The 48,974-nt window shown below is 43.6% G+C and carries 59 protein-coding genes, 1 tRNA gene and 1 other annotated feature (1 of these 61 cut by a window edge); of the genes, 46 read left to right on the top strand and 14 right to left on the bottom strand.

Going from position 1 to position 48,974, the window contains the following annotated elements:
* Positions 1 to 212: 212 nt before the first annotated feature.
* Positions 213 to 286, bottom strand: a tRNA-Arg gene (locus IWT5_RS08515).
* A gap of 395 nt (positions 287 to 681) precedes the next feature.
* Between IWT5_RS08515 and IWT5_RS08510 the strand changes: the two genes are divergently transcribed.
* Complete coding sequence (locus tag IWT5_RS08510) at positions 682 to 1,176, top strand: AP2 domain-containing protein (RefSeq protein ID WP_089109531.1); 495 nt, start codon at positions 682 to 684, stop codon at positions 1,174 to 1,176.
* A gap of 122 nt (positions 1,177 to 1,298) precedes the next feature.
* Here the strand turns inward: IWT5_RS08510 and IWT5_RS08505 are convergent, their stop codons facing one another.
* Together IWT5_RS08505 and IWT5_RS08500 are read right to left on the bottom strand one after the other, a co-directional pair.
* The gene (locus tag IWT5_RS08505; protein ID WP_089109530.1) at positions 1,299 to 1,622 is read right to left on the bottom strand and encodes a heavy metal-binding domain-containing protein; all 324 of its coding nucleotides are present in this window, start codon (positions 1,620 to 1,622) and stop codon (positions 1,299 to 1,301) included.
* Between the two features lie 60 nt (positions 1,623 to 1,682).
* The gene (locus tag IWT5_RS08500; protein WP_089109529.1) at positions 1,683 to 2,450 is read right to left on the bottom strand and encodes a biotin--[acetyl-CoA-carboxylase] ligase; all 768 of its coding nucleotides are present in this window, start codon (positions 2,448 to 2,450) and stop codon (positions 1,683 to 1,685) included.
* Between the two features lie 249 nt (positions 2,451 to 2,699).
* Here IWT5_RS08500 and fabZ (IWT5_RS08495) point away from each other — a divergent pair, with 249 nt between their 5' ends.
* The 27 genes from fabZ (IWT5_RS08495) to recN all read left to right on the top strand — a co-directional run bounded on the left by fabZ (IWT5_RS08495) (position 2,700) and on the right by recN (position 23,273).
* Positions 2,700 to 3,143, top strand: a complete 444-nt coding sequence (gene fabZ / locus IWT5_RS08495; protein WP_089109528.1) for a 3-hydroxyacyl-ACP dehydratase FabZ — start codon at positions 2,700 to 2,702, stop codon at positions 3,141 to 3,143.
* A gap of 69 nt (positions 3,144 to 3,212) precedes the next feature.
* The gene (locus IWT5_RS08490; RefSeq protein WP_089109538.1) at positions 3,213 to 3,671 is read left to right on the top strand and encodes a MarR family winged helix-turn-helix transcriptional regulator; all 459 of its coding nucleotides are present in this window, start codon (positions 3,213 to 3,215) and stop codon (positions 3,669 to 3,671) included.
* A 15-nt stretch (positions 3,672 to 3,686) separates the two neighbouring features.
* A complete protein-coding gene (locus IWT5_RS08485) occupies positions 3,687 to 4,664 on the top strand; it encodes a beta-ketoacyl-ACP synthase III (RefSeq protein ID WP_089109527.1) in 978 nt (325 codons plus the stop codon).
* 24 nt (positions 4,665 to 4,688) lie between these two features.
* Positions 4,689 to 4,934, top strand: coding sequence for an acyl carrier protein (locus IWT5_RS08480; RefSeq protein ID WP_089109526.1), 246 nt, complete (start codon positions 4,689 to 4,691; stop codon positions 4,932 to 4,934).
* 10 nt (positions 4,935 to 4,944) lie between these two features.
* Complete coding sequence (locus tag IWT5_RS08475; RefSeq protein ID WP_191981301.1) at positions 4,945 to 5,895, top strand: nitronate monooxygenase; 951 nt, start codon at positions 4,945 to 4,947, stop codon at positions 5,893 to 5,895.
* A 2-nt stretch (positions 5,896 to 5,897) separates the two neighbouring features.
* Positions 5,898 to 6,830 (top strand): ACP S-malonyltransferase, encoded by a 933-nt coding sequence (gene fabD, locus IWT5_RS08470; protein WP_089109525.1) that lies wholly within the window; start codon positions 5,898 to 5,900, stop codon positions 6,828 to 6,830.
* Positions 6,831 to 6,832: 2 nt separating this feature from the next.
* The gene (gene fabG, locus IWT5_RS08465) at positions 6,833 to 7,567 is read left to right on the top strand and encodes a 3-oxoacyl-[acyl-carrier-protein] reductase (protein ID WP_089109524.1); all 735 of its coding nucleotides are present in this window, start codon (positions 6,833 to 6,835) and stop codon (positions 7,565 to 7,567) included.
* A gap of 11 nt (positions 7,568 to 7,578) precedes the next feature.
* Entirely contained in the window at positions 7,579 to 8,811 is a 1,233-nt protein-coding gene (fabF, locus tag IWT5_RS08460; protein WP_089109523.1) for a beta-ketoacyl-ACP synthase II, read from the top strand.
* Positions 8,811 to 9,281: an acetyl-CoA carboxylase biotin carboxyl carrier protein gene (accB, locus tag IWT5_RS08455; protein ID WP_089109522.1), complete on the top strand. Its 471-nt coding sequence runs from the start codon at positions 8,811 to 8,813 to the stop codon at positions 9,279 to 9,281. Before fabF ends, accB begins: the two co-directional genes overlap by 1 nt.
* Positions 9,282 to 9,292: 11 nt before the next feature.
* Positions 9,293 to 9,739 (top strand): 3-hydroxyacyl-ACP dehydratase FabZ, encoded by a 447-nt coding sequence (gene fabZ / locus IWT5_RS08450; RefSeq protein ID WP_089109521.1) that lies wholly within the window; start codon positions 9,293 to 9,295, stop codon positions 9,737 to 9,739.
* 9 nt (positions 9,740 to 9,748) lie between these two features.
* Entirely contained in the window at positions 9,749 to 11,125 is a 1,377-nt protein-coding gene (locus IWT5_RS08445; protein WP_089109520.1) for an acetyl-CoA carboxylase biotin carboxylase subunit, read from the top strand.
* Positions 11,126 to 11,983: an acetyl-CoA carboxylase carboxyltransferase subunit beta gene (locus IWT5_RS08440; protein ID WP_089109519.1), complete on the top strand. Its 858-nt coding sequence runs from the start codon at positions 11,126 to 11,128 to the stop codon at positions 11,981 to 11,983.
* Complete coding sequence (locus tag IWT5_RS08435) at positions 11,983 to 12,741, top strand: acetyl-CoA carboxylase carboxyltransferase subunit alpha (RefSeq protein WP_089109518.1); 759 nt, start codon at positions 11,983 to 11,985, stop codon at positions 12,739 to 12,741. Before IWT5_RS08440 ends, IWT5_RS08435 begins: the two co-directional genes overlap by 1 nt.
* A gap of 73 nt (positions 12,742 to 12,814) precedes the next feature.
* Positions 12,815 to 12,889: a sequence feature (ribosomal protein L21 leader region), on the top strand.
* 21 nt (positions 12,890 to 12,910) lie between these two features.
* A complete protein-coding gene (rplU, locus tag IWT5_RS08430; RefSeq protein ID WP_054655075.1) occupies positions 12,911 to 13,219 on the top strand; it encodes a 50S ribosomal protein L21 in 309 nt (102 codons plus the stop codon).
* Positions 13,220 to 13,237: 18 nt separating this feature from the next.
* Positions 13,238 to 13,567: a ribosomal-processing cysteine protease Prp gene (locus IWT5_RS08425; protein ID WP_089109517.1), complete on the top strand. Its 330-nt coding sequence runs from the start codon at positions 13,238 to 13,240 to the stop codon at positions 13,565 to 13,567.
* A gap of 21 nt (positions 13,568 to 13,588) precedes the next feature.
* Entirely contained in the window at positions 13,589 to 13,885 is a 297-nt protein-coding gene (gene rpmA / locus IWT5_RS08420; RefSeq protein ID WP_089087702.1) for a 50S ribosomal protein L27, read from the top strand.
* Between the two features lie 64 nt (positions 13,886 to 13,949).
* Positions 13,950 to 15,005 carry a M24 family metallopeptidase gene (locus IWT5_RS08415; RefSeq protein WP_089109516.1) on the top strand — a complete coding sequence of 352 codons (1,056 nt, stop codon included), beginning with the start codon at positions 13,950 to 13,952 and terminating at the stop codon, positions 15,003 to 15,005.
* A gap of 85 nt (positions 15,006 to 15,090) precedes the next feature.
* The gene (gene efp, locus IWT5_RS08410) at positions 15,091 to 15,651 is read left to right on the top strand and encodes an elongation factor P (protein ID WP_089109515.1); all 561 of its coding nucleotides are present in this window, start codon (positions 15,091 to 15,093) and stop codon (positions 15,649 to 15,651) included.
* Between the two features lie 30 nt (positions 15,652 to 15,681).
* On the top strand, positions 15,682 to 16,125 hold the full coding sequence (locus IWT5_RS08405) for an Asp23/Gls24 family envelope stress response protein (protein WP_089109514.1): 444 nt from the start codon (positions 15,682 to 15,684) through the stop codon (positions 16,123 to 16,125).
* The gene (nusB, locus tag IWT5_RS08400) at positions 16,122 to 16,544 is read left to right on the top strand and encodes a transcription antitermination factor NusB (RefSeq protein WP_089109513.1); all 423 of its coding nucleotides are present in this window, start codon (positions 16,122 to 16,124) and stop codon (positions 16,542 to 16,544) included. Before IWT5_RS08405 ends, nusB begins: the two co-directional genes overlap by 4 nt.
* Before the next feature lie 206 nt (positions 16,545 to 16,750).
* On the top strand, positions 16,751 to 17,602 hold the full coding sequence (locus IWT5_RS08395) for a bifunctional 5,10-methylenetetrahydrofolate dehydrogenase/5,10-methenyltetrahydrofolate cyclohydrolase (RefSeq protein WP_089109512.1): 852 nt from the start codon (positions 16,751 to 16,753) through the stop codon (positions 17,600 to 17,602).
* 1 nt (position 17,603) lies between these two features.
* Positions 17,604 to 18,959 (top strand): exodeoxyribonuclease VII large subunit, encoded by a 1,356-nt coding sequence (xseA, locus tag IWT5_RS08390; RefSeq protein WP_089109511.1) that lies wholly within the window; start codon positions 17,604 to 17,606, stop codon positions 18,957 to 18,959.
* Positions 18,956 to 19,222 carry an exodeoxyribonuclease VII small subunit gene (locus IWT5_RS08385; protein ID WP_089109510.1) on the top strand — a complete coding sequence of 89 codons (267 nt, stop codon included), beginning with the start codon at positions 18,956 to 18,958 and terminating at the stop codon, positions 19,220 to 19,222. Before xseA ends, IWT5_RS08385 begins: the two co-directional genes overlap by 4 nt.
* The gene (locus IWT5_RS08380) at positions 19,215 to 20,117 is read left to right on the top strand and encodes a polyprenyl synthetase family protein (protein WP_089109509.1); all 903 of its coding nucleotides are present in this window, start codon (positions 19,215 to 19,217) and stop codon (positions 20,115 to 20,117) included. Before IWT5_RS08385 ends, IWT5_RS08380 begins: the two co-directional genes overlap by 8 nt.
* Before the next feature lie 9 nt (positions 20,118 to 20,126).
* Positions 20,127 to 20,942: a TlyA family RNA methyltransferase gene (locus IWT5_RS08375; RefSeq protein ID WP_089109508.1), complete on the top strand. Its 816-nt coding sequence runs from the start codon at positions 20,127 to 20,129 to the stop codon at positions 20,940 to 20,942.
* Between the two features lie 81 nt (positions 20,943 to 21,023).
* Positions 21,024 to 21,476, top strand: a complete 453-nt coding sequence (locus IWT5_RS08370; RefSeq protein ID WP_089109507.1) for an arginine repressor — start codon at positions 21,024 to 21,026, stop codon at positions 21,474 to 21,476.
* A gap of 93 nt (positions 21,477 to 21,569) precedes the next feature.
* Positions 21,570 to 23,273 (top strand): DNA repair protein RecN, encoded by a 1,704-nt coding sequence (gene recN, locus IWT5_RS08365; RefSeq protein ID WP_089109506.1) that lies wholly within the window; start codon positions 21,570 to 21,572, stop codon positions 23,271 to 23,273.
* 125 nt (positions 23,274 to 23,398) lie between these two features.
* Here the strand turns inward: recN and IWT5_RS08360 are convergent, their stop codons facing one another.
* Positions 23,399 to 23,716, bottom strand: coding sequence for a hypothetical protein (locus IWT5_RS08360; RefSeq protein ID WP_089109505.1), 318 nt, complete (start codon positions 23,714 to 23,716; stop codon positions 23,399 to 23,401).
* A gap of 176 nt (positions 23,717 to 23,892) precedes the next feature.
* On the opposite strand from IWT5_RS08360, the gene gmk reads away from it, so the two are divergent.
* The 12 genes from gmk (at position 23,893) to IWT5_RS08300 (ending at position 36,381) form a co-directional block, all read left to right on the top strand.
* Positions 23,893 to 24,513 (top strand): guanylate kinase, encoded by a 621-nt coding sequence (gmk, locus tag IWT5_RS08355; protein ID WP_089109504.1) that lies wholly within the window; start codon positions 23,893 to 23,895, stop codon positions 24,511 to 24,513.
* Between the two features lies 1 nt (position 24,514).
* Positions 24,515 to 24,730 (top strand): DNA-directed RNA polymerase subunit omega, encoded by a 216-nt coding sequence (gene rpoZ, locus IWT5_RS08350; RefSeq protein ID WP_089109503.1) that lies wholly within the window; start codon positions 24,515 to 24,517, stop codon positions 24,728 to 24,730.
* 130 nt (positions 24,731 to 24,860) lie between these two features.
* Positions 24,861 to 26,072: a bifunctional phosphopantothenoylcysteine decarboxylase/phosphopantothenate--cysteine ligase CoaBC gene (gene coaBC, locus IWT5_RS08345; protein WP_089109502.1), complete on the top strand. Its 1,212-nt coding sequence runs from the start codon at positions 24,861 to 24,863 to the stop codon at positions 26,070 to 26,072.
* A 1-nt stretch (position 26,073) separates the two neighbouring features.
* Positions 26,074 to 28,488: a primosomal protein N' gene (gene priA, locus IWT5_RS08340; protein WP_089109501.1), complete on the top strand. Its 2,415-nt coding sequence runs from the start codon at positions 26,074 to 26,076 to the stop codon at positions 28,486 to 28,488.
* Positions 28,489 to 28,508: 20 nt separating this feature from the next.
* Entirely contained in the window at positions 28,509 to 29,456 is a 948-nt protein-coding gene (fmt, locus tag IWT5_RS08335) for a methionyl-tRNA formyltransferase (protein ID WP_089109500.1), read from the top strand.
* On the top strand, positions 29,453 to 30,799 hold the full coding sequence (gene rsmB / locus IWT5_RS08330; protein WP_089109499.1) for a 16S rRNA (cytosine(967)-C(5))-methyltransferase RsmB: 1,347 nt from the start codon (positions 29,453 to 29,455) through the stop codon (positions 30,797 to 30,799). Before fmt ends, rsmB begins: the two co-directional genes overlap by 4 nt.
* 12 nt (positions 30,800 to 30,811) lie before the next feature.
* Positions 30,812 to 31,555, top strand: coding sequence for a Stp1/IreP family PP2C-type Ser/Thr phosphatase (locus IWT5_RS08325; protein ID WP_089109498.1), 744 nt, complete (start codon positions 30,812 to 30,814; stop codon positions 31,553 to 31,555).
* Positions 31,555 to 33,522 (top strand): Stk1 family PASTA domain-containing Ser/Thr kinase, encoded by a 1,968-nt coding sequence (pknB, locus tag IWT5_RS08320; protein ID WP_089109497.1) that lies wholly within the window; start codon positions 31,555 to 31,557, stop codon positions 33,520 to 33,522. The genes IWT5_RS08325 and pknB overlap by 1 nt, the downstream gene beginning before the upstream one ends.
* An 85-nt stretch (positions 33,523 to 33,607) precedes the next feature.
* Positions 33,608 to 34,510: a ribosome small subunit-dependent GTPase A gene (rsgA, locus tag IWT5_RS08315; RefSeq protein WP_089109496.1), complete on the top strand. Its 903-nt coding sequence runs from the start codon at positions 33,608 to 33,610 to the stop codon at positions 34,508 to 34,510.
* A 10-nt stretch (positions 34,511 to 34,520) separates the two neighbouring features.
* On the top strand, positions 34,521 to 35,171 hold the full coding sequence (gene rpe, locus IWT5_RS08310; RefSeq protein ID WP_089109495.1) for a ribulose-phosphate 3-epimerase: 651 nt from the start codon (positions 34,521 to 34,523) through the stop codon (positions 35,169 to 35,171).
* Position 35,172: 1 nt separating this feature from the next.
* Positions 35,173 to 35,820 (top strand): thiamine diphosphokinase, encoded by a 648-nt coding sequence (locus tag IWT5_RS08305; protein ID WP_089109494.1) that lies wholly within the window; start codon positions 35,173 to 35,175, stop codon positions 35,818 to 35,820.
* Positions 35,821 to 35,985: 165 nt separating this feature from the next.
* Positions 35,986 to 36,381: a hypothetical protein gene (locus tag IWT5_RS08300; protein ID WP_089109493.1), complete on the top strand. Its 396-nt coding sequence runs from the start codon at positions 35,986 to 35,988 to the stop codon at positions 36,379 to 36,381.
* A gap of 175 nt (positions 36,382 to 36,556) precedes the next feature.
* On the opposite strand, the gene rpmB is transcribed toward IWT5_RS08300, so the two are convergent.
* Positions 36,557 to 36,742 (bottom strand): 50S ribosomal protein L28, encoded by a 186-nt coding sequence (gene rpmB / locus IWT5_RS08295; protein WP_089087725.1) that lies wholly within the window; start codon positions 36,740 to 36,742, stop codon positions 36,557 to 36,559.
* A 208-nt stretch (positions 36,743 to 36,950) separates the two neighbouring features.
* On the opposite strand from rpmB, the gene IWT5_RS08290 reads away from it, so the two are divergent.
* Together IWT5_RS08290 and IWT5_RS08285 are read left to right on the top strand one after the other, a co-directional pair.
* Positions 36,951 to 37,313: an Asp23/Gls24 family envelope stress response protein gene (locus tag IWT5_RS08290; protein ID WP_054656347.1), complete on the top strand. Its 363-nt coding sequence runs from the start codon at positions 36,951 to 36,953 to the stop codon at positions 37,311 to 37,313.
* Positions 37,314 to 37,332: 19 nt separating this feature from the next.
* Positions 37,333 to 39,036, top strand: coding sequence for a DAK2 domain-containing protein (locus IWT5_RS08285; RefSeq protein WP_089109492.1), 1,704 nt, complete (start codon positions 37,333 to 37,335; stop codon positions 39,034 to 39,036).
* 188 nt (positions 39,037 to 39,224) lie between these two features.
* On the opposite strand, the gene IWT5_RS08280 is transcribed toward IWT5_RS08285, so the two are convergent.
* On the bottom strand, positions 39,225 to 40,430 hold the full coding sequence (locus tag IWT5_RS08280; RefSeq protein WP_089109491.1) for a tyrosine-type recombinase/integrase: 1,206 nt from the start codon (positions 40,428 to 40,430) through the stop codon (positions 39,225 to 39,227).
* A 632-nt stretch (positions 40,431 to 41,062) separates the two neighbouring features.
* A complete protein-coding gene (locus tag IWT5_RS08270) occupies positions 41,063 to 41,452 on the bottom strand; it encodes a hypothetical protein (RefSeq protein WP_089109489.1) in 390 nt (129 codons plus the stop codon).
* A gap of 122 nt (positions 41,453 to 41,574) precedes the next feature.
* Here IWT5_RS08270 and IWT5_RS12215 point away from each other — a divergent pair, with 122 nt between their 5' ends.
* On the top strand, positions 41,575 to 41,760 hold the full coding sequence (locus IWT5_RS12215) for a hypothetical protein (protein WP_089109488.1): 186 nt from the start codon (positions 41,575 to 41,577) through the stop codon (positions 41,758 to 41,760).
* On the opposite strand, the gene IWT5_RS08260 is transcribed toward IWT5_RS12215, so the two are convergent.
* The 5 genes from IWT5_RS08260 to IWT5_RS08245 form a co-directional block, all read right to left on the bottom strand.
* Complete coding sequence (locus tag IWT5_RS08260) at positions 41,744 to 42,610, bottom strand: DUF6414 family protein (protein ID WP_143443092.1); 867 nt, start codon at positions 42,608 to 42,610, stop codon at positions 41,744 to 41,746. The genes IWT5_RS12215 and IWT5_RS08260 overlap by 17 nt on opposite strands.
* 164 nt (positions 42,611 to 42,774) lie before the next feature.
* On the bottom strand, positions 42,775 to 42,990 hold the full coding sequence (locus IWT5_RS08255) for a hypothetical protein (protein WP_089109486.1): 216 nt from the start codon (positions 42,988 to 42,990) through the stop codon (positions 42,775 to 42,777).
* A 141-nt stretch (positions 42,991 to 43,131) separates the two neighbouring features.
* Entirely contained in the window at positions 43,132 to 43,296 is a 165-nt protein-coding gene (locus tag IWT5_RS12210; protein ID WP_159459311.1) for a DUF4428 domain-containing protein, read from the bottom strand.
* Between the two features lie 21 nt (positions 43,297 to 43,317).
* Positions 43,318 to 43,704, bottom strand: a complete 387-nt coding sequence (locus IWT5_RS08250; protein ID WP_089109485.1) for a hypothetical protein — start codon at positions 43,702 to 43,704, stop codon at positions 43,318 to 43,320.
* Between the two features lie 661 nt (positions 43,705 to 44,365).
* Positions 44,366 to 44,728, bottom strand: a complete 363-nt coding sequence (locus IWT5_RS08245; protein ID WP_089109484.1) for a helix-turn-helix domain-containing protein — start codon at positions 44,726 to 44,728, stop codon at positions 44,366 to 44,368.
* A 140-nt stretch (positions 44,729 to 44,868) separates the two neighbouring features.
* Here IWT5_RS08245 and IWT5_RS08240 point away from each other — a divergent pair, with 140 nt between their 5' ends.
* Positions 44,869 to 45,066: a helix-turn-helix domain-containing protein gene (locus tag IWT5_RS08240; protein WP_089109483.1), complete on the top strand. Its 198-nt coding sequence runs from the start codon at positions 44,869 to 44,871 to the stop codon at positions 45,064 to 45,066.
* Between the two features lie 246 nt (positions 45,067 to 45,312).
* On the opposite strand, the gene IWT5_RS08235 is transcribed toward IWT5_RS08240, so the two are convergent.
* Together IWT5_RS08235 and IWT5_RS08230 are read right to left on the bottom strand one after the other, a co-directional pair.
* Positions 45,313 to 46,272 (bottom strand): hypothetical protein, encoded by a 960-nt coding sequence (locus tag IWT5_RS08235; protein ID WP_089109482.1) that lies wholly within the window; start codon positions 46,270 to 46,272, stop codon positions 45,313 to 45,315.
* Positions 46,269 to 46,505: a helix-turn-helix domain-containing protein gene (locus IWT5_RS08230; protein ID WP_089109481.1), complete on the bottom strand. Its 237-nt coding sequence runs from the start codon at positions 46,503 to 46,505 to the stop codon at positions 46,269 to 46,271. Before IWT5_RS08230 ends, IWT5_RS08235 begins: the two co-directional genes overlap by 4 nt.
* A 507-nt stretch (positions 46,506 to 47,012) precedes the next feature.
* Between IWT5_RS08230 and IWT5_RS08225 the strand changes: the two genes are divergently transcribed.
* Together IWT5_RS08225 and recG are read left to right on the top strand one after the other, a co-directional pair.
* The gene (locus IWT5_RS08225) at positions 47,013 to 47,270 is read left to right on the top strand and encodes a hypothetical protein (protein WP_089109480.1); all 258 of its coding nucleotides are present in this window, start codon (positions 47,013 to 47,015) and stop codon (positions 47,268 to 47,270) included.
* A 181-nt stretch (positions 47,271 to 47,451) separates the two neighbouring features.
* A protein-coding gene (recG, locus tag IWT5_RS08220) for an ATP-dependent DNA helicase RecG (protein ID WP_439959093.1) crosses the window boundary here: on the top strand, positions 47,452 to 48,974 show its 5' portion. It continues 511 nt past the right edge of the window; 1,523 of the gene's 2,034 nt are visible here — the first part of the coding sequence; its start codon is at positions 47,452 to 47,454; its stop codon lies beyond the right edge, outside the window.

The raw sequence follows: 48,974 nt of genomic DNA, 5'->3' as shown, positions 1-48,974 counted from the left end.
GGAAATTTAGAGTAAGAGTACTTTATACCTTGCACATCAAAACTAAAAAAGTCCTAATCACAAAATAGTGATTAGAACTAATTTAAGAAATTTACCAACAACAGTTGTCAAAGAGCCGAAAAAACCCGAGTAAATTAAACCAGAGTGATAATTGATCCTTTTATCACTCGAATTTAATTTACTCGGCATTTGTTACTCGAGTTCATTCATAGTGCGGCAAGAGAGATTCGAACCCTCGACCTACGGTTTAGAAGACCGTTGCTCTATCCAGCTGAGCTATTGCCGCATAACAATAAAACAACATGTATAATTATAAGTGAATATACGGATCAAGTCAATCCGAAAACCCACATATTTGGTACGGAAAACGGGTTTAATGTGACACTTTTGATATGGCTCACTTTAATATAACGGGTAAAAATGTAACGGTTAAGGATACAGCCTTTAAAACACTTATCATCTTTTGTCACAATTTAATCGAATGCAATTGAAATCTTGAGAATTCGCTGATAAAATGAAGTTAGTTTTATGAGTTACATTAACAATACTTTTGGAGTAGTATTGTTTACCTTTTGGATTAATTGTGTTTGATTTGAAAGTCGATTTTTTGTTTTTGTAGGCATGGTTTTTAGTTGAGGTGTTCATTGAGGGGTGTCGCTTTGCTAAGGGATGGGGGTAAATATGAGTAGAATGATTGAGATGAAGGGCAAGCAGTTTGGACGACTAACGGTGATTCGGCAAAATGGGCAAGATCCCAAGAATGCCGATTTATTGTGGGAATGTCGTTGCAGTTGCGGCAATATCGTTACGGTTGATGGTTCACGGCTTCGTGGCGGTTATGTGCGCAGTTGCGGGTGCTTGCGCAGAGAGTTAGCTCGGGAGAGATACAGCCAAAATGCTGGCTTTACCAAGAATATGGGTAATCCTCAAAATTTGCGAACAAGTGATGGCATTATGGTTTCTTCCATTAAAGAATCACAGCGTAATACTTCGGGTGTGGTTGGTGTTTCCTACGATAAAACAACGGGACGCTGGCTGTCACGATTAATGTATAAGGGACGTTACGTTTTACTTAAAAGTTTTGATACTAAAGCTGAAGCCGTTGAGGCACGTAAAGCAGCTGAAAATTTATATTGGCATAAAGCAGAATCTGGTAATAAGCAAACGGTAGGGTAGAACCGTGAAAACGGTTGGGTTATCCAAGCCCTACTGGTGTTAATAATTAGTCCAAAAAAGGTTTAAAAAGGCGCTGAATCATTCAGCGCCTTTTTGAGTGTCCAATAAATTCAGTTAAAGTGTTAATGCTTAAATTTAACAGCTGTTCCATACGCCGCGACTGACTGCATATCAGTACCAATTGAACCCGAGTCAAAGCGCATCATTACCACTGCATCGGCGCCAAGGTCAACGGCATTTTGTCTTAATCGCTCGATAGCGATATCCCTCGCTTCAACCAGCATTTTGGTATAGTCTTTAATTTCACCGCCGACGATATTTTTAAGTCCGGCACCGATATTTCTGACCACGTTTTTTGATTGAGTCGTTAGGCCAAAGACTTCGCCAATAATCTCGTATTCTTGACCAGGAATTCTTTCGGTAGTTGTAACGATAATTTCTGACATGGGAATACCCCCTTTAAGTTTGTATTCAGTGTATCATGCTCCTGCCAAAGGGACAAATTGTCATGGTAAAACCTTAATGACTTCTCCGGCCTGAACGCAACGTTTTTCGTGAGTAATTGAATTTTCAATGATTAACTGACCCAAGTTGTTGACATCAACGACTTCTCCACTTATCTCTGAACGGCCGATTTGAAGTTTGACGCGGCGGTTTATCAAGGTTAGACGACGTTTGTATTCAGCGATAAATTTCGAATTGGTATAGGTTCTGGCAGATTGGAAAAGCGCTTTGACCAAGGTCATTAAAAATTGCTGACGCTGTAATTCGGAAGGGGCAGATTTGAGCAAATTTCCAGCAACATTTTGAATTTCGGTTGGAAAATCTGGTTGAAAGAGGTTAATACCAACCCCGATGATCACTGATTGATCGTCAGATTGTTCCACTAAAATGCCAGCAACTTTACGTCCTACTAGATAAATGTCGTTTACCCATTTAACGTCAACTGTGATAGCGAAACTGTCTTGAATGGCGTGCACGATACCCAAAGCGAGACTGGTGGTAAACAGGCCCACTTTATTAGTCTCAATTTTCTGATTCGGTAGGATGAGAGAGATATATAAGCCTCCAGTCGGAGAATAAAAGGGCCTTGAGCGTTTTCCCACGCCAGCTGTTTGCTGATCAGCCCATATCAGACAAGGCTGGTTCATTTTCGTTTTCCGGCAGATTTGTTTTGCGTACTGGTTAGTTGATTCAATTGACTTGAAATGCAACAAAGTGATTTTAGATTGAATATTCTGGCTTAGCTCACGGCTGATCAGTTCATCATCCATTTTGAATGCCCCCCCTAAATGTGATTATTCTAGCATACTTATTTTGCGCCGTCATTTGAATATATAGCTTGATGTTCAAAGTATTAATGAATCGAAAAAATAAAAAAAAAGGCCTTTATTAGTAGACAATTTGGTTGTACAGGGCTGAAACCTGGAAATTACTTGACAGCGACTTCGATTTTAGAATATGATACTGCCATCAAATACTTTGATGTTTGAAATAGTTTTGAAGGAGGTGCTTTGCAACGTATGCAATTAACTTCTCAAGAGATTCAAGAGCTGATTCCTAACCGATTTCCGATTTTTTACATGGATGGTGTTAAAGAACTTAATGCTGGTGAATCAATTACCGCTATTAAGAACGTCACCGCTGACGAGAGCTTTGTGAATGGCTTTTGTCCGGGTGAATACGTGATGCCACCGGCTTTGATTGTTGAATCACTTGCACAGGCGGCTTCAATTTTAATCTTGAAATCACCGGCTTTTGCTCATAAAACGGCTTATCTTGGTGGTGTGCCTAAAGCCGAATTTCTGCAGGCCGTTCATGCTGCTGATCAGTTAGAGCTGAGAGTTCAGATGAAGAAGCAGCGTGATAACATGGGCGTCGTTTCGTGTCAGGCTGTGGTTAACGAAGGAGTGGTTTTGACGGCTGAACTGATGTTTATCGTTGAACCGGAAGAAACCGTGCATTGACCGCCGATATTCTCACTGCTATTATTTTGAGGTTAGGATTATTTGAGAGTCAAAATGGGTGGTGGCTATATGGATTATGCTACGGCGAAAAGAATCAATCAATTATTAACAACGGTTTATGGTGACATTGTCCGGGTGGAGGAATTAGCGCTAAGAACGAGTCAGTTTAAGGATATCTCCATCAAGGAAGTGCACGCCGTAGATGCTATTTCAATGTATGAGCATAAAACGACTTCGCAGGTTGCTCGTGAGTTACGCATTACACCAGGGACTTTAACAACGATGGTTAATCATTTGGTCAGAAAAGACTACGTCCAGCGCATTAAAAGTGACGATGATCGCCGCTTTGTCCGTTTAGGGCTGACTCGTCGAGGCCGTCTGGTCTATCGGGCACATGAATCTTTTCACCGCAAAATGGTTGAAAGTTTTGCTAAAGATATGGACGATGAGCAACTTCAAATTATTGAAAAGGCATTGCTAAACCTAGAAGCATTTCTCGAATTTGCTTCACCAACGCCAGATAGATAAGTGAGGGGTTATTTAATGACAGGTATTCAAATTGTCCAAAGCGCTAATGCAGTGCCGGAACGGGTCGTCCCTAATGATGAGCTGAATGCCTATATGGAAACTTCAGACGAATGGATATCATCCCGCACTGGTATTAAACAGCGCCACGTTTCAACGGGTCAAACCACTGGCGATCTATGCACTTCAGTGGCAATGCAATTACTGAATCAGTCTGGCTGGCGGGCCTCAACGCTAGATTTCATCATCGTAGCAACGATGTCACCTGACTATTTAACGCCCGCTACCGCAGCCATTGTTCAGGGCAGGATCGGTGCCCAAAATGCTTTTGCGTTTGATGTAAACGCCGCATGTTCCGGTTTTATTTATGGCCTGAGTGTTGCAGAAGGTTTCCTGCACGCTACCGGTAGCCGCGGCATGCTCATTGGCGGTGAAGTATTGTCAAAGTTGGTTGATTGGCATGAACGTTCTACTGCCGTTTTGTTTGGCGATGGTGCAGCAGGGGTATTGCTCGAAAATAAAGCGGGCGGCAAGTCAGCTATTTTAGCCAGCGATTTGCAAACGATTGGCAACCTGGGCAATCGGCTTACTGCTGGGTATCAGCCCGTAAACTCCGTTTTTACAACGGATGCGACGGATAAGCATCAAGCTTATTTTGAAATGGACGGCCGGGCGGTTTATAAGTTTGCCACTCATCAAGTTCCTGAATCCATCGAGCGGGCAGTTCAAAAGGCTGGCCTATTAGTTCATGACATTGACTATTTTATTTTACATCAGGCCAATCAACGAATTATTGATCAAATTGCAAGACGGCTGTCACAGCCGAGTGATAAATTTTTATCGAATGTTGCTCACTTTGGAAATACTAGCGCGGCTAGCATTCCAATTTTACTGGATGAGGCCATTCGGAATGGCATCCTTCAGCGTGGTCAAGTTATCGCGTTGAGTGGTTTCGGTGGCGGATTAACCGTCGGCACGCAAATTATTAAATATTAAAAAGATGAAGGAGTTTAATTGATTATGACTAACGACGAAATTTTTTCAAAGGTACAGGCTATTATTGTTGATCAAACAGGTGAAGATGCTGACAAGGTAACGCTGACAACCAACATTAAACAGGATCTGGATGCCGATAGTTTGGATATTTTCGAGGTGATCAACGAAATCGAAGACGAATTTGACATTAAGATTGAAACTGAAGAAGGTATTGAAACCGTGTCTGACCTCGTGACCTTTGTTGAAAAACAATTAGCTGATAAGGAGTAAACCTAAACTTATGCAAGTAGATCCATTTATGCAGTCATTAGGATTAAAGTATCCGATTTTTCAAGGCGGTATGGCATGGGTCGCAGATGGCCGGTTAGCAGCTGCTGTATCAAACGCTGGCGGATTGGGCATTATCGGTGCTGGTCACGCGTCAGGTGCAGTTGTAGCGCAAGAAATTGAGCGGGCCAGATCATTGAGTGATCGGCCGATTGGCGTCAACGTGATGCTATTATCACCGCACGTAGAAGACGTCGTAAAGGTTATTTTAAAAGCACATGAGCGTATCACGGTTGTGACCACCGGCGCTGGGGATCCGTCTAAATACTTGCCAGACTTTAAAGCCGCGGCTATTAAAGTCGTCCCCGTTGTGGCCTCTGTAGCACAAGCTAAGCGGATGGCACGAGTTGGTGCTGATGCTGTAGTGGCTGAGGGCATGGAGTCTGGTGGGCATATTGGTAAATTGACAACGATGGCTTTAGTTCCTCAAGTAGTTGATGCCCTTAACATTCCGGTGATTGCCGCCGGTGGCATTGCGGATGGCCGTGGCTTAGCAGCGGCTATCATGCTGGGCGCTGTGGGTGTTCAAATGGGCACCAGGTTCTTGGTAGCTGCTGAATCAAAGGTTCATCCCGACTATAAAAAGGCGGTGCTCAAAGCCAAGGATATCGACACGGTGATCACTGGTGAATATGCCGGGCATCCGGCTCGAGTTTTAAAAAATCCAATGGCCAATCGTTTTATGAGACTTGAAAAAAAGGAAGCTGCTAAAAGCAATCCGGATTTTAGTGAAGTCGAGGCAATTGGCAATGGTAGCCTGAAAACTGCTGTCTTAACCGGAGATCGTGAAAACGGTGCTTATATGGCAGGTCAGGTAGCCGGCTTGGTTACACAGGCTCAACCGGCGGCCGATATTTTAGCTGATGTTTATCAGCAAGCGACACAATTGATGGGTGGTGACTAAGCTTGAAAGTCGGGTTATTATTTAGCGGTCAAGGTGCTCAAAAAACGGGTATGGGAAAAGATCTTTATCAGCAAAATGCAACTTACAAGACCGTTATTGACCATGCTAGTCAGATTCTGGAGATTGATTTGCCCAAATTATACTTTGACCCTGCCGCAACGGATCAGTTATCAGAAACACGGTATACGCAGCCAGCCATCGTGGCCATGAGCTGTGCATTGTACCAGGTAGTTAAAAATGAATTGCCAACCGTAACTGCAGGTATTGGCCTTAGTTTAGGTGAATACAGTGCGCTTGTGGCCAGCGGTTTTATGAGCACCGAACAAGCATTGAAACTGGTTCGACTGCGTGGTGAGCTGATGCAGCAAGCGAGTGAGTCTCAGCCAAGTAAAATGGTTGCCGTCATGAATACCGCCACCGATTTAATTCAAGAAGCGTGTGATTCAGCGAAAACAACTGGTTTAGTGACGATTGCTAATATCAATACGCCCAAGCAAGTTGTGATTGGTGGTGAAGTTGCCGCAGTTGATGTGGCGGTTGTTTACCTTGAGGCCAAGGGTGTTAAACGGTTAGTACCACTCAGAGTTAGCGGGGCCTTTCATACGCCGCTGATGCAACCGGCACAAGCTAAACTGCATGATGCATTAGCGAAGCTTGAATGGCAGGAAGGTTTCTTTCCCGTGATCAGTACGACCACCGGGGAACCATTTTCGACTGGGGAGCTGACGCAAACCTTAACGCAGCAGCTGGTATCTACCACCCGATTCACGGATGCGATTCAACAACTGAATGGACAAGTCGATGCTGTGATTGAGCTGGGACCTGGGAAAACTTTGATGGGCTTTGCTCGGAAAACGGTTAAGGGGATCGATTATTATCACATTGATGATGTCAAGACCCTTAATGAAACGCTGACAGCTTTAAGGGGTGAATGAGTTTGGATTTAACTGATAAAACGGTTTTGGTGACCGGCAGTACTCAAGGTATCGGGCTAGCTATCGCACAGGCTTTTGCTAAGCAGGGGGCAAATATCGTGATCAATGGCCGTCATGCTGCTTCACAAGAAGTCATCGATGCCATTCAACGAGAAAACGTCATTTGTTGGGATCTGTCAGCTGATATTACTGATCCGGATGCTGTTCAAAAAATGATTAATGGCATTTACGAAAAAACCGATCACTTAGATATCGTGGTTAATAATGCTGGCATTGTCAATGACAAGCTGCTCAACCGAATGAGTGAGGCTGACTTCAGTCAGGTCATCAATACGAACCTAACGGGAACTTTTAACGTGATCAAAGCTTGCCTGCGACCCATGTATAAAGCCCGTAGCGGAGCATTTATTAACATGGCCAGTGTGATTGGATTAACGGGCAATATCGGCCAAGCTAACTACGCTGCTAGTAAAGCCGGCATTATTGGCTTAACGAAGTCCGTAGCTAAAGAAGCCGCCTTACGCGGCATCCGCTGCAACGCCATTGCGCCGGGTATGATTGATACCTCAATGACAGCGCAGTTAGCCGATAAAGTCAAAACAGAAATTCTAAAACAGATTCCGCTAAAACGCTTGGGATCAACTGCAGAAGTAGCCCAAGCAGCAATCTTCTTAGCTGAGAATGACTATATCACCGGTCAGACCATCACTGTTGATGGTGGCCTGACGATGCAATAAGGAGTGAAAGTATGACGAGAGTGGTAATTACAGGAATGGGTGCATTAACACCAATCGGTAATAGTGTCTCAGACTTTGAGGCTGGGTTAGCAGCTTCAAAGGTTGGTTTCCAACCAATCACACACTTTGATGCTAGCGATACCGGGATTACTTTAGCTGGTGAATTACATGATTTCGATCCGTTAAAGCGCTTAGGGAAAAAAGATCTACGCCGGATGGACACTTTTAGTCAGTACGCAATGTACGCCGCATCGGAGGCCGTTGAACAAGCGGGCATCGATGAAACGAACACTGAACCAGAAAGTATGGGTGTGATTTATGGTTCGGGCATCGGTGGTTTGACCACTATCCAAGAACAAGTCATCAAAATGCACGACAAAGGGCCACAAAGAGTTTCACCAATGTTTGTCCCAACAGCCATTTCTAATATGGCCTCAGGCAACATGGCTATTCGCTACCACACTAAAAACATTTGTACGACCATTGTCACGGCCTGCGCATCCGGCACTAATGCCATTGGTGAAGCCTTCCGGCAAATCAAAGAAGGCCGGGCACAAGTGATGCTTACTGGTGGTTCTGAAGCTTCAGTGAACGAAATTGGGATCGCTGGGTTTGCGGCGTTATCGACGTTGTCAAAAGCGACTGATCCCACAAAGGCCTCACTGCCATTTGATGCTAACCGGCTGGGCTTTGTTATGGGCGAAGGTGCTGGTACTTTGGTATTGGAATCATTGGAACACGCTCAAAAACGCAACGCTAAAATTTTAGCTGAAATTGTCGGCTATGGTGCTACTGCAGATGCTTATCACATGACGTCACCGGATCCCGAAGGCACACAGGCTGCTCGAGCAATGCAATTAGCGATTGATGAAGCTGGGGTTAAACCTGCTGAGGTTGGCTACATTAACGCCCACGGTACCGCTACGATGGGCAACGATAGCGCTGAATCAAAGGCCATTAATACCGTCTTTGGTCAGGATAGCGATGTGCTGGTATCCAGCACCAAGTCCATGACGGGACACCTTCTGGGAGCTGCTGGTGCCATTGAAGCCGTTGCTACGGTGAGTGCACTGCAAACGGGACAATTACCGGAAAATGTCGGCTTAATGAATCAAGATCCTGAATGTCAGGTCAACTTGGTGAATGCCGGCAACCGCGACCGCCAAACGGACTATGCAATCAGTAATTCATTTGGCTTTGGGGGACATAACGCCGTTTTGGCATTTAGAAAGTGGGCGGAATAATGACACTTGAAGAAATCCAGGCAATTATTCGCCAAATCAATGATAGTGATATTCGGGAGATCAACCTTGATTATCAAGATATCCACTTGTATCTGAATAAAAACGAGAATAGCCATCAGACTGCAGGAACAGTCAGTCAAGGTTCCACACCCGCTAAGAGCGAGAAGCCTTCCGAGGAGGCTCAGCCGACGGAACAAACTAAAAATCAGTCGGCTGAATCACCAAAGACAGAAGCAACGACGATTAAAGCACCGCTGGTTGGTGTAATTTACCTCAAGCCGTCGCCTGATCAGCCAGCCTACAAAAAGGTTGGTGACCACGTGAGTGCCGGCGAAGTAGTCTGTGTGATCGAAGCGATGAAGATGATGACTGAAATCAAGAGCAAAGTGGCCGGTACCATCTCGAAGATTTTAGTTGAAAATGAAGAAGTGGTTGAATACGATCAGCCACTGTTTGAAGTAACTAAATGAGGTGACAAAATTTGTCAGAAGAAGCAGAAAAACACGAATTAGACGTTGTTGAGATCCAAAAAATTTTACCGCACAGATACCCCATGTTATTAGTGGACCGCGTACTTGATTACGTCCCCGGTGAAAAGGTCATTGCCAAAAAGAACGTTTCGGTTAATGAAGCCTTCTTCCAAGGCCATTTTCCCGGTAACCCGGTTATGCCCGGCGTCTTGATCGTTGAAGCAATGGCTCAGGCAGGTGCAATTGCGCTGCTGACCGTTCCTGAATTTCAGGGTAAGACCGCTTATTTTGGGGGCATGAATAAGGTTAAGTTTCGTCAAATGGTTAAACCGGGTGATAGCTTAACATTAGAAGTGACTTTAGATAAAGTTCGTGGTCATGCTGGATTGGGACATGGTGAAGCCTATGTTGAAGGTAAAAAAGTTTGTTCAGGAGATCTCACCTTTATGATTGGGTAGGTGAATAATATGTTTAGCAAGGTCTTAATCGCCAACCGTGGCGAAATCGCGGTGCGAATCATTCGGGCACTGCGCGAATTAAACGTTCAGTCGGTCGCCGTATACTCTACGGCGGACGCGGATGCACAGTACGTCAAACTCGCTGATGAGGCCGTCTGTGTGGGCGGGCCGCAACCCGCTGATTCGTACTTAAACATGCAAAATATCGTGAGTGCCGCAGTCCTCACTGGCGCAGAAGCCATTCATCCGGGGTACGGCTTTTTATCCGAAAATGAAGAATTTGCTGAGCTTTGTGAGACCTGTCAAATTACGTTTATTGGTCCCAAGCCAGAAACGATTTCTTTAATGGGTAACAAAGCCAATGCCAGGAGTCAAATGCAAGTCGGCAACGTACCGGTCATTCCGGGAAGTACGGGCTTTTTGAAGGACGAAGTTGACGCTGTTAAGGTTGCTGATGAAGTCGGTTATCCGGTGATGCTGAAAGCTGCTTCTGGTGGTGGTGGCAAGGGGATTCGCCGCGTTCAAAACGAGGGCGAAATGCGAACGGCTTACCAGTCAGCAACCAAGGAAGCACAGCTTTCTTTTGGTGACCAGCGGATGTATCTAGAGAAGATTGTTGCACCGGCCAAGCATATTGAAGTACAGGTTTTTGCCGATCAATTTGGGCACGTAGCAGCGTTTCCTGAACGGGACTGCTCCCTGCAACGCCGGCAGCAAAAGGTGCTAGAACTAAGCCCTTGTCCGGTAATGACCGGACAGGAACGGCATGATTTACAAACCATTGCGATTCGGGCGACTAAAACCATCAAGTACTTAAACACCGGAACGATTGAATTCTTAATGGATAGTGAACATCATTTTTATTTTATGGAAATGAATACCAGAATCCAGGTAGAGCATCCAATCACGGAAGCTGTGAGTGGCATCGACTTAGTTAAGGAACAAGTCAGAGTTGCCTCGGGGGAAGCATTGTCATTTAAACAGTCAGACTTAACCCCTAAGGGCTTTGCGGTTGAAGCCCGGGTCAACGCAGAGGACCCCGCCTTGAACTTTATGCCGCAGGCCGGGGTAGTTAAGCAACTGAAATTACCTGGTGGACCAGGTATTCGTGTTGACAGTGGGATTCAAGCTGGGGATATGATTTCACCGTTCTATGATTCAATGATCGTGAAAATCATTGCCCACGCCAATACGTATCCGGAGGCACTGAAAAAGCTCATTGAGGCACTGGACGAATTTGAATTAGACGGAATCGCTGCCAATCAAAGCTTTTTAGCAGCTTTGTTAGCAGATCCGGTGGTGCAGCAAGGGACTGCCACCACAGATTACGTTACCAAGAAATTTATGCCAATCTTTACGAAACAAGTTGTGCGGGAGGTGTCATAGATGTCTTTTGGGGAACATGTTAAGCGGTTCTCGTCACGTTCCGTATCAATGTTGAAACATTACCAGGCAAAGGTGCCAAGCGGTATCTGGCAGGAATGTCCGCGCTGTCACGCCGGCTTTTACTTTAAGCGGGCTGGTCAATACCGGGTCTGTCCAGAATGTGGTTATGGTTTTCGAGTGACTGCTCACCGTCGCTTAAAGATGCTGACTAAACACTTCGAGGAGTGGGATGCTGATTTAGAAACCAAGGATCCAACCGAGTTTCCGGAATATGACCGTAAAATTAAAAAAGCACAGTCAATGACCCATCTGAAAGATGGTGTGCTGACGGGTAAAGCAGCAATTGGTGATTATCCGGCTGCCTTTGGGATCATGGATCCCTTATTTATTATGGGCAGTTTGGGGACTGCCAACGGTGAACGAATCACCCGTATGTTTGAGAAAGCCACGCAACAGCAACTGCCAGTTATTTTACTCACGGCGTCTGGTGGTGCCAGAATGCAGGAAGGCATTTTTTCCTTGATGCAAATGGCAAAGATCAGCCAAGCGGTTAATACTCATTCAGCCGCTGGCCTCGCCTATATATCGGTCATCATGGATCCTACTACGGGTGGCGTCACGGCCAGCTTTGCCAGTCAAGCTGACATTACACTAGCCGAACCCAAAGCCCTGTTTGGCTTTACGGGCAAACGCGTGATCGAACAAACGATCAACAAACAGTTACCCAATGATTTTCAAAGCGTGGAGAACAGTTATAAACGCGGTTTCATTGATGAAATCGTACCACGTGAGCACATGGCTGAACGGCTTAGCCAATTACTAAACATCTTTGAAGCTCAAAAGTGGGGTGAGGACTAGTGGCGGATACACAATCAGTGATCGCCGGTGCGAGAAGTGACCGTAAAGCGAACGTTTATGAAATTATTGATCAATTATTAACGGATTTTTTTGAATTGCATGGCGACCAAGTGTCTGGCGATGATTCGGCTGTCGTGACCGGCCTGGCTAAACTGTCGGGTCATCCCGTTGCCGTGATTGCAACGCAAAAGGGTAATAATCTAGAAGAACGGATGGCAACCCATTTTGGCAGTCCTGAACCCATGGGCTACCGCAAATCTTTACGGGTCATGAAGCTGGCAGAAAAATTAAACTTTCCTATCATTACACTGATCAACACTCCCGGTGCATACCCTGGTGCGGATGCTGAAGCTTCTGGTCAGGGACAGATGATTGCCAAAAACATCAGTGAAATGTTAAAGTTAAAGGTGCCAATTTTAACGTTAATTATCGGTGAAGCCGGTTCTGGCGGTGCGTTAGCGCTAGCGTGTTCGGATCAGATTTGGATGTTTGAAAATAGTATGTATTCGGTACTTTCACCAGAGGGATTTGCTTCGATTATGTGGAAGAATGCACACCTGGCGGATAAGGCAGCTAAACTGATGCGGTTAACACCGGACTGGCTGCTAAAACAGCACGCGATTCACCGGATTATTCCGGAGAGTATGCTGGCGGATGGTACTTTGAAGATCGCAATGACAGGTGCAATTCGAACGTTAAGTCATCAGGATCCAACCGAGCGCCTCAGCAATCGAGCAGCCTTCTTTAGAAGATTTTAGTGGTTTGTTCATTCTAAGGGTTGACGGATGCCTATAAGTTTTGTAAAATACAGTTTGTTGTATTTGTGGGCTTCCACAGCTGCAACCGCACGGGCCAAGTCTTAAGTCTGCTAAGCAGCGCTTGTTCTCGGCGAGTCTAAGTGTTTAATTCAGAAGGAGGTGCACATACATGTACGCAATTATCGTAACTGGCGGTAAGCAATACCGCGTTCAACAAGGCGAAGCAGTCTACGTTGAAAAACTTAATGCCAATGCAGGCGACAAGGTTACTTTTGACCAAGTTGTTTTTGTTGGTGGCGATTCAACTAAGGTTGGGACACCATTAGTTTCAGGTGCTTCAGTAACTGGAACTGTTGAAAAGCAAGGCCAAGAAAAGAAGGTTGTTACCTTCAAGTACAAGCCTAAGAAGGGTCAACACACGAAAGTTGGTCATCGTCAACCATATACCAAGGTTGTTATCGATGCTATCAACGCTTAATTCTGTGGGTGATCATTTATGATTCAAGCAGTATTTGACTACGATAATGCCGATCGGATCATTGGTTTTAAACTAACGGGTCATGCGGATAGCAGTCCTTACGGTAGTGATATCGTTTGTTCTGCCGTTTCAGCGCTTTCCATTAGTACGGTCAATGGTTTAGCTGCCGTGGCTTCAATCAAGCCAGTAGTAGTGGCAAAACAAGCAGAAGGTGGCTTTTTAAGCCTCCGGATGCCTCCGGTCGAGGACTATATTCAAGATCGGATTAGTCAAGCATTATTGCAAAGTTTTCAAAATGGACTTTTAGATGTCGAAAAACAATATTCGAAGTATATTCGAATCAACTAATCTTTTGTGGAGGTGAAACTCATGCTAGAAATGAATTTACAATTCTTCTCTCACCATAAAGGGGGCGGTTCTACTGCCAACGGTCGTAACTCTGCCGGACGTCGTCTCGGTACGAAGGCTGCTGACGGTTCAACTGTAACCGGCGGTTCAATCCTTTATCGTCAACGCGGTACGCACATTTATCCAGGTGCTAACGTTTTGCGCGGTAACGACGATACTTTGTATTCAAAGATCGACGGTGTCGTTCGCTTCGAACGTAAGGGCCGTGATAAGCGCCAAGTTTCCGTTTATCCTGTAACAGAAGCTGCAGCAAGATAATAAAAAAGGCCCCTAGGGGCCTTTTTTATTTGACTTAATACGCATATCGAAAGGGTGGCGTAACATGGACAGTCGACTTAGTCAGCTTCAATCGCAGTTTGATGATCTTCGAATTGAGGCCTTTTTAGTCACCGATTCAGTGAATAAACAGTATTTAACTGGATTTGATGGTGATGGTGTTGTTTTAGTGACAGCCCATCAATCTTATGTTATTACGGACTCAAGGTATGAAACGGCCTTAGAAAATCAGGCTCACGAATTTAATGTGGTTATCACCCGTTATTACCTTGAAGCAGCAGCGCAGCTAGTAAGTAACCAGCAAATCACGGTTTTAGGCTTTGAGGATAATATCCCGTTTCATGACTACGATCGAATCGATGAACTGATGAGTTCAGACATTGTACCGATGACGAATTTAATTGAACAGATGCGTGAACGCAAATCAACTGAGGAAATCAGTAAGCTTAAGAATGCCAGTCAAATGACGATCAAGGGATTCAATCGGCTTTTGCCGTACATAAAGCCCGGTGTAACGGAACGTTACTTGGCCAATCAGCTAGATGTTATTATGCGTGATTTGGGTGCCGAAAAAGCCAGTTTTGATACTATCGTGGCCAGTGGTCAGCGAGCAGCGTTGCCACACGGGGCAGCTACCGTCAAGCCAGTTCAGTCTGGTGAGATGATTACCATCGATTTTGGTTACTACTTTGATGGGTATACGTCTGATTTAACGCGGACGATTGCCTTAGGTGATCCTAGTGAAAAGCTTAAACGGGTTTATGGCATCGTTCAAACTGCCCAGCGGAAAATTATCGCCGCTATTAAGCCTGGGGTTAGTGGTAAGCAGTTAGATGAAATTGGCCGGCAGTTTATTTCAGAAGCTGGTTATGGCGACTACTTTAACCATGGTACGGGCCACGGCATTGGTTTAGATATTCATGAAGGACCAGCTCTGTCAATGCGTTCAGAGGACAAGATGATGGCTAGTAACGTGATCACAGTTGAGCCCGGCATCTATTTACCTGGACTTGGCGGGATTCGGATTGAAGACGATGTTTTAGTGACAGCGTCCGGTCAGGAAATTTTAACTCAGGGGCCAACGGACCTCATCATCTTATGATTCGCTAATTATTTGCGGGTGTAGCTTGCAATTACAGGCACTTAATTGGTATTATTAGTAAGAATTATTTAGGAGGAACACGAATATGGCAATTTCTACAGCAGATTTTAAAAACGGTTTAACGATTGAGGTTGACGGTGCAATTTGGCGGATTGTTGAATTCCAACACGTTAAGCCTGGTAAGGGTGGCGCTTTCGTCCGTTCAAAATTAAAGAACTTACGGACTGGTGCCGTTCAAGAAAAAACTTTCCGTGCCGGTGCTAAGATGGAACAAGCACCAATCAACACACGAAAAATGCAGTATCTCTATGAAGACGGCGACTCACGTGTGTTCATGGACACTGATAACTACGAACAAATTGAGGTCCCTGATGAAGCAATCAAGGATCAATTACAATTCTTACAAGAAAACATGGAAGTTAACGTTATCCAGTACGGCTCAGAAACCTTAGGGATTGAAGTGCCTAACACCGTTGTTTTGACGGTAACCGCTACTGAACCTGGTATCAAGGGTAACACGGCTTCTGGTGGTTCAAAGCCAGCAACTATGGATACTGGTCTGGTTGTTCAGGTACCATTCTTTGTTAACGAAGGCGACAAGCTTTCAATCAACACTCAAGATGGTTCATACATTTCACGTGCCTAAGCAACTGACTTTTGAAACGGAGGCTTGAAATTGGCTGAAGATACAAACATTGTTTTAAAAGCAACCGAGCCTACTCTGGGTAAAATTGAAGTTGCACCACAAGTGTTAGAGATCATTGCTGGCATTGCTGCCAATGATGTTGACGGCGTGTCACGGATGCGTGGTTCTCTGGCAAATAGTGTGAACGAACTATTCGGCAAAAAAGAGCGCGGTAAGGGCGTTAAACTGTCTGTCACTGGTGACACACTTAACGTTGATGTCTACGCATACCTTAATTACGGCGTATCAGTACCAAAGGTTGCTTTGGCTATTCAAGAACAAGTCAAACAGCAACTTTTGTTCATGACTGATCTGCATGTCAATGAAGTAAACGTACACATCCAAGGTGTGATCCCTGAAAAGACGACTCAGGCTGTAGATCCTGATAATCTTTTTGACGATAATGACGAAAGTGAAAATGGTGAGGATAAGTGACTGAAGAATTAAATCGACACCAGATTCGAACTCGCGCTTTTCAAACGTTATTTGCAATGAACGCTAATCCAGAAGCCGATCGCCAGGTTATATACCAACAACTATTGTCTGATGAAGACGGCGAAACGGCGGTCGTACCCGCATACTTGGAAAAATTGGTCGCCGGAGTCTTGGAAAAGCAAACTGAGCTCGATGACCAAATTAAAAAGTATCTGACGACTGGTTGGACGTTACAACGAATTGCGAAAACTGATTTGGTAATCTTGCGAATTGCTTTTTACGAACTTGATTATCAGTCTGATATTCCAAAGCGTGTGGCTGTTAACGAAGCCTTGGAGTTGGCAAAACAATTTAGTGATGACCGCTCACGTCGTTTTATTAACGGTGTTCTGTCACACGAAATTGAACCAGAAAAATAGATTTTAATATGTGCCAGCAATAATCAGACGATTGTTGCTGGTTTTTTTGATACAAAATGCGTTAGCTTTAATTGAACCGCTATTTTAGGGTAAAGTGTCGGCTGGTAGAGCTTAACAAATTGAAATGTGATAAAATAATATGCAGTAGATTTGCGACATTGTGATGGGTAGCCATCAAACTTACAAAGATAGTGAGAGTGAAGGTAATGGCAGAATTAATTGATGGCAAACAGTTAGCAAAGAAGGTCAATGCCCAAACTGAGCAGGCCGTGACTGAATTAAAGACGCAAGGCATTGAACCGAAATTAGTCGTTATCATTGTCGGTGACGATGAAGCCAGCCGAATTTACGTGCGGAACAAGAATCGTAAGGCGCAGCAACTGGGCATTAACTCCGAAACGAAGCAATTGCCTAAAGACACTTCTCAAACTGAACTATTAAAGTTGATTGACCAATATAATCAAGACGAAACTGTTCATGGCATCATGGTTCAGTCGCCGTTGCCATCACAAATTGATGAGGCAGCAGTTACTCGGGCAATTTCGCCTGCAAAGGACGCCGATGGTTTTAATCCTGAAAACGTGGGTAAATTATACGCTAACTCGGATCTTAACTTTCCGGTATCTTGCACCCCGAAAGGTATTATGACCATGCTGGCAGCTTATGACGTGCAGATAGCTGGCGCTAATGCAGTGATCGTTGGCCGTTCTAACATTGTTGGCCGGCCAATGGCTGCCCTATTGCTGAACGCGAGTGCAACCGTAACAGTTGTTCATAGCCATACCCAAAATATGCAGGCCTATACACGTGAGGCTGATATTTTGATTGTTGCGACGGGTATCGCACACTTGATCAAGGGTGAAGACATCAAGCCGGGTGCCACAGTGATTGACGTTGGTATGAATCGCGATGAAAATGGTAAACTGACGGGTGACGTTGACTTTGAAAGTGCGTCAAAAGTGGCGGGTAAAATTACCCCAGTTCCCGGTGGCGTTGGCCCAATGACGATTGCCACTTTGATGCAACAGACCGTTGAATTAGCAAAATGGAGTGAATAATTTGGAACCTAGCGACTACTTAACTGTCAGTGCGCTGACAAGTTATATTAAACGTAAATTTGACGTGGATCCCTACTTGGGAAAAGTGTACCTAACTGGTGAAATTTCAAACTTTAGACTCCGGCCAAACGCCCATCAGTATTTTAGTCTGAAAGATGATCGTGCTAAAATTAACGCAATTATGTTTAAATCGGCTTTTTCAAAGGTTAAATTCACACCAGAAGAAGGGATGAAAGTCCTTGTTACTGGTCGAATTTCACTGTATGAAGCTAGTGGGAGTTATCAGATTTACGTGGATCATATGGAGCCTGATGGTGTCGGTCAGCTTTATCAAGCATACGAGCAGTTAAAGCGTAAATTGAGCCAGGAGGGCGTGTTTACAGCGCCTAAAAAACCACTGCCACGATTTCCTAAACGGATCGCAGTGGTAACCAGCCCTAGCGGCGCGGTCATTAGGGATATTATCACGACGGCCCGGCGTCGCTACCCGATTGCTCAAATCGTGCTGTTTCCAGCGCTGGTTCAGGGCAACGAGGCAGCGGGTGACATTGTTCGTCAAATTGAGCGAGTCAATCGTTTAGGTCACTTTGATACCCTAATTATTGGTCGAGGCGGCGGGTCGATTGAAGACCTTTGGCCGTTTAATGAAGAATCGGTCGCACGGGCTATTTTCGATAGCCAAATCCCGGTCATTTCTTCAGTAGGCCATGAAACGGATACCACGATTGCTGATTTAGTGGCGGACGTTCGTGCAGCAACGCCAACAGCTGCTGCAGAACTGGCGGTCCCGGTGTTAAGTGATGTTTTACTGGAAATCAATCAGGATCGGGTGAGAATTTACCACGCCTTTCACCATCATCTGGCAATGTATCAAGAACAGCTAAAAAAGCTTCGTGAAGCCTATGTCTTCCAACAACCAGAACGATTGTATGAAGGTTACAGTCAAAAAGTGGATCAGTTAACGACTCAATTGCAGCAGACGATGTCACATCGTCTAAACCTGGTTCAAGCGCAAGTTGATGCGGTTAAAAAATGCCTGAAAGTAGCCTCGCCAGCCAGTCAAATAAGTCAATTGGAACAAAATCGGCAGGACCTAACGGCGCGATTGAATCGCGGCGTTCAACAGGACTTCAACCAGCAAAAACAGCACTTAGCCGAATTAGCCCAATCTTTGGACTATCTCAGTCCACTTAAAATTATGGGCCGAGGCTATAGTTATGTGACCAGCAAACAAAGGGTGGTTGCTGACGTCAATCAGCTTCATCAAGGCGATGAAGTCACAATGCACCTGACAAACGGGCAGGCGAGTGCAACCATTAAATCAATTCAACCAGATAAAAAGGATGGACAATCATGAGTGAAAAATCAACGAACGAAAAAGCGTCAACGAAAACACCAACGTTTGAAGAAAACCTTAATCACCTTGAAGAAATCGTGACCGCGCTTGAAAAGGGCAACGTTCCCTTAGAAGAGGCTTTATCCCAATTTAAGCAAGGTGTTGCGCTTAGTCATGATCTACAGGTCAAACTAACCGAGGCGGAAAAAACCTTAGCTCAAATGATGAATGACGATGATCAGACAGAACCATTTGAAGTTTCTGAGGATGATAAGAATGAATGATGCTTCAATGCGTTTAAAAGCTTTTGAAACTGAATACGTGCCACAAATTAATCAGACGCTGCAACGTCTGAATGATCATTGGATCGACCAGTCAATTCTGCAATCAGCCATGACTTATTCAGTTAACGCTGGTGGCAAACGTCTGCGTCCCTTATTAACTTTGGCAGTTCTGAGAACGTACCAGGATCAGCCTAGCGATGGGCAACTAATGGCCGCCAGTGCGCTGGAATTGCTGCATACTTATTCACTCATTCATGATGACTTGCCTGCAATGGATAATGATGATTTACGCCGTGGTGTACCAACTAACCACGTCAAGTTTGGTGCGGGGATGGCGACTCTAGCAGGCGACGGCTTGCTGACGTTGGCTTTTGAATGGTTAAGTAAAGCCGACATTCCAACTGGCCAACAACTGGCCCTGGTACGTGCTTTAAGTCATGCAGCGGGTCCCGCGGGAATGGTTGCAGGTCAAGCTCAAGATATTTCTAGTGAACATCATCAACTAAACATTGATCAACTAGCCAAGCTTCACCGACAGAAGACCGGTGCTTTGTTGCACTACGCCGTTGAAGCCGGCTGTATTATGGCTGCGGTTGACGAAGATGAACGTCAGCATTTGCTCAAATTTGCTGATCAGTTTGGCCTCGCCTATCAAATCTATGACGATTTGCTCGATGTCACTGCTACAACCCAAGAATTGGGCAAAAAAACGCATAAGGATGCTGGTGAGGCCAAAAATACCTATCCCGGATTATTTGGCGTTGCCGGTACCAAAGAACGCTTGAAGCAGGTGGTGCAAGCAGCAGAGACCCAGCTAACCGAATTAAGTCAAGAGACTAATCGGGACTACAGCTTATTAAATGCATTTTGCAGTTACTTTAAAATTAAAGAATAGGGTGTCATTATGGAGAAACAACGCGTTGATGTATTACTAGTAACCCAAGGATTATTTGAATCTCGCGAACAGGCCAAGCGGGCTGTTATGGCGGGTGAAGTCCTTGGAAATAACGAGGAGCGGCTAGATAAACCTGGGGTCAAGATTCCAGTCGATACCGATTTGCATATCAAGGGGAAGCCGATTCCCTACGTCAGCCGGGGCGGTTTTAAATTAGCGAAGGCACTCAAAGTTTTTAAGATTGATGTGACCGACCGCATTGTGCTGGATATTGGGTCGTCCACGGGTGGCTTTACGGATGTGATGTTGCAAAATGGCGCCAAAATGTCTTACGCCTTGGACGTGGGCAGTAACCAGTTGGTTTGGAAGCTACGGCAAGATCCTCGCGTGACTGTCATGGAGCATACTAATTTTCGTTACAGCAAGCCGGATGATTTTACTAAGGGCCGTCCTAGTTTCTCTTCAATTGATGTCTCGTTTATTTCTCTGAGTTTAATTCTGCCGCCACTTAAACAAATCCTTGAGGAAAATGGTGAAGTGGTTGCTTTAATCAAACCGCAGTTTGAGGCTGGCCGTGAGCATGTCGGCAAGCACGGGATCGTTAAGGATCCTAAAGTTCACGAAAATGTCATTCATAAAATCATTCAACTAGCTGTTGATAATGGTTACAGTCCAATGCACCTTGATTTTTCGCCGATTACCGGTGGCGAGGGTAACATTGAATTCCTTATTCATTTAAAGTCGGTATCAGGGACCCCTGAAATCGCCCCTAATATTGATGTCAGCGGAACTGTTGAATCAGCTCACCGAATATTAACTGCATAAAATTCTCAATCCTCTTTTAAATTGATTGGCTTAGCTGTATCATATAACTAAATGATTTTTCCGGATTGGAGATGGTGTGACGTGAAGAAACAGGACCGACAACGTTTAATTCGTCAACTACTAAGTTCACAAGACATTGAACGGCAGGAGGATTTTGTTCGTCTATTAGAGGAACAAAATATTCATGTCACTCAGGCCACAATTTCACGGGACATCAAAGAAATGCAGCTGGTGAAAGTGCCAGCGGCTTCTGGCGGTTATCGCTATAATATGCCAATCCAAAAGACGTTGGATACAAAGAAGAAGTTAAAACGGACGCTTCAAGATGCCTACGTCAGTGTGGCTGTTCAAGATAAAAACGTCTTTATCAAAGTTTTACCGGGTAATGGTCCAGCAACGTCATCATTGATTGGTCAAATGGATTATGACTTTGTGTTTGGTACGATCGGCGATGATCAAACCGTTCTTGCTATTTGCAAGGATGATGAGGGTGCGTTGAAATTACAAGCAACCATCAATGATTTATTAGAATAAGTGACGAGTTAGGCTGGCGCCAAGTGTCTGGTCTAGCTCGTTTTTAAGTTATCGGGTATAATTAGTCTAGACAACTTACAGGGGGGTAATGCGGTGCTTCAGGAACTTTCAATTAAAAATTTTGCGATTATTGCCAGTTTAGATGTGGAATTTGAAAACGGGATGACTGTTCTGACTGGTGAAACCGGTGCGGGTAAGTCCATCATTATTGACGCGGTAGGCTTATTAGCTGGCGGTCGCGGCTCACAGCATTTTGTAAGGACCGGCGCTGACAAGGCGATTATTCAGGGCGCATTCATTTTCCCTAAAAACGGTCAGACGTATGATCAGCTAGATCAGTTGGGCATCGATCATGATGATGGTACAGTGATTTTACAGCGAGAAATTTATCGTAATGGCCGTAACGTTTGCCGAATCAACGGTATGCTGGTGAATACCAGTACCCTCAAACAACTGGGTGAAACCATTGTTGATATTCACGGGCAAAATGAACATCAAGAATTGATGCAGCCAGATAAACATCTGCGCTTACTGGATGAATTCGGTGGTGAGGCTTTGTCGTCAATCAAGTCCAAATATCAGCAGACCTACCAGGATTATCAGCATCTGCACCATTCAATGGTTTCACGGAATACTCATCAGAAAGAATGGGCGCAGCGCTTGGATATGCTCCGCTTTCAAGTAAAGGAAATCGAAGACGCCCAGCTGCAACCAGATGAAGAAACCGCTCTTAGTCAGCAACGTGATCGATTGATGAACTTTCAAAAGATCAATACGGCATTGCAAGAAGGTTACCTGGCTTTAAACGGTGATGAAGATGTCACTGGCGCACTTGATTTAAGCGGTAAAGCGATGGATTTCCTCTCATCAATTGCCGATTTAGGCCCTGATTTTAAACAATTATCGGATGCCTTACAAACGGCATATTATGCTCTGCAAGATGCTTCAGGAGAAATTTCAAAACAAGTTGACCAGCTCGAGTGGGATGATAATCGACTGGATGAAATTGAAGCCCGCTTAGACGTCATTCATCAACTGAAGCGCAAGTACGGTGATTCCGAAAAACAGATTTTAAATTACCTAGATCGAATCAAAAAAGAGCTGGCAGACATGGAAGCCGCTGAAATCGACGAAGGCGATCTGGATGAGCAGTTAGCCAAAAAAGAACAGCAGTTACTCAAGTATGGTCAAAAGCTGACAGCTGAACGTCAAAAAATTGCCAAAAAACTTGAATTGGCCATTAAATCTGAGCTCAAGGACTTGTATATGGCAAAAACGGTCTTTCAGGTTCGGTTTAAACCAACCAATGACCAACAGTATTTTGCTACTGGGATGGATGATATCGAATTTTATATTCAACCCAATCCCGGTGAAGAAATTCGGCCATTAGCTAAAATTGCATCTGGTGGTGAATTATCCCGGTTGATGCTGGCTCTAAAGACCATTTTTTCTAAGTCACAGGGTGTGACGTCGATTATTTTTGATGAGGTCGATACTGGGGTTTCTGGTCGGGTAGCGCAGGCGATTGCCGAAAAAATCAGTGGCATCGCTAAGAATTCACAAGTATTGTGTATCACCCATTTGCCTCAAGTCGCTGCAATGAGCGATCACCACTATTTTATTGCTAAACAGGTAACGGGTAAGCGCACGGAAACCCACATCAAAAAAATGGATCAGAATGCCAGAGTCAAAGAATTGGCTAGAATGCTGGCGGGGACGACGGTAACTGAATTGACTTTAGACCACGCCCAAGAATTATTAGAAATGGCCACTGAGGAAAAAAAGAAACGTGCCTAAGCACGCTGACTCACACAAAAAGACGTGTTGGCAAGCTTAAACTTCAAACTGCTGACACGTCTTTAATATTCATGATAAGGGTAGTAACTTAATTTAAAGTGCTCAAATTCTGTCTGGGAAAATAGCTAACGATAATCGTTTCTTTCCACAAACATAATTTGATTCAAATGAGCGACCTGAGTGACGTTTCGATTGGCATTAGTGACTAACAAAGTGTCTTTTGGGCCTTCCGCTAGGTAGCCGGACATTAAGACTGGTTCATCATCCACCTGATGGAGGTGAAGGGTAACATGATAATGACGGACGAGTGCCTGAGCCAAAAAGTAATCTCGTTGTTCCTGCGGCATTCCCATTGGTTCGGCGTTTTCCATCACTAAGAACTGACGGTAACGGTCGTTTAACTGGGATGAAATTTTTCGAATTGCAGATACTTGATTGGACATTATTGATCACCTCGAACATTTGTTTGCACGTCTTATTATACGAACCTACGTTTGCTTTTGCAAGCACAAATTTCGATTATTTTTAAAATTCTAAGCTAAAGCTTGTCAAAGCCCAGTCCTGCGTGCGATAATGGTTTTTATTATCACTCTGAAACTATATAAGGGGATCTCAAGTAATGACAAAAAGAGGTATGTTGATCGTATTATCTGGCCCGTCCGGCGTTGGTAAGGGTACCGTACGTAAGGCTTTGTTTGACGAACCAGACACTGACTTTCAGTACTCCATTTCGATGACCACCCGTCAGCCTCGTGAAGGCGAACGTGATGGTGTCGATTATTTCTTTGTTTCAAAAGAGCAGTTTGAAGAGAACATTAAGAATGGCGAAATGCTCGAATATGCCAAGTATGTTGACAATTACTATGGCACGCCATTAAAATATGTAAATGAGACCTTAGATTCTGGCAAGGATGTTTTCTTGGAGATTGAAGTCAACGGTGCCATGCAGGTTCGGGCGAATTGCCCCGATGCCGTCTTTGTCTTCTTGACCCCGCCCGATTTGATGGAATTAAAGCACCGCCTGATCAACCGTGGGACTGAAGAGATGAGCGTGATTAACGCGCGCATTAAAAAAGCGGTTGGTGAAATCAAAATGATGCGTAATTACGATTACGCTGTTGTTAATGACGAAGTTGAAAACGCGGTTGCCCGCATCAGAACCATTATTCGTTCTGAGAGGCTTCGGGTTACCCGTGTGATGCCAGATTATGAACAGATGTTATTAGAGGGAGACGAATAGAATGTTATTATACCCATCAGTAGATAAGTTGCTTGAACGTGTTAATTCCCGTTATTCATTGATCATGCTTGCCAGTAAGCGGGCACATGAATTAGAAGCAGGCGCAAAGCCGATGCTAGATAGCTATGAATCACCAAAAACCATTGGCCGTGCACTGGAAGAAATTGCGGCTGGTAAGGTGATCATCGATCCAGACGAAAACGAACCGCTTAGCTAAATTAAGCATTCAGGAACCGCTATTTCAATTCCCAATTATTGGGGGTTGAGATGGCGGTTTTGTTTGTGCAAGCAGGCCGTTTGTTTGGTACAATTAGAGTTAAATTGATGAGATGTCTGGGGGATTTAGAATGGCAACGCAACGACATGTGGCACTATATGTGACTGGCAGCATTGCAGTGTATAAAGCACTGGCTTTGACCCGCCTTTTAATTAAATCTGGAGCAGCTGTTCGCGTCGTCATGACAAAGGCTGCAGAAGCTTTTGTGACGCCATTAAGCTTTCAGATATTATCGAAAAACGCTGTTGCAACCGACATGTTTGCGGGTGCAGACGTTAAAGCGGTTGACCATATTGAGTTGGCGGACTGGACTGATTTAGCGGTCGTAGCACCAGCAACTGCTGATATCATTGGCAAGTTGGCCAACGGTATTGCCGACGATATGGCTAGTCTGACGCTGATGGCGACCACTGCACCTAAATTGATCGTGCCTGCTATGAATCAGCATATGCTAGATAATCCAGCAACGAAGAGAAACATCGCAACGTTACAAAAAGATGGCTTGACCGTTATGGAACCAGATAACGGGTTCTTGGCTGAGGGTTATCAGGGCCGCGGCAGGATGCCTGAACCGGAGACGATTATGCAGCGGATTGAAACGTTAAACCCACAAACCACACCATTAACGGGCAAAAACGTGATTGTCACCGCAGGAGGTACTCGCGAACGAATCGATCCAGTGCGGTTTATTACTAATGATTCCTCGGGTAAAATGGGTTACGCAATTGCTGAAGAAATGGCTCAACGCGGAGCGGACGTCACGTTGATTTCTGCCCCAACCAAATTGGCACCGCCAGCGGGTGTTGCAATGGTCGACGTTTTAACCACTGAAGACTTGGCGGATGCTGTCACCAGTGCGTTTAAGCAAGCCGATATTTTAGTCATGGCAGCGGCTGTTGCTGACTTCAAGCCCATCAGCAGCGCGGATCAAAAAATTAAAAAGTCGGCTGATAATGATGAAATGACGATTAAATTAACCAAAACGGCTGATATTTTAAAACGGGTTGCACAAATGAAACGACCTGGTCAACTAACGGTTGGTTTCGCAGCAGAAACGCAAAATCTACTTGATAACGCACAGAAAAAATTAATCAGCAAACAACTGGACTTATTAATCGCAAATGATGTTTCAAAACCAGGTGTTGGGTTTAATGGCGATACTAATCAAGTCACCATTCTGCAACCAGACCAGGCACCCATTAAAACCACGCTGGCTGATAAACACGTCATTGCCAAACAAGTGGTTGACCAGATTAGTCAACGTGTACAAAAAGAGGGATAGTATGACACAAATCGCTGAGGTTATTGTGGATGTACCCACAATGCAAACCAATACGCCTTATTCATATGAGATACCGCCGGCCTTAGTTGATCAGATCCAACCGGGCATGCGGGTTGTTGTGCCATTTGGAAAGGGTAGCCGTAAAGTTCAGGGCTTTGTTTGGCAAGTTGACGCGACTGCTCAGCCGGATCCCGACGTGACTTTGAAAGCCATTGATAACGTCATGGACCCCGCACCAATTGTTAACGCAGAACTGCTGCAGCTTGCCGATTGGCTGGCACGCACGACGTATGCGTTTACGATTACGTGTCTTCAGACCATGCTGCCCAACGCTTTAAAAGCTAAATACCAAAAATGGGTCAGCCCCACTGATCAATTACCTGATGATCGTCGTACCAGCCTGTTCGGGGACCAAAAAGAGCTGCTGTGGGATGATTCACTGCCGGCTGAAACAGTTAAACAGCTATTATTACTGAATCGACAGCATTTAATTAAAATTCGTTACGAGGTCAGCAGTAAATCTCAAGTTAAAAAAGTGATGATGGTTAAACCAGCTATGTCTGCCGAAGAACTTCATGTGGCAAAAAACAGCCTCAGAAAATCGGCAGTTAAACAAATCAAGTTAGTTGACTATTTGATGACTCATCGGCATGAAATTCGCCAGACTGAGCTAGAACGCGCCATAACCATTTCAAGCAGTACGTTAAAAACGGGTGAGGCTAATGGCTGGTTGAGTCGACAAGCGGTAGAAGTTTATCGCGATCCATTTCAAACGGCAGTTGTCAAAACTAAGCCGTTACAATTGAATCCGGATCAAACGAAAGCGGTGACAGCTATCTGTGCCGCTACTAATCAAGAGAAAGCTGAGACCTTTCTCTTGGAGGGTGTTACCGGTAGCGGTAAAACTGAAGTTTATCTACAGGCGATTGCCAACGCTTTGTCGCGTGGAAAACAAGCACTGATGCTGGTACCAGAGATTTCGCTGACACCGCAGATCGTCGGCCGGGTCCGTGGCCGTTTTGGCCAACAAGTAGCGGTTTTACATAGTGGCTTATCAAGCGGTGAGCGTTTTGATGAGTGGCGCCGGATTCAACGTGGTGAAGCTCGAGTTGTTGTAGGGGCGCGTTCAGCCGTTTTTGCACCACTGACAGATCTGGGTGTGATCGTGGTTGATGAGGAGCACGAAAGCAGCTACAAGCAAGATGACAATCCGAGGTATCACGCGCGCGACGTTGCCTTATGGCGAGCCCGTTACCACCACTGCCCCGTTGTTTTAGGCAGTGCAACGCCATCATTAGAAAGTCGAGCACGGGCCGAGAAGAACGTGTATACTAGGTTATTATTGCCTAATCGGGTTAACAACCAGCAGCTGCCTCAGGTGACGATCGTTGATATGACTGAAGAGTTGCGGCATCACAAAGAAAGTAGTTTTTCCAGTGTTCTGTTACGCGCATTAAAAGAGCGGCTTGAGCGAGGAGAACAGTCCTTATTGATGCTGAATCGAAGGGGTTTTTCTTCGTTTGTGATGTGTCGGGACTGCGGTTTTGTGCTCCAATGCCCTAACTGTGATATTTCGCTAACGCTTCATATGGATACTAAGACGATGAAATGTCACTATTGCGGTCACGAGGAGCCAATTCCGCACGTTTGTCCGAACTGTCACGGTCGGCATATTCGCTATTACGGAACCGGTACACAAAAAGTCGAACAGGAATTGACGGAATTACTCCCTGACGCTCGGGTCATTCGAATGGACGTTGATACGACTCGCCGTAAGGGTGCTCACGAACGTCTATTAAAACAGTTCGGCGACCATCAGGCTGATATTTTGTTGGGTACGCAAATGATTGCTAAGGGATTAGATTTTCCAGATGTGACGCTAGTTGGGGTGCTCAACGCTGACACAGCGTTGGGATTGCCAGATTTTCGTGCCAGCGAGCGGACTTTTCAGTTGCTTACTCAAGTCAGTGGCCGGGCAGGCCGGGCTGAGAAGACGGGAGAGGTTTTCATTCAGACCTACAATCCCGATCACTACGCGATTCAATTGGCTAAAACCCAGAACTATGAGCGGTTCTTTGGCCGGGAAATGCAACTGCGTCATCGTGGTAATTATCCGCCATACTATTTTGCGGTTAAAATTATGGCCAGTGATGTGGATGAACGCAAGGCCGCCGAAGCAATGGTGAAAATCGTTCGGCAATTAAAGCAGGTTTTAAGTCCGCAGGCCATTACGCTCGGCCCCACGCCTGGTGCAATTGCTCGGGTCAATAAACGTTACTATTATCAATTAGTCATTAAATACAAACATGAACCAAAACTTGATTCTGCCTTATTTAAAATTTTAAGTCAGGCACAAAAACAGAGTCGCAGCGGGTTGCAGATCGCCATCGATCGTAATCCAATGAGCTTTATGTAAGTCACGAAGGAGAAATCAACATGACATCAATCGTTTTCATGGGAACACCCGAATTTTCAGCCCCAATCCTTGAGGCACTCATTCAAAATCACTATGACGTTAAAGCTGTTGTTACACAGCCGGACCGTCCAGTTGGCCGCAAGCACGTTTTAACGGCTTCACCAGTTAAGAAAGTTGCGGTAGCGCACAATATTGAAGTTCTACAGCCAGAAAAAATCGGCGGTAGTGATGAGATGGCGCGGGTAATTGAGATTGCTCCCGATTTTATTGTGACTGCTGCTTTTGGGCAGTTTCTGCCCACTAAGCTGTTAAAGGCCGCCAAGACCGCAGCCATTAACGTTCATGCCTCACTTTTACCTAAGTATCGCGGTGGGGCGCCCGTTCATTATGCTGTCATGAATAATGATGCGAAAACGGGTGTTTCCATTATTTATATGATCAAAAAGATGGATGCTGGCGATATCATCAGCCAGCGCGAGATTCCAATCGAGAAAACGGATGATGTTGGCAGTATGTTTGATAAGTTAAGCCTACTAGGCCGTGATCTTTTGTTGGAAACACTGCCGAAGTTAATCTCTGGTGATGTGAACCCAGTACCGCAAGACGAGTCAAAGGTGACTTTTTCACCAACCATCAAACCGGATGAAGAAGAGGTTGACTTCAACATGTCAGCTGAAATGATCGACGCTAAAATTCGTGGTTTACGGCCGTTCCCAACGTCCTACATTATTTTATCCGGTACGCGAACCAAACTCTGGGATGTGACCGTTTTGCCTGACAAAACGGCATTAACGCCCGGTAAAGTAGTCCTTCGTGAAAAGCACCGGCTGGTATTATCCACGGGGGATCACGGGATGCTGCAGATCAATGCCTTGCAGCCAGCTGGCAAACCGAAACAAAGTATTACAGACTTTTTAAATGGAACTGAGGATGCCCTAACAGAGGGCGAACAGGTGGTTAAACTATGAGTAAACTTGATAACAACCCACGGTCATTAGCAGTTACAGCACTGACCCGTGTCAAAAATGGCGCGTATTCTAATTTGCAGCTGAACCAAATGATCGACCAAGCCAACATGTCACAACGAGACGCGGGGTTGATGACCACCATTGTTTATGGTGTTATTCAGCACCGAATGACCATTGACTATCAACTTGAACCGTTCATTAAGAACCAGAAAAAAGTGGCTGATTGGGTCATGATTTTATTGGAGACAGCTGTTTATCAAATGCAGTATCTTGAACGAGTACCTAAACGTGCCATCTTCGATGAATCCATTCAAATTGCTAAAACCCGTGGTCATGAAGGGATTCGCCGATTTGTGACTGGCGTGTTGCATCAAATGGATCGCGTTGGCATCAATGATCCCGCTGATATTGACGACCCAATCAAACGTCAAAGCTTAACTTATTCCGTACCAGAATGGTTGATCAGCGCTTTTAACGAACAACTTGGTGAAAAGAAGGCTAACAGCGTGCTTGAAAGTATCAATCACCCTGCCAACCAGTCAGTTCGCGTTGCAACTGATCAAATTTCAATGGCTGATGCAACGGCCGCTTTAGAAGAAGAGGGTTATAAAGTTACACCAAGCCAGGTTTCTGCAGCAGGGTTAGTCCTCGGTGGCAAACCCGCCAACCAGGCAAAACTATTCCATGATGGTCAAATAACGATTCAGGATGAAAGCGCAATGCTGCCTGCCGAGAGTATGCACATTAAACCAGATATGATGATTCTGGATGCCTGTTCAGCCCCAGGTGGGAAAACGGTTCAGATTGCTGGTCAGTTATCAGCAGAAGAACGCGGTCAGGTAGTGGCACTTGATATTCACGACCATAAGGTTCGACTTGTCCAGCAAAACGCCAAGCGAATGCACGTTGACGATCGGGTAGTTACTCAGGCAATTGACGCCCGTAAGATTCAAACTGTTTTTGAAGACCAAACTTTTGACGAAATCCTGGTAGATGCGCCTTGTTCTGGAATTGGGCTTGTTCGTAGAAAGCCAGAGATCCGTTACGAAAAGCAGCTGAAAGACGTTCAGGCATTGTCGAAAATTCAACTTGCTATTTTAGATGCTGTTGCTCAAAAAGTAAAAATTAACGGTATAATAACTTACAGTACTTGTACGATACTTAATCAGGAAAATCGGGACGTTGTGTCAGCTTTCTTAGCTGACCATCCTAACTTTGAATCGCAGCGGGTTGTAACTGACCGTGATTTGAAGGCTGATCGAACGACTGATTATCTTGAAATTTACCCTGATGATTATGATACTGATGGTTTCTTCATTGGTCAGTTCAAACGGGTACGTTAGTGAGGGATACAGATGCAGATTGCTTATCGAACAGCGATAGGAAAACGCCGGAAAGATAACGAGGACAGTGTCGGCATTTTTACGAACCAGCAGGGGGTTAAACTTGCCATTATTGCCGATGGCATTGGTGGTAATCAAGGTGGTGACGTTGCCTCTGAAATGGCGGTCACCCATATTGGCCATTCGTTCAAATTATCTAACGTGAAAACAATCGATGAAACTAAAGACTGGTTACAAAAGCAGATCTCTTCTGAAAATCAGGACATTAGAAACCGTTCGGAACAATTTATTGATCTGAAGGGGATGGGAACCACAGTTGTCTTAGCTGTGATATTCAATCAGACCGTTTTAATTGGTAACATTGGTGACAGCCGTGGTTATTTATTACGTGATCACGTCTTTTCCCAAGTCACTGAAGACCATTCTTTGGTGAACGAACTGATTAAGCGTGGCGAATTATCCAGACAGGCTGCCCGGGTTCACCCCAAAAAGAACGTCATTACCCGCTCCCTCGGCATTGAAAAAGCGGTCCAGATCGACACCCATTATCTCGAACTGACTGATAACGATATGTTATTGCTGTGTTCAGATGGGTTAACTGATATGGTTAATGATGACAAAATCCAAGCCGTACTTGAAAACGAAGCGGCACTCCAAGATAAATGTGATCAATTAGTCAAGTTGGCCAATGATGCCGGTGGTTTAGACAACATCAGCGTGGTCTTGATCGACGACCGATCGGAGGTGGCTGACTAATGCGACCCAATTACGTTTTAGGTGGCCGCTACCGAATCACCAAATCCTTAGGTGAAGGTGGCATGGCTAACGTTTACTTGGCCCATGATCTTATTTTGGACCGTGATGTTTCCGTAAAGCTTTTGCGACTTGATTTACGCGACGATCCGCACACGATTAAACGTTTCCAGCGTGAAGGGTTGGCGGCAACCGAGTTGGTTCACCCCAACATTGTTAGTGTGTATGACGTTGGTGAAGAAAATGGCATGCAGTACATGGTCATGGAATACGTCAAAGGGATGGACTTAAAGGCTTACATCAAACAGCACTTTCCGATTCCCTATCAAGAAGTGATTAACATTATGGAACAGGTCTTGTCAGCAGTGGCAGTGGCGCATGCGCATAATATTATTCACCGTGATTTAAAGCCTCAAAATATCTTGATCGATGACAAGGGTGTCGCCAAAATCACTGACTTCGGCATTGCTGTGGCAATGTCAGAAAATGCGTTGACGCAAACGAATACCGTTTTGGGTTCGGTGCATTATCTGTCACCTGAACAGGCCCGTGGCGGCATGGCAACCAAGAAATCTGATATCTATTCACTGGGAATCATTCTCTACGAACTGTTGACTGGGACGGTGCCATTTAAAGGTGAAACCGCCATTTCGATTGCCATTAAGCATTTTCAATCAGAGATTCCATCAGTTCGCGAGTTTGATCCGCGAATTCCACAAGCTTTAGAAAACGTTGTGTTAAAGGCTACGGCAAAGAAGCCTGCCGATCGATATGAGACCGTATCTGATATGGCAAGTGATTTGGAAACGTCATTATCACCAAGACGGGCATCAGAACCCAAGTTTGTACCCGCACCAGACGTCGATGATGGTGAAACCAAAGTTCTGGATAAATCGGCGTTAAATTCTGAGGCGAGTCTAAAGAAGCCTCAACCGGACGAAAAGTCGACACCGAAACCTAAAAAACGGCGCCGGCGCCATCGTCGGCTGTACGTTTTACTGGGGTTAGCGGCGCTCCTATTGGCAATGATCGGTTTAGCCTTTTGGCTTGGCCGGCCACAAATGGTTACGGTACCCGATGTTAGCGGACTAACCGTTACTGAAGCACAGCGGAAATTGTCGAATAGCCATTTAGATATGGGAACCGTCAAAAAACAATCTAGTCCAGATATTGAGAAAAACTTGGTGATTAAAACTTCTCCCGAAGCGCAAGAAACGGCTCGAAAAAATGCTAAGATCAAACTTTATGTCAGTACCGGGCCTCGCATGGTCAAAATCGGCAACTATGTTGGTCAATCATATACGCGCGCGGCAGCGTTGCTGAGAGCCAAGGGAGTTACCGTTAGAAGGCAAAATGAATCTTCTAATGAGGTCTCAGTGGGCAGCGTTATGCAGCAAAGTATTGAAAATGGGCAACGAATCAATCCCAAAAAGACCACGGTCACTTTGACTGTTTCAGCTGGGCAGCGTCAATTGCAGTTAGCTGATTTAATTGGTAAAAAGAAGTCTCAAATTCAGCAGTATGCAACCCGTGAATCATTAAATATTTCCTTTAAATATAAATATGATAATGAAAATAAGGATGTTGCGATTGATCAAAATCCTGGTGCCGGCAGTACGGTTAAGGAAGGGTCAACAGTGGTTGTCACGCTGTCTAGAGGGAAAAAGCCTGATTCTAATTCAGCACCTAAAGTTGAAGATTTCAATGTTGAGGTTAATATTCCGTTCCAAGCTAATGATTCTAGCGGTTCAAATAAGCAATCTTCAAACTCGGGTGTGAATATCGTTCAGATTTATATTCGTGATCATGATCATGATTATGGCACCGTTTATAAGCAGTTAACGATTGCTCAGGATACGCAAGTAACGATCCCGTTTGCAGTGGCTTCAGGTAAAAATGGTGGTTATAAGATTCTTCGTGACGGTAAAGTAATTTTGTCCGATAATAATGTAACCAAAAATTCTCATTAATAATTACTGCATTTTAAAACCAGTTCTTTTATAATGAAAAAGGACTGGTTTTTATTTATTCAGAACTATGAGAGGTGGCGTTGATGTGGCGGAAGGCCAAATTCGACAATCATTAAGCGGTTTTTACGATGTTATGACGGATTCAGGAACCCTGGTAAGAACGCGAGCGCGGGGTAATTTTCGTAACCGGAAGATTACACCATTAGTCGGGGACCGGGTTGTTATTGATGCTCCAAATGACCACGAAGGCTATATTTTGGAAGTCAAACCAAGACACAATTCTTTGATTAGGCCGCCAGTTGCTAACGTTGATCAGGCGATTGTTGCTACAGCAGTACGAGAACCCGTTTTTTCGACAAATTTGCTGGATCGACAGCTACTAGCATTGGAAATCGCGGATATTGAACCGGTAATCTACCTGACAAAGACTGATCTGCTGAACCAGGCGGAACAGGCTGAGTTTGCTCAAATTGCAGCGGATTACCGGAAGATTGGGTACCACGTTGTTTATACCGCTGAACCATTTTCGGCAGAAGCCATTCAGGAAGTTGACGATTTACTGACTGATAAAGTCAGTGTGATCATGGGACAAACGGGAGCTGGTAAATCAACTCTGCTGAACCATGTTGCACCAGACTTAGAGCTTGAAACTGGCGAAATTTCAGCTAGCTTACACCGTGGGAAACATACCACTCGTCGCGTGCAATTACTTGAAGTCGCTGGCGGTTTAATTGCTGATACACCGGGCTTTTCCTCGTATGATACCTTTTCTCTGGATGCTCGTGACCTGGGTAAGTATTTCCGTGAATTTCGGCGGGCAGCTGTTAATTGTCGTTTTCGTGGCTGCGTCCACGTCAATGAACCTGGCTGTGCCGTTAAAGCATTAGTCGAGTCAGGCGAGATTTTACAAAGCCGTTATGATAATTACCTGCTGCTGTATCAAGCTCTGAAAAATCAAAAACCAAACTATCGCAAATCTGAGAAATGAGGGACTATTTATGAAAATCGCACCATCAATTTTAAGTGCTGATTATGTTAATCTTCAAAAGGATATTGAAATCGTAGACAAGGCTGGTGCTGAATACCTCCATATTGATGTTATGGATGGTCAATTCGTACCCGCTATTTCCTACGGTCCGGGCTGGTTGAAAGCTATTCGCCCAATCACCAACATGACGCTCGATGTTCACCTTATGGTGCAAAACCCTGAACGTTTCGTTGAGCAGTTTGCTGAAAACGGTGCCGACATTATTGGTGTTCACGTTGAGGCAACTCCGCATATTCACCGCGCACTTCAATTAATCAAAAATGCTGGTGCAAAGGCCGAAGTTGTTATCAACCCCGGTACCTCAGTTGAAGCGATTAAGCCATTACTGGACATGGTCGATCAAGTACTTGTCATGACGGTTAACCCCGGTTTTGGTGGTCAGAAGTTCCTGCCTGAAACTTTAAAGAAGATCAAACAGTTAGATCAATTAAAACAAACTGAAGGTTATGACTTTGATATCGAAGTCGATGGTGGCGTTAAGAATAATACCATCGTTGATTGCCAAAAAGCTGGTGCTACGGTTGCCGTTGCTGGCTCATACGTCTTTGACGGTGTGGACCCTGCAGCTAAAGTTAAAATCTTAAAGGATGCGACGAAGTAAAATGACACATTTGAACTTACTGGTGGGAGGTCCTACCAGCGAATGGCCTGACCAGTTAACTGCCGGTAAGGTATCCGGAGATTGGATTGGTGTCGATCGCGGTACGTTACGATTATTGAAAATGGGAATCACGCCGTTAGTTGCCATTGGCGATTTTGACTCTTTATCAGCTGATGAATTAAAGCGGGTTAAGGGAGCTGTTGCCGATATTCGTCAGGCGGTTCCGGAAAAGGACGAAACTGACACACAGCTGGCCGTTACCGTTGCGCTTCATGAATTCCATTATGATCGACTCGATATCTATGGTGCTACCGGTGGTCGGTTAGATCATTTTCTCGCCAATTTCTGGATCGTTTTGGAACCCAGATACCGGCAGTATGCACCACGCATTCGTTTTATCGATAAACAAAACACCATTACCTTTTTTGCACCAGGTTCGTACGAGATCAAGAAAGAATCAGATAAAAAGTATCTGGCTTTCGTCACACTTGAGAAAGTCGATAATCTGACGTTACCTGATGAAAAGTATCATTTGAAGAACGCTAACATCACGCGGCCGATTTCATATGCAAGTAATGAATTTGTCGGTGATACTGGGCATTTTTCCTTTGATAGCGGGATGGTTGCCGTTATCCAGAGCAAGGATTAATCTGTCTTTAGGGGCAGAAACTGCTTGCCAATAAAGAGCGTTTTTAATCAGCTGAGCGCTTCAAGCTTTAAAATGAAAGCTGATGTTTGCACGATTCATTTCAGTTCCCGCCATCGTAAAGGATGACGGGGACTTTTTAGAAAAAAACGAAAGCGAGCGATTAACGTGGCATTTCAAACACACTATAATTTTGGTGGTGCTAAAACCCACAACGGCGGCAGTAAATCGGCTGCTAAAAAGGTTCTCAAACAATATTGGCAGTATATTCAAGGTCAGGGCGCACAGTTAAGTGACCCTGTTATGATGAGCCAAGTTAAAGAAATGCAGCATAATCTGTTGGCCTATGGCACCCGCATGGTTAATAGCTATTGGGTATCTGGTGGTACTTATGGGGCAGAACTAACCCAGTACGTTAATGATTGCTGCGCCTATTTGGATCAACTGCAAACGGCTGATGAAGATACGGTGTTAACAGGCGATCGCCAAACATTTATGATTCAGTATGAACACCAGGTCAATCAACTTATTCGTCACTATGAAACGATCATTACCAAGGGATGATTGACGGGTGTTGTAACCCGGGTCTAAAGGGCTAAATAAAGTTATTACCGAATTTAAAAGACACAAAAAAACCACTGTCAGCGAATTTAATCGTTAACAGTGGTTCTTTTGGTTGAAAGAAAAATTTTTAAAAAATTCACAAAAAAAGCTTGGCTACCGCGCCAAACTTTCTTAACTAAACTCGAGTCACTTTACCTGACTTCAAAGTCCGTGCAGAGATCCAAACCTTCTTAGGCTTGCCATCTACTAAAATCCGAACTTTTTGCAAGTTTGGCTTCCATGAACGCTTTGATGAGTTCAAGGCGTGGGAGCGCTTGTTACCGAAACGGGTGCGCTTGCCGTTAATGAAATCCTTTGCCATGGTCACTACCTCCTTTTAGACTTATCTAAAAATCGTTGCTTTTTAGCTCACTAAAATAATTTATCATAACCCCACAGGGAATGCAATAGTTTTCTTTCAAGTAATTTTACTTGACAGCACTAAAGGTGATTAATTATGATAACGGTATTGCTCGATTTGTGGTAAGATAAATTATCGTGAAGACTAGTATGCAAGGAGGCTGCTCTAGATGGCCGTTAAAATTAAAACAAAACATGGCTTAATCGATATAGATAATGATGTGATTGCTACAGTCGTTGGTGGTGCTGCCACTGATTCATATGGCGTAGTGGGAATGGCCAGCAAGAATCAAATTCGTGATAACGTAAATGTTATTTTGAATCGGAACAATTATGCCAAAGGTGTCGTTGTTCGTCAAGAAGATAACGGTGTTGCTGTTGATGTGAATATTATTGTCAGCTACGGGACGAAAATTTCTGAAGTGTCCCGAACCGTTCAGTCTAAAGTTAAATATAATTTGGAAACAATGCTTGGAATTACCGCTAATGCTGTTAACATCACAGTTCAAGGCGTTCAAGTATTAAGTGAGTAAGAAGCGGAGGATAAAGTTGTTGCAAACGAAAGAAATAACGAATCATGAGTTCATCAAGATGATCGAGGCTGCATCCGCATTTCTTGATCAAAACGCTGAATTCATTAATTCATTAAATGTGTTTCCGGTGCCCGATGGTGATACTGGGACTAACATGAGTTTGTCGTTGGATAGCGGCTTAAAGTACGTTAATGATTCAGACAGCACAAAAGTTGGCGAATTAGCCCAAGCCCTAGCAAAGGGGTTACTCATGGGTGCCCGGGGAAACTCTGGTGTGATTTTATCGCAGATTTTTAGAGGTTTCTCAAAGGACGTTGCGCAAAAGGATGTTTTGACGGCTGCCGATTTAGCCGATGCGTTTGCTGCAGGCGCTCAAACGGCATATAAGGCCGTTATGAAACCAACTGAAGGAACTGTTTTGACGGTCGTTCGTGAAGCCGCTAAAGCCGCCCGTAAGACGGCAGCCCGCGAAGACGATATCGTTGCGGTGATGGATGCCACTTATAAAGCCGCTGATGCCGCTTTACAGACCACACCGGATTTATTACCTGTCTTGAAGCAAGTCGGTGTGGTTGATTCTGGTGGTCAAGGTTTAACCTTTGTCTTCCAAGCCTTTGATGACGTCCTCAATGGCCGTGAAGTGGCCAAAAAAGGCGCTCATCAGCCAAACCCAACCGAGATGGATGAAATGGTCGATGCAGAACACCATCGCAGTGTGCAGGGTAAATTGAACCCTGACGACATTGTCTATGGTTACTGCACAGAAATCATGGTTAGAATCGGTCGTGGCAAGCAAGTCGATAAAAAGTTTGATTACGATACTTTCTATAACTATCTGGCCAAACTCGGTGACTCACTATTAGTGGTCAACGATGATGAAATTGTGAAGGTCCATGTCCACACTGAACATCCAGGCAAGGTTATTGCTTGGGGTCAGGAATTTGGTGATCTCGCTAAAGTGAAAGTTGACAACATGCGCCTGCAACAGGAAACCATCATCGAAAAAGATGAGGAGACCGCAGACACGCAAGCTCCCGTTGCCACTGCTGAAGCACCAGCCGAAGCACCTGAAACAGCAATCATTACCATTGCCGCTGGTGATGGGATGCAGACGCTGTTCAAGAGTTTGGGCGCAACTACCGTTATTTCTGGTGGTCAGACAATGAATCCAAGCACGCAAGACATTGCTGATGCTATTAAGGATAGCCATGCAAAACAGGCCATTATTGTGCCGAACAACGGGAATATCTTCTTAGCCGCCGAACAAGCAGTTAAGGTCGTTGATATTCCAGCCGTGATCGTCCACAGTAAGACGATTTCGCAAGGGATGACAGCTATGCTTGGCTTTGAACCAGATCATACCCTTGAAGAAAACCAGTCAGCCATGGAAGATAACCTTTCCACCGTTAAAAGTGGTGAGGTGACCCATGCTGTACGTGATACCCAAATTGATGGTTTTGATATCAAAAAGGGCAACTACATGGGAATCATTGACGGTAAGATTGCCGTTGTGACAAATGACACCGAGGAAGCTGCTATTCAGATGGTCAACAAGATGATCGATGATGACAGTGAGATCGTGACGATTATTTATGGTGCCGACACGAACCAGGAAACCGCTGAACACGTTCAAAAAGCCGTTGAAGAAATGGACGATGAACTAGAAGTTGAAGTTCATGAAGGTGACCAACCGGTATATCCATTTGTAATTAGCGTCGAATGATTCGGAAATAATTTAAACTAATTAAATCAGATTAAACTAAAGTGGTGAAGCTCTTTTATGAGCTTCACCACTTTTTTGTTGCGATTATTTTAGTGTAATTATGGTTATTTGGTGCCACCTAGTGTGACACCTTACGTGCCACCCAACAAGAAGTGGTGACACCCAGCAAAAATGACACCTAAGCGTGGTTACTTGTGAGTTGGCGTAATTGGACGTAAATCATCTTCAATCCCTCTGAAGACCTGAATTGCGCCTTCTGGGGTCTCTCTGGTGTAAGAGTCGGTCATTTCAATGTGCTTATGCCCAAGCCAGTGCATAGCATCAGTGTCTGAAATTCTAGCATTGGAGCGGACTTTGGTGGCAAAGTAATGTCTGAACTTGTGAGGATTAATTTTTACGCCGGCAGTCATACTGATTCGCGCAAACAGATCACGAGAACGTTCTGGTTGGAAGGGTTTACCAGTAACGGGATTGATCCAGATGAAGTAATCATCAGGGACGGTGCCTTTGAAATTACGGATAATCTGTTCAGCGTGGCTTAAAACAAACTTGATAGTGTCAATGTAACTGCCAGTGACCCAGATTGTTCGGTAAGAAGCGGCGCTCTTTAGCGTGGTGCCATTGACCGCATCAGGCGTTCGAGCTAAGTCAAATTTGATTGCGCAGATTGGTTCATTAGTCACATCATCATTCGTAAACGTAAATGAAGATTTTCGCAGTCCCATGAGTTCGCCACGACGTTCACCAAGGGTGAGCAGTTTGACCATGGCGAAATCATACTGATTGCATATCTTTTTTGCGGTTCGCATGAACTGGTCATATTCCTCTTTAGTTACTGTTTGGCTCTTTTTAGGCCGGCCACCAACTAACTGAATCCGGCGAATTAGACTTTTGGGAATGATGTTATATGTTTCAGCATCGGCCATAATAGACTGCATGACCGAATTGATGTGTCGTAAGGTTGTTACAGTATACTTTTGAGAGTTACCAAGATTAGTAATGAATTGCTGATATTCCATACGACTAATGTCATTGAGTGACCGTTTGCCAAAGACAGGACTAATGATATGTTCGTACACATTAACTCGCTGCTTTTCGGTGGAATGTTTCCAGACACCCGCTTCAACTTTCCGTTTGCGGACGGTATCAAAATAGTCATCAACAGTTATCTTGCGCTGCTCTGACTCCGATAAGGAACCATCAAAAAATTTCATCTCAAATTTACGCAGATCCTGTTCTGCATCTTGCCAACTTGTATAGCCACTGCTGGTGTACATTTCATATTTACCAGCGAAGTCTTTGTAGCGGCGACGTACGCTATATCGTTTTCCACGCTTTGTTTCATATTCGTAGATATTAGGGTGATGCTTCATCGCTGTACGCTTGATTACCATTAATTATCACTCCTTAATTCAATTTATTTAGATCAAATTTCTAAAATGCCTTATTTTCTGCTAAAAGTTCTGTTTATATTGCCGACATTTTCAATGGCAAGGAATTCTTTTGAAACAAATACAAACGTATGTTCTTTCAATATGCTAAATAAAAGCCCTGATTGGGGGCAATTATTACTATATTCGTGACATACTAATATATGCGTGTCTACCTGGTCCGTATACGAGATGTACTTTATGGCTATTAACATAGTAGAGTTCCAATGGTTGGGCAGTTTTTTTAAAATATACTCTGTAATGATTCTTGGAGTACTTTTTGAAGTGAACATTGTTAAGATAATCATTCCATTCAGAGCTCTGGTGTAAACGACCATAATATTTGTGTATCTTTAACGTGTAAAGAGTACCATGAGAGTTTCCTTGCCAAGTATGACGAAAACGGGATGGAATAGATGTTGCAGCGTGAGCGTCAACAGGCTGTGCTAACGCAACTCCAGCCGTTCCCAATGAGAGGGCAGTAACACCTAACATGACAATTCTTTTGAAAAACATTTAAAAACGGATCTCCTCAAGTGAATTCAGCTTTTACCGTCATCAGTAGTTGGACTAAGCATGCACCGGTACATTAGTTCCTAGTGGCTCACATAATAATAGTAGTGAGACTTCGACACTTTGTGGAAATACTTGCCAGCATACTTAAACTTATTGTGCGCGTAGCGATTAAGTTTATAGGTGACGTAAGATCTGCCACCCATATCGATATACGTGTGAACCCGGTACGTATGACCACTGCGAGTTACCTTGGTGACGTGCATACCATATCCGTCAGCTTGTGGTATTACATCGTGCACCGTGTATTTTGTGATCCAGAAAGCTCGATTGCTAGATGAAATGTAGTAGCCTCTCAGTGAGCTTGGAACGGAATGGTAGGTACTTGCTTTAGCAGTTGATTGTTTGAGTGGGACACTAACACCAAGTGCCAGACCGGCAGCACCTAGTAAGACATAATTTTTTAATTTCATTTGAAACATCTCCCTTTAAACATTAAATTTAGTTTGGTTAGAGTAATGTAATAATTTGAAAAAAGTATTTCATTGACTTGCAGTTAGTAAACTAAGATAATTCGATTTGGAGAGGTGATACTATGACAAAAAAATTCAAACCAGCTAAAAGGGTACTAACTGCTAATCTTAGTTTAGATACCGATTTTGATGTTGAAGTATCCGCACGTATGAAGACTCTTAAGAAAAACAGACACCAGCTGATAAAGAGAAATAAAGAAATTCAAGAATCTGTATCTAACAGATTTAATATTATTCGAAATAGATAGCAATCGGTTTGATGAATCGATTGCCTTTTTTTATACCCAGAAATATTTTAAGCATCTTAACCCCGAGGGCAGGTCCCCATTGCCCGAGCGCCGTTAAATCAATGTTATCATCGGATTCCTCAAGTCTATTTTCAGTACCAAATATGTCATCAATAGATTCATCATTGGGGACACTAGACTCAATTTTTCCGAGAATTGTTACTTTACGTTTTGAGAAGGTGAGCATTTGTAATTGTATTAGGCTCATTCTAAAATTATTTTTTTCAGCAAAAGCAACAGCTTCTGGGAATTTAAAAAATATAGTTTCTGGAAACATGTTGTCTAACACAATAGATGAATTTTTAAGGCTTTCTGCAGCAGCATCCCAACTTTCATCGTAATCATCTGTCATCTGGACTAGTGGCTTAATTTCATTTGTAGTCCACGTATTTCTCATTGACTGTAGATCAAGAAGACTGAATTGTGAGGTGAATTTTACGAAAACACCGTCAGAATGTTTGGTGTCACTTTCCAGAAGATTATGGGATTCAAGTTCCTGTTCAATAATATCAATGGCGTAATCGCTGTAGACGGTATCTATAGCCTCTTGATTCATTTCAGCATTCGACTGAATCTCAGCATGTTGTTTACCCCAGGACTGTTCAGCTTGTCCTTTTGCTATTAATTGAGCACCACCTGAAATGTTAGTTTGATGGTTTTTACCAGCTTGTTCGGTATTTGTATTAGTAGATTGCCGGATACTTTTTATAACTTGTGGGATACCATCTTCAAATTGAGCCAGAATGGAGTTGATTTCAACATTATCGACATAAATATATTCTTTAATATTAGTTCTTCTTTTTTTTGACAACATATTCATCTTCTTTCCGCTATATTAGTAGTATTGTGCCTAGACTATTAGCTTATTTACCTGTACCTGGGTAGTTTCAATACTTGTCAGAGAATAAAAGCATTATAGAATTTATTAATTTTTTTTGAGTTATCTTCAGTTTTTAGTTTTGGCTCTTTAAAACTCTATTTCTTATCGACAAGTTGCCGTAGTAGTTTGTTATTTTCGTCTTGCTGCTTAATCAAAACCCAGTTCTGTTCAATATGAGTCTGATTAAGCGTGATTTGAGAACGCTCCAATACGCTATTGAGAGTGGCAACAACACGGGCATACCCAAATGAAGACATCTTAACGATTATTTTTTCAACTTCTTCCTGAGTATCAGGATCCAAGTTTTCCATGTTGAAACACTTGATGTAATCTTTTAAGAATTTTTCATCAATGAACTCTGTTTCAGTATCACCTTTTTGAGCGCGTTCTACATCTTTTTTAATTGCTTACTTTACATGATTAGGGTCAAATTTAGCATGATTATTCATCAATTATCGCACTTCATTGACAGTGTATGAGTGCGCCGCGGTTTCTGAAACCGACTCGCCTTTTTGAAAACCAACTTTCTTACCGCATCCTGCACAAATCTCGCCATCTTTAAAAACCCATCCACCTATAAAGCCAATCTTGCTTCCATCAATAGGGCATTCTGCCATGACACGTTACCTCCATAAATATTATTTATAAACCTTAACTCCGCCACCAAGCGTTGTCCGTGCAATAGGGTCACCACTCTGTGTTTGGATATTCAAGACAGTTTGGCTTACATCACACATATTCGCCAGCTTGTTTGCATGATTTACTAGTTCAGTCGCAAGCGATTTCTTATCAGCGGTGGCATCACTAAGTGTCGAATTATCAACTTTAAAGGTAACTCCGCCATCACCGTCATACTTAACAGAATCTGCATTGCCTGTGTTATTACAATATGCAGTTAATGATTTCTGATAGGTAGAACTAGCTTCTTTATCTTGTTGTTTCTTTGCTGATTTTTTCTGCGATAAAGCCTTTGCACTTGATTCGCTGTCAGCTCGTTGCTCAGCTTTTGGTTCATGTGAAAGCATCGCTCTTGAAATTGTGATAAAGAGGATAACGCGATACTGGTAAGAGTTATTTTGCCCTAAGGTAATCGGAAACTTTTACCTTTAGACAGTCTAAAACGATAATATAGCCGCCATAAGATTAGGGCACCATCAATCAGTACCATGATGCTACTAGCAGCAATCCAAAGATCGTACATAATTTTTCCCTCCCTCGCAAATTATTTACCAAAATTGATTTAATTCAGCTTTTCGTTACCTGACATTCCATAAGTATGTGTTAGTTCCAAATTATTGCTAGGTAGACGATCGCTTTCTTATATTATATATAGTTGTGTTAGTAATGACACAGCAAACTCATTTGCTTCATTTTCAAGCTCAGAGTGTGTCCAGTTATTTAAACAATAGTAGCCAACTAAACCCTCTTGTAGAATGACATGCCCCCAATTTGTGAGCCATAGTGAAGTACTGCATGAGACTTCACGAATTGACTTGTTTAGCCTAACGATAGGTTCTTTACCAGCATACATAGTTTTGCTTAAAGGGGACCTTTTAAGCTATGCCCAATCAACTTCAATATTGAGCTTTTCTGTAATCGTAAACGGGTCAGCTGTGTGATACCGATGGGTAACAATCTGCGTTGCTCTGTTAATAAATCGTTTGCTCATAGTACACGTACACACCTCTAATCATGCTTATGACGCTTCCAAAATATTTGAGTCATAGCAATTTTTAGCTTCTCTTTTTCTTCATCGGTTAAATTTTCACCTTGATAGGTCATTGAACCAGCATTTTCTTTTAAAAATTTTGCAAGATCATTAGCGTCTTTCTCATTAGCCCATTTAGGAGTTTGATTTAATCCCAGAAGATAGTCTGTTGTTACATCAAAATAATTAGCCAATGATGTGAGTGCCTCTTGACTGGGTTCTCTAGTATCGTTTTCATAACCGGATATAGATACTTTACTGACATGGATGATCTTGCCGAGTTCTTCTTGTGACATATTTTTTGCTTTTCGTAGTTCTCTCAGCCTGCTTCCAAAAGTCATGCTCTTCACTCCTCTCATATGTAGGATACTGTTAACGTTAAGTTAACACAACGTAAATTAACAGAAACGGAACTTTCTATTGATAATTAACGTGAAGTTAACTTATAATATGGTCGTTGATAGGGAAAGGAGGTACTTAAATGATCCGTTCTAAGCTCAAAAATCTTCGTGAACAAAAGGTTGGGACTTATGAATGTGTGGGCAATCTAGAAGGCATCTCTAAAGATGCTTACTGGATGATTAAAAATGGCAAAAGAGGGCTTAGCTATGAACGAGCGATTAAAATTGTTTCAGTTTTTAATCTAACCCCTGATGATATTTTTTGTGTTCAAAGTTAACTTATGTGGAACAATAAGTTTCCTATAAGTAAATTAGTTAACCTCGAGTTAATTAAAGTAGAAGGGAGGTGGGGACGTAAAAGAAGCGCAAGCAGCTGAATTGATTAATCAGCTAACGAAATTAAATGAAACACTTGAAATTATTGCAAGTAATCAAGAGCGTACAGCTGATAGTAAAGAGTAAGATATTGAGCTGGGCAGAGATGCATTAAAACGAATCATGTTCAATCAGGGAATCGACACAGATCATTTGGGATCGTGATCATTTGTGTTACCGAAAAGAATGGGAATCAGAATTGCAATAAGAAGTGTCCAGCCACCAATTTGAATAATTTCAGTAATGAAGCTTGATAAGGCTATATCGATCACAGCAGAAATTACTTTTTTCTGTATCGAAGACAGGGAGTTATACCAGTTTTTTATATACGCCCAATTTTTAGTTATTTTTGATGAATTAGCCTCGCCGGCAGCTGTTGACGTTTGCACCTTATCCGGATAATCGAATGCTGCATCTGAGAATATATTTCGAAGAGTTTGTTCACCTAATATTTGTTTCGCATAAGAGAGCTGATCTGAGGTTAATGGATCTGAGCTAAAAATACCTAATGCATTATATGCATTGTTAATTTGAACGCTAGCCGATAAATTTACCCGACCCATCTTCTGAATTTGTTCAGCAAAAGAATTTTGATAAAAATTTTTAGACTTTTTTACCAATTCAACTGTTAATTCTGAATAGTTTTTAGGAAGGAATCGTTCTTGAACTTTAGTCAAAAATTTATTTAACTCGTTGTTTTTATATAGCCTAGTAAGCTGACTTGAAGTTAATACAGAAACAGTTGAGACATAACTCTTCGCTAGTAGTGAAGAATTTGTATTCATAAATTGCGCTGCCTTTTTGAGAGTAGATGCATCTGGTTTAAACGCTGGTACAGATAAATTTAGTAGAGTTTCAATCTCACCAGCAGGAATTTTGTAAGGGCTTCTACGACTGAAAGGTGGCTGTTCCACAATTTTTTTAAGCTGATTAATCGTGTTTTTTGAAACATAAGTATTCTTATCTAAAGAATTTTGGATTTTACTAGAAATTCCGTATAAATTTTTTTGATTAGCCTTTATCTGGCTTGCATATTTTCCGGCTGCTGTATTAGTGATTTTGTTCATGCGTTCAAATTCAGCTTGGTACGAATTAATTTTATCGTTCATTTTTCCACCTCGTTGTAGGGTGGGCAGTCGAAGAAATCACGAACAGTGATCTGAATAGCTTGGCAAATCGCACGCACTGTTGAAACTCTGGCATTTTTGGTAGTCCCAGTGATTAAATCAACAAGCGTTGTATTAGGAATACCAGTTTTAACAGATAGTCTATGGATGGTAATGTCCCGTTCATTGATAAAGTCCATGATTCGTTTGCCTATAATTTCGGAATCGTTATTCATTAGTAAGCCTCTTTCCTAAGTAAATTCCTCTAACTTTAGAATATATGAATAACCGAAAGAAGTCTCGAATTCCCGTTGATTATTTCCGGGAATCTGTTATGTAAGCATAAATTTATTAGAAAACTGAAAACTTGTTATCAGAAAAAATCGAGGTGATGTTAGATGATTGGCACTAGAATTCATGATTTCCGGTAAAATTGAGCCAAAAACGAGCGAAGGTGACATGTACGTGACACCCAACAATGAAACACCGCATTATTAAAGGATTAGTTGCCCAATCTCTTCATTTCAGTGGGGAATAGACAAATTAGATATTATCTAAATCGGAGAAGCTCTGATTATAGGCTTCTCCACTTTTTTCACATTAATTTTGGAACGATCGTTTGGAACCCTGGTGAATACGAACCAATGAAGTCTCATTTTGAAATAACGATTCTTAAGTCTCTAAATTTGGCCAAAGACGGGTATAATAGATACAGTAGATTAACCAAAAAGAAGGCTGTAATCGTGGATAAACAAACCGTAATCGTCGATGGGATCAAGTACGTTGTGACTGAACCCGCTACTGATAAGATTTATGAGAGTACGGTAATGGGAGTCAGTGAGACAATCAAGACACTCAATGGTAAGGGGTACCGGCTTAACGGCAGGCCGGATAAACTGTACGAAATTGAGTGGCTCCTAGATGGTGATTTAAACAGTGATGATTTCTCTAAATGGGTCAAAGATTGGCACACAGCTGATGCTGCGTTTGAATTAGATTGAAGGTTGTTCAAAGAGGTTGACTGTCTTAAAAACGATGTCGGGAACTGAGATTCGATTAACGACATTGCTTTTGTTAACTTATTTCGATTATAATATATGACGTTATATTTGATGATTAAAAGTGGCGGTTCAAAAGAACCGGCACTTTGTTTATCAGTCATTTTGGTTGGGAGGGATTCATTTGGCGTTATCAGATTCCGTGACAGTATTGCCTGGCGTCGGGCCAAAAAGATTGGCGGCCTTGGCAGATCTTGGAATTACGACGATCGAATCGTTACTGACTTACTATCCGTTTCGCTATGAAGATTTGCGGGTCAAGGAACTTAATGAGATTGGCGATCAGGAACAAGTCACGTTAAAGGGAATCGTTGCGGCACCCCCAACCTTAAGTCGCTTTGGTCGAAAAAAGAGCCGGCTGAATTTTCGGCTGCTCATTGGCCAAGATGTCGTACCCGTCACCTTTTTCAATCAACCATGGCTGAAAAATAATATTGAAGTTGAATCACCCATTATGGTTTACGGCCGTTTCGATGCTAACCGTAAACAACTGAACGGGGTAAAGATTCTCAGCAGCGGCAAAAATGATCCCATGGCATCCGTTTATCCATCCAACAAAGGAATTCGTCAGAAAACCATTCAGGAACTGGTTGTGGCGGCGTGGGAGAAGTACCACACGGAGATCGTTGACCTGATTCCTGACAGTATTAAAAGCCATTATCGCTTGCTTGACCGAGCGCAAATGATTCATGACATGCATTTCCCAAAGGATTTAAAGGCCGCTAAAGCAGCTCGGCGTTCCGCTAAATTTGAAGAATTCTTCCGGTTTCAAATGCAATTGCAAATGCTCAAACGCAGAGATCAGACTCAGGCTGGTATGACAATGATGTACGATAAAGAGCGGCTGCAGCGCTTCGTTTCTAAGTTGCCTTATGAGTTAACGACTGCCCAGAAGCGGGTAGTTAACGAAATTTGTGCTGATTTAAAACGGCCGATTCATATGAACCGGCTCCTTCAAGGGGACGTTGGTAGTGGGAAAACAGTCGTCGCCGCGATTTGCATGTATGCTGCCATTACTGCCGGCTTTCAGGCTGCCCTGATGGCGCCGACCGAGATTTTAGCTGAACAGCATGCCAATAACCTGCAGGCACTATTTGACGGCCTACCCGTAAACATTGTGTTGCTGACTGGGTCTACCAAACCCGCTGTGCGCAAAGAAATCTTGCCACGGTTAGCTTCTGGTGAGATTAACCTGATTATTGGCACACATGCCCTGATTCAAGAAGGTGTGGACTATCATCGTCTGGGGCTGGTGGTCATTGACGAGCAGCACCGCTTTGGGGTGGCACAACGACAGGCGTTGCGGCAAAAGGGTGATAATCCAGATGTGCTGGCCATGACAGCTACACCGATTCCCAGAACACTGGCGATTACCAGTTACGGGGAAATGGACATTTCGGTGATCGATGAACTGCCGACCGGACGGAAACCGGTGACCACGCGCTGGATCAAGAACACACAGATTAATTCAGCAGTCCAATTTGTCTTGAGAGAACTTGCAGCGGGACATCAAGCTTACGTTGTAACGCCATTGATTGAAGAATCTGAAGCGGTTGACATGAAAAATGCCCAAGCCATTTATGAACGTTTTTCAGCCTATTTCTCACCTCATCACTATCAAGTCGGCCTTCTGCATGGCCGCATGAA

Origin of the sequence: Secundilactobacillus mixtipabuli, from assembly GCF_002217925.1 — a bacterium.
Classification (GTDB): Bacteria; Bacillota; Bacilli; order Lactobacillales; family Lactobacillaceae; genus Secundilactobacillus; species Secundilactobacillus mixtipabuli.
This window is presented reverse-complemented; position numbering and strand designations above follow the sequence as displayed.

Bases quoted from the DNA above. Each gene is read 5' to 3' on its own strand.
- IWT5_RS08245 (WP_089109484.1), bottom strand. From the start codon at position 44,728: ATGACTTTTGGAAGCAGGCTGAGAGAACTACGAAAAGCAAAAAATATG.
- IWT5_RS08230 (WP_089109481.1), bottom strand. From the start codon at position 46,505: ATGAATAACGATTCCGAAATTATAGGCAAACGAATCATGGACTTTATC.
- efp (WP_089109515.1), top strand. From the start codon at position 15,091: ATGGCAATTTCTACAGCAGATTTTAAAAACGGTTTAACGATTGAGGTT.
- IWT5_RS08280 (WP_089109491.1), bottom strand. From the start codon at position 40,430: ATGGTAATCAAGCGTACAGCGATGAAGCATCACCCTAATATCTACGAA.
- IWT5_RS08485 (WP_089109527.1), top strand. From the start codon at position 3,687: ATGACAGGTATTCAAATTGTCCAAAGCGCTAATGCAGTGCCGGAACGG.
- IWT5_RS08270 (WP_089109489.1), bottom strand. From the start codon at position 41,452: ATGAAATTAAAAAATTATGTCTTACTAGGTGCTGCCGGTCTGGCACTT.
- IWT5_RS08445 (WP_089109520.1), top strand. From the start codon at position 9,749: ATGTTTAGCAAGGTCTTAATCGCCAACCGTGGCGAAATCGCGGTGCGA.
- IWT5_RS08510 (WP_089109531.1), top strand. From the start codon at position 682: ATGAGTAGAATGATTGAGATGAAGGGCAAGCAGTTTGGACGACTAACG.
- IWT5_RS08480 (WP_089109526.1), top strand. From the start codon at position 4,689: ATGACTAACGACGAAATTTTTTCAAAGGTACAGGCTATTATTGTTGAT.
- IWT5_RS08440 (WP_089109519.1), top strand. From the start codon at position 11,126: ATGTCTTTTGGGGAACATGTTAAGCGGTTCTCGTCACGTTCCGTATCA.
- IWT5_RS08505 (WP_089109530.1), bottom strand. From the start codon at position 1,622: ATGTCAGAAATTATCGTTACAACTACCGAAAGAATTCCTGGTCAAGAA.
- IWT5_RS08395 (WP_089109512.1), top strand. From the start codon at position 16,751: ATGGCAGAATTAATTGATGGCAAACAGTTAGCAAAGAAGGTCAATGCC.
- IWT5_RS08360 (WP_089109505.1), bottom strand. From the start codon at position 23,716: ATGTCCAATCAAGTATCTGCAATTCGAAAAATTTCATCCCAGTTAAAC.
- IWT5_RS08425 (WP_089109517.1), top strand. From the start codon at position 13,238: ATGATTCAAGCAGTATTTGACTACGATAATGCCGATCGGATCATTGGT.
- IWT5_RS08240 (WP_089109483.1), top strand. From the start codon at position 44,869: ATGATCCGTTCTAAGCTCAAAAATCTTCGTGAACAAAAGGTTGGGACT.
- rpmA (WP_089087702.1), top strand. From the start codon at position 13,589: ATGCTAGAAATGAATTTACAATTCTTCTCTCACCATAAAGGGGGCGGT.
- IWT5_RS08255 (WP_089109486.1), bottom strand. From the start codon at position 42,990: ATGGAAAACTTGGATCCTGATACTCAGGAAGAAGTTGAAAAAATAATC.
- IWT5_RS08290 (WP_054656347.1), top strand. From the start codon at position 36,951: ATGGCCGTTAAAATTAAAACAAAACATGGCTTAATCGATATAGATAAT.
- IWT5_RS12215 (WP_089109488.1), top strand. From the start codon at position 41,575: ATGACAAAAAAATTCAAACCAGCTAAAAGGGTACTAACTGCTAATCTT.
- IWT5_RS08490 (WP_089109538.1), top strand. From the start codon at position 3,213: ATGGATTATGCTACGGCGAAAAGAATCAATCAATTATTAACAACGGTT.
- IWT5_RS08305 (WP_089109494.1), top strand. From the start codon at position 35,173: ATGACACATTTGAACTTACTGGTGGGAGGTCCTACCAGCGAATGGCCT.
- gmk (WP_089109504.1), top strand. From the start codon at position 23,893: ATGACAAAAAGAGGTATGTTGATCGTATTATCTGGCCCGTCCGGCGTT.
- IWT5_RS08375 (WP_089109508.1), top strand. From the start codon at position 20,127: ATGGAGAAACAACGCGTTGATGTATTACTAGTAACCCAAGGATTATTT.
- rpmB (WP_089087725.1), bottom strand. From the start codon at position 36,742: ATGGCAAAGGATTTCATTAACGGCAAGCGCACCCGTTTCGGTAACAAG.
- pknB (WP_089109497.1), top strand. From the start codon at position 31,555: ATGCGACCCAATTACGTTTTAGGTGGCCGCTACCGAATCACCAAATCC.
- IWT5_RS08325 (WP_089109498.1), top strand. From the start codon at position 30,812: ATGCAGATTGCTTATCGAACAGCGATAGGAAAACGCCGGAAAGATAAC.
- fabZ (WP_089109528.1), top strand. From the start codon at position 2,700: ATGCAATTAACTTCTCAAGAGATTCAAGAGCTGATTCCTAACCGATTT.
- IWT5_RS08380 (WP_089109509.1), top strand. From the start codon at position 19,215: ATGAATGATGCTTCAATGCGTTTAAAAGCTTTTGAAACTGAATACGTG.
- IWT5_RS08500 (WP_089109529.1), bottom strand. From the start codon at position 2,450: ATGGATGATGAACTGATCAGCCGTGAGCTAAGCCAGAATATTCAATCT.
- coaBC (WP_089109502.1), top strand. From the start codon at position 24,861: ATGGCAACGCAACGACATGTGGCACTATATGTGACTGGCAGCATTGCA.
- rplU (WP_054655075.1), top strand. From the start codon at position 12,911: ATGTACGCAATTATCGTAACTGGCGGTAAGCAATACCGCGTTCAACAA.
- IWT5_RS08250 (WP_089109485.1), bottom strand. From the start codon at position 43,704: ATGCTTTCACATGAACCAAAAGCTGAGCAACGAGCTGACAGCGAATCA.
- accB (WP_089109522.1), top strand. From the start codon at position 8,811: ATGACACTTGAAGAAATCCAGGCAATTATTCGCCAAATCAATGATAGT.
- IWT5_RS08235 (WP_089109482.1), bottom strand. From the start codon at position 46,272: ATGAACGATAAAATTAATTCGTACCAAGCTGAATTTGAACGCATGAAC.
- IWT5_RS08385 (WP_089109510.1), top strand. From the start codon at position 18,956: ATGAGTGAAAAATCAACGAACGAAAAAGCGTCAACGAAAACACCAACG.
- rpe (WP_089109495.1), top strand. From the start codon at position 34,521: ATGAAAATCGCACCATCAATTTTAAGTGCTGATTATGTTAATCTTCAA.
- IWT5_RS12210 (WP_159459311.1), bottom strand. From the start codon at position 43,296: ATGGCAGAATGCCCTATTGATGGAAGCAAGATTGGCTTTATAGGTGGA.
- fabF (WP_089109523.1), top strand. From the start codon at position 7,579: ATGACGAGAGTGGTAATTACAGGAATGGGTGCATTAACACCAATCGGT.
- fmt (WP_089109500.1), top strand. From the start codon at position 28,509: ATGACATCAATCGTTTTCATGGGAACACCCGAATTTTCAGCCCCAATC.
- IWT5_RS08415 (WP_089109516.1), top strand. From the start codon at position 13,950: ATGGACAGTCGACTTAGTCAGCTTCAATCGCAGTTTGATGATCTTCGA.
- rsmB (WP_089109499.1), top strand. From the start codon at position 29,453: ATGAGTAAACTTGATAACAACCCACGGTCATTAGCAGTTACAGCACTG.
- priA (WP_089109501.1), top strand. From the start codon at position 26,074: ATGACACAAATCGCTGAGGTTATTGTGGATGTACCCACAATGCAAACC.
- IWT5_RS08475 (WP_191981301.1), top strand. From the start codon at position 4,945: ATGCAAGTAGATCCATTTATGCAGTCATTAGGATTAAAGTATCCGATT.
- rpoZ (WP_089109503.1), top strand. From the start codon at position 24,515: ATGTTATTATACCCATCAGTAGATAAGTTGCTTGAACGTGTTAATTCC.